Here is a 48,262-nt window from a genome sequence, read left to right as displayed (position 1 = left end):
AAGTGAGTATTGCGACTTCGAAAGTCAACACCATATATACTTCTCGCTCGTTGCATTGCTTCTGACTTTTTCATGATTCATGTCCTATCCTTGGATACAAATCAATTATAGCAACTGATTGAATACAACTTACCTAGCGCCATAACGCCCTGTTAAGGTGTGAGCAACGCAATACCAATGCCACCGCATACCACCTTAATCACTAAAACCAACGCATGATGAAAATGCCACGCGTTGCGAATCACTCTTAAACAGTTTGTTAGTTGAATTGTTTCACCGCTCTACACTTGGGAAAAGTTGAACAACCCCAAAACTGTTTACCTATATTTTCACCACGCTTGGTTTCACGCAACACCATTTCAGAGCCGCAACGGGGGCACTGATTTGAGCTAACTTGGGATGCAACAACTCCTTTGACATGTTTACGATGCTTTAAATCCGTAATGACTCCGCGCTTTAACTTTAACCGGTTTATAGACTCTGTTAACCGAGCATAATCATTGTCAGAGAACACTACATCGTTAAATTGCTGAATGTATCGAATACTTCCTCGAGCGTAGGTAACGTTTGGAGGCATTTCGGTTTTAAAGGTACTGTCGCCGATGAAAACAATAACCGAATGCAAGTGTTCTTCACTGCAACCTAGCAAGGTTTCCAGAGCTTTTATGTGCTTGTAATTCTGATGCAGTGGGTTCTGAAATTTAGAGGAATGACGGTAAATCTTTTGTGTCCACTGTTTCTGGCGAGCTGAACCAAATATCCAACCTTTCATATTCTTAGTTTCAACGACGAAGATGCCATATCTAGAAACCACAATATGGTCGACTTGAGTTGTACCATCGTTAGTCGGCAACGTTACGTCTTTTATTAGTGTGTAATCAGACTCTGGTAATTTGGACAAAAGACGGTTCACGAGAAACTCACCGAATACACCTTTTAGCCACCTACTTTTGAAAACGCTAACAATGAGCAATAAAGGCACTAGATACCAGACTTGCGCAAGCACATTAAGAAATGCTTCAAAAATATTCACGGATTTTCCCTATTCAACTAACGCCGCGTTAAGTAGTGAGCGACGCTGCCGCCCAACCTAAACTATTGTGCCTTAATCACTAAAGCTGATTCAAACCGAAAATGCCGAGCGTTGCGAATCTGCCTTAAACGCTTTGTTAGTTTACCTTTCGCACAAATCGCACGATTTAATTATATTGACCATTTTGTGCGACAAACTATAATCTTACTGTAATTCTAAATTTGGAGATTGAGTATGCACACACTAACAGCAAATGATGCAAAGCGTAACTTTGGTGAGCTGCTTCTAAGCGCCCAACGTGAGCCAGTAAAGATTAGCAAAAACAGTAAAGATGCCGTAGTGGTAATGTCTATCAAAGACTATGAAGAACTAGAAGCAATGAAAGCTGATTACCTTAAACATTGTTTCGAGTCAGCTAAACAAGATTTAGCACAAGGCAATGTAGTTGATGGTGAAGATTTCCTAAGCGCCTTGTAACCCACTATGCAAAAGAATAAATACAAACTAAGTAAATTGGCTCAGGCTCATTTACGGAAAATTAAAAGCTATACCGTCAACAACTTTTCTGAAATGCAGTGGAACAACTATAAAGATACATTGCTAACTGGGTTTCAAATGCTTGCCGACAATCCAGCCGTAGGTCGCAGTTGCGATGAGATTTATCCAAGCGGTTTCTATTTTCCGGTAGGAAAACACACAGCTTACTTTACAAAAGAAGATGGTTTTATTTTAGTTGTGGCTGTACTTGGTCAATCACAACTCCCACAAAACCACCTGTAGCGAAGACATCACCCGAAATAAAAACTAGGGTGATGATCTTGATTGGTAAACTAACGCCGCATTAAGGTGTGAGCGACGCTTGGCCATACTTGAGCGAAGCGAAACTGCCAAGCGTTGCGAATCACTCTTAAATGCTTGGTTATGTGCAAATTTCCAACAAATGACAGACTTGCTTTACATTGTGGACAGCACTAACACTTTGTTTTGTGGGATTAAACCAGATTACATTAATGCCCGCTGTGATTGCTGGCGCAATGTCTTTATCGTATGTATCCCCAACCATCACAACTGATTTAGGCTCTATGCCTAACACCCCGATTATCTTGTCGAAAAACCCTGGCGTTCCCTTACCAATACCAAGGTTCGCTTTACAGAAGTAACCTGAGATATATTGAGACAAACCAACTCGGTCAAATGCAGCCTTGATATCAGCTTCTGATGAATCTGAAGCATTTGTGGCTACGTAGACCTTATTGTTTATTGATAGCTTTCTAAGAACTTCAAGAGCCCCATCGACAGCCTGAACCGTCACCCAGTCACACATTTTTCCGCTGTGTTCTGGGAAATCGATCATAAGCGTGTCACCCCAGTCAAATAGGTAAACCTTGGTCATATTGCCTCCTTGCACATAACGCCCTTGCTAAGCGGCTACCAACAATACCACAAAACTCAAACAAACCACCGTAAACACGATACCCAACTAGACACAAAACCGCCAAGCGTTGGTTGTCCGTCTTGAGCGGATGGTTAGGTATGCTTATTTCGACTCCCTTTGCTCGTTGGTGCTATAGGACTCCCCCATAAAACACCAAAGCCAACTGCACCGCAATCGCCACCGAAGCTGAATAGTAACCACATCACTATTTTTTGCGGTGGTTCACTGAAGCAAAAAAAGCTAACCAAATTGTGATAACGAGCTTCCAATGAATAAACTTGGGCAGGTGCACTTAAAAATAGAAAACACTCAATCACTAACGTCAAAGCTGACCAGTTGAATGAAACCTTCACCTGAATAAGTTCGAGCCACATGGCCACTAAGATTCGCGATAAACAAGTTTATTGAAGTGGCTGATTGCCAAACTAAAAAACCGCACAAGCCCAAAGCAACCTAACGCCGCGTTAATGGGCAGACAACGCTACCACAAACTTAACCCATTGTGGCATAAACACTAATGCCAAAATGTGAGCCAAAGCTGCCAAGCGTTGGCTGTCCCTTTGAACGCTTTGTTAGGCTTCTTATTCATCACCAAAATCAAAGTATTTTTTAATATCTGAGTTAGGCAAAATCTCTAAACAGTTAACTTTGTAGCTAAACTGATCAATATTTTTAATTTTCAGTTCTACTTTTTTGCGACTTGAGTCGAGCATAAGAGCCGTACTGTCACTGTTAGTAAATAGTTTTGTGACACCTTCTGATTCAGACAGCATTTTTCGTAACCGAGTAATATTTTGACGCTTCGCTTTCTCTGAATCTAGATAGCCGGCCAGCAGCGTTGAACACATAAAAGGGTGTTGAATTTCATCTGTTTTCCGAACAACCCAAGACGCAATGATGTTACGACTTTCTATTGTACGTTTAACACTATTCGGCTTATATTCCTCGATCTGAACTAGAAGAAAACTTTCGTAAATTGATTCTGAAGCAATGGATAATGGTGCTAGTACCAATAGAAGTAGAAGCAATATTCTTTGCATAGCAGTTTCCCTACAAACCCAATACTGAGAACAACTATAGCCCCATAATTGTACTACTGTCGCAAGACTAGGTAAGCCTAACGCCGCGTTAATGGGCAGCAACGCTACCACACAACTAACCTATTGTGACATAAACACAAACACCAAACTATGTGTAAAAACTGCCAAGCGTTGGATGTCCCTTTGAACGCTTTGTTATGATCGCGCTCAAAGAAATTGCAGAACTAAACAAGCGATAAAAGCCGGCAAACCTGCAACGAAGAACACTAAACCCGTTTGATAGTTCATTCGGTAGTGTTCTTGTTCGTCTTTATTAAAATCATGCCCTTCTACCATTTTGTACACTTTATCTGTTCGAGAGTCATCAAGACGGGTTGTTTTGCTATGAACCCCACCTTCCCACATGAGCTTCGCTAAAAACCAAATGACAATAACTACAAAGAAAAGAAAATCGACGAGTCTTGTCGTCGCAAAGAAAGATACAAATTGCGACAGAGCGACTACGATCAACGCCGCAGTGAGGTTGATTAGAACTACTTTCTTCAATAGATCAGGCAAAATTACCTCCTAGAGCATAACGCCTTGTTAACGCGCGAGAAACTAGTGTGCCATACTATTGAGCGAAGCGAAAATGGCACGCGTTTTGAGTCGCTGTTGAACAATTTGTTATAGCTACAACTCTACGAACTTCGCCATTCAGATAAAGCCTCAGTGACGTTAAAGTTAGTTCTGAAATTAGCTACTTTCCTCGGTGCAAAATACTCCGGTTTCGCACGGATACTACTAGCAAGTTGATCGATATATGATTTGCCCGTTGATTTATAACTTGATGCTTCCGAATGAGTTAATTGAATCTCTATGGTAAACATGCCGACAGTTCCACATACCACCGACAAATACATATCGTTTGTGTGTTGGAAAAGAAGCCATGACATGTGTTCTTCATCTAAAACTACCACCACCCCTCCAGTAGCTATAACGCCGCGTTAATGGGCAAACAACGCTGCCACAAACATAAAACATTGTGTCATAAACACTGATGCCAAACCATGAGCTAGGACTGCCAAGCGTTGGTTGTCCAATTGAACGCTTTGTTATGTTCTCTTGTCAGGCGCCATGTGAAGGATTACGTTTGCCAAAAGCAGTACAAGAGATAGAAACCATACGACAGTGTTTTCCAAATGAACATCCATACATACAAAAGACAAACTCCCTGTAAGTATGAAGCTAATTTCGATGTACGCTCTGCCTTGCCACTTTCTGTAAAAGTGAAACCCAGAAAGAACTACCAACAAGAAGAAGGCTCCACCTGAAGTTAAAAAATCATTTAGCATCATGCCCCTACTATTAAAACTTCAATCCAACGTATAATGCTATTCACGCAAGAAACATAACGCCGCGTTAAGTAGTGAGCGACGTTACCACCCTGCCTAATCCATTGAGCCGTAAACACTAAAGTCAATTCAAACCAAAAATGTTAAGCGTTGCGAATCTGTCTTAAACGCTTTGTTAGGTCTAGAACTTGACTCTTAACTCTAATCATGGTTAATTTATCGAAGCTCTCGTAGGAGCTTGCTTGCCCACAAAAGGTAAAGTCTGTAATGGACGCTACGCTTTCTTTCTCTAAGTTACTAATGCACAGTGCATTTGTGGGCAATGTATAACTGAGCGTTATTGATTTAGAGGATTTCCCATGAATCTCCCACGTAATCTATTAAAAGTAGTATCACGCGAAGCCAAAAAAGCCCGCCAGTTAGATAAAAGTCTCAGCTTATGTCAGCACATGGAACTCCGTGCGAAAGCACATGGGTTTAGAAGCCTCGACCACTTGCAAAAGGATTACACCGTTCGAGCAATGAAAGCTAACTTCGAAGCTCGTCGACTTGCATGTGCCGCTCGTCAACCAAATGATGACCTGAACTGCTATTACCAATTTGATATAGATAAGGCAACAAATACAATTGGGTATTTCTCTCACTTTACTGATTACGACGATGATGGCTATGAACTAAGAGCCCCTAGCTTAATTGGAGGAGAAGTCATGGCAAAGGACATACGAAAGCTTATGAAAAAAGAAGCCTATGTCATTGAAGATATGGAAAGTCTCTATCAATGGCGATTCGTCTGGGGTGGCATAGCAATAATCAACGCCGAACTGGTGAATAACAATCCTCTTTTTAAAAGAACGTTAGAACCATCGAGAAGTTCAAATCCCAAACACACAAGAAGATTAACTAATTAAGCGCTACAAATAGCAAGTAACTAAGCCAAACAAAGGTCTCTCGGCTAAAGAGTTTTTAATCGGGAGACCTAACGCCCTTGCTAAGCGGCTACCAACAATACCACAAAGCTCAGACAAACCATCGTAAACACCAAACTCAACCAGACACAAAAACGCCAAGCGTTGGTTGTCCGTCTTGAGATGATTGTTAGGTATGCTCATCACGAACATCTTTGCTCGCTTGAGATATAGGACTAAACTATCAAACACCAAAGCTAGCTGCACCGCAATAACCACCCAAACCGAATAACAACTAAATCACTATTTTTGCGGTGGTTCGCTGAAGCAAAAAAGCTAACCAAATTGAGATAACGAACTTTCAGCGAACAAACATAGCCAAGAGCACTTAAAAACAGAAAACACTCAATCACTAACGTCAAAACTTGCCAGTTGAATGAAACCTTCACCTGAAAAAGTTCGAGCCACATGACCACTGAAACTAGCGACAAAGAAAGATTCGAAGTGGCTGATTCAAAAATACAAACACACAAGCTTGAAGCAACCTAACGCCGCATTAAGGTGTGAACAACGCGACCACGAAACCCAACCATACCACCGTAAACACTGAACTCAACGATGGAATGAAAAATGCCAAGCGTTGAGAATCACTCTTAAATGCTTTGTTATGTGTTGTGGTGACTAGTACTCAATACCCGGTCTGCCATTTTGACAAGTTGGACATTTTCTATGAAAAATATCCGTACCATTAGCACCATAGACCTGACCACAACCACTATTCAAACACTCTACTTTATAGGATGTAGCATTGTGATCTGTGCCTTTAATTCCACGTGTACCATGATTTTTTTGGTTGTTTTTATTTATGTAACCAATCTGAGTTGTTTTTGAAGTCCCACTACGCCACATAATTTCATTACACCTATTCAACTAACTTAATGAAAATAAAGGCTAACACATATTGGTATAACGTTCTGCAAGCTTGCGCTATTTTGTACATTTGAGTTGTATATCAATGAAAACACATAACGCCCTTGCTAAGCGGCAACCAACCATACCACAAAGCTCCAGCAAACCACCTTAAACACAGTACTAAACCAGACACAAAATCACCAAGCGTTGGTTGTCCGTCTTAAGTAGATTGTTAGGTATGCTCATTACGAACACCTTTGCTAGCTTGAGCTATAGGGCTAAACCATGAAGCAACAAAGCTAACTGCACCGCAACAACCACCAAAGCTGGATAATAACCACGTCACTGTTTTTTGCGGTGGTTCACTGAAACAAAAAAGATAACCAAATTGAGATTACGAACTTCCAATGAATAAACCCGGCCAAGAGCACTGAAAACGGAAAACCCTCAGCCAATAACGTCAAAGCTGGACAGTTGAAGAAACTTTCACCTGAACAAGTTCGAGCCACATGACCGCCGAGATTAGAGACAAACAAGATTATTGAAGTGGCTGAGCGCTAAACTAAAAACCGTACAAATCCAAAGCAACCTAACGCCCTTGCTAAGCGGCTACCAACAATACCACAAAACTCCAACAAACCACCGTAAACACTAAACATAACCAGACACAAAACCGTCAAGCGTTGGTTGTCCGTCTTAAGTAGATTGTTAGGTATGCTCATTACGAACACCTTTGCTAGCTTGAGCTATAGGACTAAACTATCAAACACCAAAGCTAGCTGCACCGCAATAACCCCCCAAGCCAAATAACAACTAAATCACTATTTTTGCGGTGGTTCACTGAAGCAAAAAAACTAACCGGATGGAGATAGCGAACTTACAACGAACAAACTTAAAGCAACCTAACGCCGCGTTAAGTAGTGAGCAACGCAGACCACCAAACTTAAACTATTGTGCCGTAAGCACTAAATTCAAAGCAAACCGAAAATGCCGAGCGTTGCGAATCTGTCTTAAACGCTTTGTTATGTGATATTTTGCTTACCTGATAGTTTTCTATACCGCCACTCTCCTAGAAACCAAGAGATAACATTAAACGGAATGCCAATTGCTAATAACAACATCACCGTCGTAGGCAACTCAGTGAGAAACTCTCCCCATCGGTTCTGGTTAGTAAAAAGAGCAAAACCAGCAAATTTCCCGAGAAAGAGCCCCCCGCTAATGATTAAAGTTTGAGTGATTATGTAGTAAGCAGCACCTTTTTGTCGTTTATTTGCCCAGTTTTTAAACCATTTATTTTGAGATTCTGTCATCTTGTTCGTTTCACTTCGGTGTCGGTCTTATCTAACCTAACCATATGAAACTAAGATACAATTTGATTGGAAACTTATACGAGCAATATCGCGATTTAGGCATATCACATAACGCCGCATTAAGGTGTGAGCGACGCTTGGCTATACTTGAGCGAAGCGAAACTGCCAAGCGTTGCGAATCACTCTTAAATGCTTTGTTATGTGCTAGTTACAATCGAATAACCAATATTTCCGTTTACCAAGACTAAACAAATATACTGATACATTACCTGCCTCTGTGTAATTCTTAAGCCTTTCATTCGGCAACGTTGCCCATAACCAATCAAAGTCTACATCGATATCTTCTGGAATATGAGCTTCAATGAATTCTTGTTTATCTGTGAAAGTCCTCTTTTGAAGCTATTCGCTCAAAAACTGGATACTGGCCACTAATTAATGGCCACTCATGGTCTTGCCAACAAGGTAAGGATGGAGTTTTATAGGTAATAGTCTTTGAGTCTTCTGTATCACTCTCAGCGCAATCGTAAGGTTCAATATCTAGTTCTATCAAAGCGCCAGAAGACAAACAAGAATCACAAATACACTCGATGTCAGTTTGCCCTGGGTACATTCCAGCGTCGAACCAAATGCCTACTTTAAAACAAACTGAGCACTGTGTTGGCTCGTCAACCTTGAATGCAAAGTTCTCCGTATCGGAGAAAAACTCAAATTTCATTTGTACTCCTTCTGGCACATAACGCCCAATTAAGGGGTGAACAACGCCGCCACCTAACCTAAACATTGTGCCATAAACACTAAATTTGAAGTAGAAGCAAAAGTGCCAAGCGTTGTGAATCCCTCTTAAATTGCTTGTTAGCTGGTTGTTTCCACAACATCGAAAGCTACCAAGTTGAAACTTGTCGCCTGAATAAACCACTCATGCCAAGGCATCGTTTCCTTAAAGCCATCAAAGTGGAATGTACTCCCATCAAACTTCGCATTCATGATTTCGTCAATCGGGTACTCTGGGGTTTTGTGACTGACGGCTGCCACATCATTCAGCCAAGTGAGGCTTTTTTCATTGGACACGTTGTATAGAGTCATCACCCCATTTTGAACAATTAGATCTTTTCCATTGGAACTTGGGTGCTCTTTGCTGATAAAAATACCACTGAGAACAATGGTGATCTTGGAGTCAGTTCTGGAAACATCATTGATAGATACATCATGAAAGCTCATCTTCTCAAAGTCGGCATTAATTTCCATATAACCTCCTGCCAGCTAACGCCCTTGCTAAGCGGCGACCAACAATACACAAAACTCAGATAAACCACCGTAAACACGATACCCAACTAGACACAAAACCGCCAAGCGTTGGTTGTCCGTCTTGAGCTGATGGTTAGGTTGACGACTTCGATACCCTTCCAACATGAACTAAACTTGTAAGCTTTATTAGTGGTTTAATGATTAGCTGGGCACTACCTACAACAAACAACCAAGTACCACTTTCAACAAGAGACTCATTCAAAAAGAAAAAACTACCAACTAAAAACCAAATCGCTATTAGCAAATCATTGATTGCTCCCAAGGCCTCATAACGACGTTGGATGACAATATGTCGATTACCAATGTCTAGATCTAATTTCATTGTTTGACTCATTTTCACCTCATAAAACGATACATGACTGAATAAAATAAACATCAGGTCGCAAGCAAATATCCATTGGCAACCTAACGCCGCGTTAATGGGCAGACAACGCCACCACATACTTAAACTATTTTTACATAAACACTAGAGCCAAAACTGCCAAGCGTTGACTGTCCCTTTGAACGCTTTGTTATGCGTAATTTTTGACGCACTTTGTCATTGCTGTTTCCGAGACTGAAAAACCGTCGATTCTATATTGATCTTTGAACTCTCCAACAACATYGAACCCTGCTTTTAGGTAGAGATTCTTTGCTGGAAAATTCTCTGATAATACGCAAAGATCCAGCCAGTCAATTTCAGCTTTTTCTTGACAGAAATTTATAACAGCATCAATGAGTCTTTGACCAAGACCTTGCTTCCGGCAAGAAACATNGAACCCTGCTTTTAGGTAGAGATTCTTTGCTGGAAAATTCTCTGATAATACGCAAAGATCCAGCCAGTCAATTTCAGCTTTTTCTTGACAGAAATTTATAACAGCATCAATGAGTCTTTGACCAAGACCTTGCTTCCGGCAAGAAACATCTACGCCCATACCAAGTAGAACTCGATGAGAACGGCTTTCATCACTGTGGTGGCGAAGATCAATATGACCTTTGATACTTCCAGAGGTGTCTTTTACAACCCAGAGCTTTCTCCAACCTAAATCGCCAAACTGATGGGAAAAGCCTTGGATAAACTTATCTTTTGTTGCTTCTGGAATTTCACTTTGCTCTCTGGACATGGGCTGGAAAAGAGGAACTTCGCCATTACCATTTTCAGACAGCTGATTTTCAAGATACGCAAAGAATGAATCTAAATCCGATTTTTCCGCTTCTACTACTTCCATCTAATACTCCGTACTCCATCGATTACGCATAACGCCCTTGCTAAGCGGCAACCAACCATACCACAAAACTCAAACAAACCACCGTAAACACTGAGCACAACCAGATACAAAACCGCTAAGCGTTGGTTGTCCGTCTTGAGCGGATGGTTAGGTATGCTCATTACAAACGCTTTTTCTCGCTTAAGCTATAGGACTAAACCATGAAACACCAAAGCCAACTGCACCGCAACAACCACCCAAGCTGAATGACAACCACATCACTATTTTTGCGGTGGTTCACTGAAGCAAAAAAGCTAACCAAATTGAGATGACAAACTTCCAATGAATAGACTTGGATAAGAGCACTTAAAACGGAAAACACTCAGCCACTAACGCCAAGTTTGCCGATTAAATGAATCTTTCACCTGAAAAAGTTAGAGCCACATAGCTGCTGAAATTCGCGATAAACNAAATTGAGATGACAAACTTCCAATGAATAGACTTGGATAAGAGCACTTAAAACGGAAAACACTCAGCCACTAACGCCAAGTTTGCCGATTAAATGAATCTTTCACCTGAAAAAGTTAGAGCCACATAGCTGCTGAAATTCGCGATAAACGAGATTATTGAAGTGGCTGAACGCCAAACTATAAACCGTTCAAACCCAAAGCAACCTAACGCCGCATTAAGGTGTGAGCAACGCCACCACACCTGACCTAAACCATACCACCGTAAACACAAAACCCAACGATGACATCGAAAATGCCAAGCGTTGGGAATCACTCTTAAATGCTTTGTTATACAAATTACTTTTTGTCATCAGTAATCATTTCGATACTGTTGAGTTCAGATTGGATTTTTTCAATAGCACTTATGTAGTTGGCAGACATATAAGTAGCATCTGTATTTAACTGTTCTTTCCAAGACGGTTTACCTGTTAACCAATTACTGCTTATCGGGTTATCTAGTTCAGCCTTTAACAACTCATCACCAACAGAATAGAGTGGGAAATAGCCTTTTGACTCTAGCCTTGAAGGGATGGGCTTTAGAAAACGAGCTTCGACTAGAAGGCTACTTATGTTTTTCGCTTTTTCTACAACATAGTTTAACTCATCATCTTTACTAACAACTTGAGCTTGCAGAGCATCTATTTGGCCCTGAGTAGCTTGTTTTGTAAAATAATAAGTAGTCATTGCACCAAAGGCAACTCCAGTTAGAGAGCCCATTACTGACCACAACTTAATTGCATGCGCCGTTCCATGTTTGATTAACGTAATCGCCATTAGAAGGAAAACTCCCCCGAGAATGGCTAAAGATATAATAGTGGTTTCTGTCATACTTCCTCCTTGAAGCGTGATGATTTGTAATTTGTATAACGCCCTTGCTAAGCGGCTACCAACAATACCATAAAACTCAAACAAACCACCGTAAACACCAATCTCAACTAGACACGAAACCGCCAAGCGTTGGTTGTCCGTCTTGAGCGGATGGTTAGGTATGCTCATTACAAACGCTTTTGCTCGCTTAAGCTATAGGACTAAACCATGAAACACCAAAGCCAACTGCACCGCAATCACTACTGAAGCTGAAAACAACCACGTCACTATTTTTGCGGTGGTTCGCTGAAGCAAAAAACCAACCAGATTGAGATAACGAACTTCCAATGAATAGACTTGGACAAGAGCACTTAAAAAACAGGCAGTACTCAATCGCTAACATCAAAGCTTGCCAGTTGAATGAAACCTTAACCTGAAAAAGTTCGAGCCACATGACCACTGAGATTCGCGACAAACAAGGTTATTGAAGTGGCTGACTGCAAAACTATAAACCGTACAGGCTTAAAGCAACCTAACGCCGCGTTAAGGGGCGACAACGCATTCCACCCAACTTAAGCCGTTGTGCCGTAAACACATAAACCAAACTTTGAACCAAAACCGCCGAGCGTTGAGAGTCCCTCTTGAACGCTTTGTTATGGTGATTTATTTTAGACTTGCTTGAATGATAAGTAACTCAATTTCATTAGCCGATGTATTAACCAGGCCATGAGTGCCAAAACGTTTATTAACTATCATATCTCCTGAAGTCACTTATCTTTCCTCACCTTCGATGGTCATAGTGCCTTCACCTTTCAAAATGATATACATTTCTTCATCGTCTCCGTGAGTATGCTCACCCATAGAACTTCCTGGTGGCATAACTACACGGATAGCGAAATCCCAAGCACCATCGAAATCTTTACGCCTAAATGCACGATAGATATCAATTGAACCTTCTCCATCATGGCTATTTTCGTCGACTTCTTTGTCACAAGTGTAAAAATTACATATCATTTTTCCGAATTCCTTTCTGATTATTTTCCGCAGATCCTTAAAGCGCCATAACGCCGCGTTAAGTAGTGAGCAACGCCATCTACCCAACCTAAACTATTGCACCTGAAACACTTAACCCAATTTAGAATGCAAAATGCCAAGCGTTGGGAATCTGCCTTAAACGCCTTGTTATGTGTAATTTTGACTATAAATCCAAAAATGCATTCGAATTCAGATTTATGCGGTCAATTTTGTATTCTGAGTCTACTTTAGAAAGAACGAACGTAAACAAACCCGCACCATTTTCAAATTTTGCTTCAACTGTAAATATCGCTATTTCTTTACTTTCACCACTAGTAGCAACAGAAGATTTAGATTTGACAAAGGTTGGGGAGTCGAAGGATTTTAAACCACCTATTTTAGATAGATACTCTATTACTTTTTGACCTTCATCACTATTTAACGCTGAACGCCCTTCAATACTAAATAGATGTTCAAACTGCGATATTTCCCATGTTGAAATTAAAGGCACGCTTTCTTCAATAAATGGAGTCGCTTCAGCAGTGACCTCACTTGTTTGAGAGGCAGCCCAAAACAGTAGCCCCCCAATTAAAACAACAGTTAGAGCAACTAGTATCGCAAAAACTTTAAAAAACTTTTTCATAAAACCTCTTTATTACACATAACGCCGCATTAAGGTGTGAGCGACGCTTGGCTATACTTGAGCGAAGCGAAACTGCCAAGCGTTGCGAATCACTCTTAAATGCTTTGTTAGCTGTTTATTGCTACAGATATACTTTTTAGCCTACAAATTATTATTTAACCATTTTATCGTATGATCTCTCATGTCGTTGGAGAAATAATGCGATTCATCAGCTAAATTGAACTCAATTTCAGTATTATTTTTATCGTATTTACTCTTCACTTTTTCATAAAAGTCCTTCGCAAAATGGGCAGGAACCCAATCGTCTTTCTCGCCATTTATAATCAACATAGGGCGACTTTCATTTTCTATAAGGTACAAGCATGGATCAATCTCTGCCATATGCCTAATAGCTAACTTCTCATCATCACTAAGAATCTTATTCACCGAATCTGCTTGTAAGGCGAACTTCTCCAAACCGACAAAATCAGGAGAGCCGAGAATTGGTACTGCAACTTTAATCATTTGATTTTGAGTCAAAGAATAAAATGTGGACATTGCGCCCATAGAGATACCCACAACCGCGATCCTCGAACGATCAATCCGAATATCTTCCTGATAGTGATCAATGAGTGTATTTATGTCATCTGAATTCTGCTTGATAACCCCCGTCATTCTCTTAATAAAGCTCGAATGACTACTAACATTTTGAGCATTATCATCATCTCTTTCGCCGTGTTTATCTGCATCAAAGCAGATAACAGAGTAACCCTGAAGAGCTAAATTTAAAGCTAGATTAGAACCTTCATATTTATCATTGTTCCACCCATGACAGATGATGACTAAAGGATTATTTACCGACTCTTTTTTACAATAGTGTAGATATACAATCTCACCCATCATACTTTTTTCGACTACAACACCTTCCATGAACGCCCCATATATTCTGTGTATCCGTTTACGAGCACAATAAACCGTTAGACTTCAGAAAACAGCTAACGCCCTTGCTAAGCGGCTACCAACCATACCGTAAAACTACAACAAACCACCGTAAACACAGTACTCAACTAGACACAAAACCGCCAAGCGTTGGTTGTCCGTCTTGAGCTGATTGTTATGCCTGTCCTAAAACGCGCTCAATAAAAGCTGACTTTTTTCGACGATACTCTTCGTGAGCCCAGCCTGTACAAGACATCTTGAGTTCATTGTATTGTTGAACTAACTCAGGGCTTTCACGAAGCTTGTCCCTAAAAACCACAAAGACGTCAAATTCTGAGCCATTCACTACGACTTGGAAAGCTACATCTTCACCTGAGCTATTCTCCAGCATGCAAAGCTCTTGTGTTCTTAACGTATTGGATTTTTCGTTAAAACCTAAAGTAGAAAGTAACTTCACTGCTTTTTCTAGCTCGTTAACGTTAACACCAACAAGTATGTCTAGGTCTCCCTTAGATACAGCATTAGGAATAGAAGAAGCACCAATATGCTCAATTGTTGCGCGCGGAAGTAAAGCGGCTATCTGAAGTGTATACTTACGATAAAGCTCTTCACAAGATTCCTGATACTCATCTGCTTTGTAAAACTGCATATTTTCTCCCAAAAGGCATAACGCCGCGTTAATGGGCAGACAACGCTACCACAAACTTAAACCATTGTGACATCAACACAAAAACAAAAATGTGAGATAAAGATGCCAAGCGTTGACTGTCCCATTGAACGCTTTGTTATGCAAATTTAGCTCACGTCTTTAATGTGATGTATTTTACCATTTTGAAACTTAAAGTATGTCTTACCTTTCATAGCTAATTCCTGGCCTTCCTTGAGACCATTGGGGAGATCGATTGCCAAAGTACCCGTATAATCGATACTGACTGTTGCTGTACTATCACTTAGCTGTATATCCGTTACAACTTGCTGGCGAGCACTAAACATTTTTGCTGACTGGGAAGCTAAATTTTCAAAATCTACCTTACCTACTGTACGCGCCGTTATCTCACCATTTGATTCGTTTTCGAAAACGATATTATCACTAAGAAGCTCTAACATCCCAATCACATCAAACGCGTTGTAACGACTTATATAGGCATCAACCAATTCAATTTTTTCACTTTCTGACATGCTAATTATCCTTATTTGTAATTTGCATAACGCCCTTGCTAAGCGGCAACCAACAATACCACAAAGCTCAGACAAACCACCGTAAACACTAAACATAACCAGACACAAAACCGCCAAGCGTTGGTTGTCCGTCTTGAGCGGATTGTTAGGTATGCCCATTACAAACGCTTTTGCTCGCTTAAGCTATAGGACTCACCCATGAAATATATTTTTGCGGTGGTTCACTGAAGCAAAAAAGCTAACCAAATTGAGATTACGAACTTTCAATGAACAAGCTCAGCCAAGAGCACTGAAAACGGAAAACACTCAGCCGCTGACGCCAAAACTTGCCAATTAAATGAAACCTTCACCTGAAAAAGTTCGAGCCACATAGCCGCAGATACTAGCGACAAAGAAAGATTCAAAGTGGCTGAGTACAATAATAAAAACCGTAAAAACTTAAAGCAACCTAACGCCCAATTAAGGGGTGGAGCCACGCTACCACAGCACTCAATTTGAGCGCCGTAAACACCGGACTTGACCCAAACCAAAAATGCCAAGCGTGGGGAATCCCTCTTAAATTGCTTGTTAAATTCGTTCTAACGTATACATGCCCAACTTTCTAATTTCATAGAGTAGAGGCTTTACAGACTCTCGACACTCAAAGTAAAGAGAACATGTATCGTCATAACCTTGTACGAAAACAGCCCGATATTCTGGAATTACGAGCTGCAAAGCATCAACATCTGTAACTGAAAACCTAGATAAACGGCGGACAAACAAAGAGCTGTTTCTTGGCTCCTTAAATATCAACCGACTAACAGATCTATATTTGTACTGATAACACGAAACGTCCTTCGCTAGAAAACGATAAAACAAATGCCAACGTAGGTCGATATCAGCTTGTTGGTCTAACGAACGATTAGTAAAATATTGCTCAAACTCTTCTCGTGTTAACCAATGGTCGAACACTGTGATTGCAACACATTGCCAATCCTCAATGCTCTCGTTCGTTTTATTGTCTAGAGCGGAATAAAGTGATTTCAGGCTACCCTGCAACCCTTTTGATACATTTCGAAATGCTCTCATAAACCCTCAAGAATTTAACGCCCTTGCTAAGCGGCAACCAACGATACCACAAAGCTCAGACAAACCACCGTAAACACTAAACATAACCAGACACAAAACCGCCAAGCGTTGGTTGTCCGTCTTGAGCGGATTGTTAGGTATGCCCATTACAAACGCTTTTGCTCGCTTAAGCTATAGGACTCACCCATGAAANCAAAGCTCAGACAAACCACCGTAAACACTAAACATAACCAGACACAAAACCGCCAAGCGTTGGTTGTCCGTCTTGAGCGGATTGTTAGGTATGCCCATTACAAACGCTTTTGCTCGCTTAAGCTATAGGACTCACCCATGAAACACCAARGCYARCTGCACCGCAAYMACCACCGAARCTGAATAGYAACCACATCACTATTTTTTGCGGTGGTTTACTGAAGCAAAAAAGCTAACCACATCGAGATAACGAGCTGCCAATGAATAAACTCGGGCAAGAGCACTTAAAACAGAAAACACTCAGCCACTGACATCAAAACTTGGCAGTTGAATGAAACCTTCACCTGAAAAAGTTCGAGCCACGTAGCCGCTCAAATTTGTGACGAATAAGACAATTGAAGTGGCTGATTGCAATACCACAAACCACACAAGCTTAAAGCAACCTAACGCCCTTGCTAAGCGNGGCAGTTGAATGAAACCTTCACCTGAAAAAGTTCGAGCCACGTAGCCGCTCAAATTTGTGACGAATAAGACAATTGAAGTGGCTGATTGCAATACCACAAACCACACAAGCTTAAAGCAACCTAACGCCCTTGCTAAGCGGCTACCAACRATACCACAAAACTCCAGCAAACCACCGTAAACACTGAACACAATCAGACACAAAACCGCCAAGCGTTGGTTGTCCGTCTTGAGCGGATGGTTAGGTATGCTTATTTCGAGTGCCTTTGCTCGTTGGTGCTATAAGACTAAGCCATGAAACACCAAAGCCAACTGCACCGCAATAACCACCGAAACGGGAATAGTAACCACGTCACTATTTTTGCGGTGGTTCACTGAAACAAAAAATCTAACCACATTGAGATAACGAGCTTCCAATGAATAAACTTGGGCAGGAGCGCTGAAAACAGAAAACACTCAGTCATCCAAGCCAGAGTTAGCTAATTGAAGAAAGCTTTCACCTAAAAAAGTTCGAGCCACATGACCACTGACACTAGTGACAACAAAAGGATTCAAAGTGGCTAAACGCCAAACTAAAAAAACGTACAAGCCCAAGCAACCTAACGCCGCGTTAAGTGGTGAGCAACGCAGACCACCCTACCTAAACCATTGTGCCGTAAACACTAAAGCTGAATCAAACCTAAAATGCCAAGCGTTGGGAATCCGTCTTAAACGCTTTGTTATAACCAAATCCCCAAAGTTGTAACAGCCAAAGTCAATACTGCAATAATGAGTGACGCTGATGCTACATACATAGCAGTTTTTGATGATTTTTGCGCATGTTCATACTGCTTGAATCCTAGATAACCAAACACGGCTTCTGGACGAAGCCTCCAGTCATAAACCTGACTCATTGTTGGAGGTGGAGCGCTCATCTGAGCATTTATAAATAAGCTATCTCGGATATTAAGAAACTCATTTTCTGTCATATTCGCCGCTTTCAAACCGTCTTGCATGCAATAACTTGATTTTTGCTTAACTGCGAACTCTAAAAGTTTTATGTATTTATGCTGATTCAACTTCGAAATCCTTTTGGTTATAACGCCCTTGCTAAGCGGCGACCAACGATACCACAAAACTTAAACCAACCACCGTAAACACTAAACATAACCAGACACAAAACCGCCAAGCGTTGGTTGTCCTTCTTGAGCGGATGGTTAGGTATGCTCATTACGAACGCTTTGCTCGCTGGTGCTATAGGACTAACCCATGAAACACCAAAGCCAACTGCACCGCAACAACCACCAAAGCTGGATAATAACCACGTCACTGTTTTTTGCGGTGGTTCGCTGAAGCAAGAAAGCTAACCAAATAGAGATTACGAACTTGCAACGAACAAACTTGACCAAACGCACTTAAAAACAGAAAGCACTCAGCCACTAACATCAAAGCTTGCCAGTGAATGAAACCTTCACCTGAAAAAGTTCGAGCCACATGGCCACTGAAACTCACGACAAAGAAAGATTCGAAGTGGCTGAGCACCAAACTAAAAACCGTATAATCTTAAAGCAACCTAACGCCCTTGCTAAGCGGCAACCAACGATACCACAAAACTCAGACAAACCACCGTAAACACTAAAAACCACCAAAGACAAAACCGCCAAGCGTTGGTTGTCCGTCTTGAGCGGATTGTTAGGTATGCTCACTACAAACACCTTTGCTGGCTTGAGCTATAGGACTAAGCCATGAAACTACAAAGCTCAATGCACCGCAATAACCACCAAAGCTGGATAATAACCACGTCACTGTTTTTGCGGTGGCTCGCTAAATCCAAAAAGCTAACCAAATTGAGAGAGCGTACTTTCAATGAGTAAACTTGGGCAAGAGCACTTAAAAACAGAAAACACTCAATCACTAACGTCAAAACTTGCCAGTTGAATGAAACCTTCCACCTGAAAAAGTTCGAGCCACATAAACACTGAAACTAGCGACAAAGAAAGATTCGAAGTGGCTGAGTACAATAATAAAAACCGTACAAACTTCAAGCGACCTAACGCCCTTGCTAAGCGGCTACCAACGATACCACAAAACTACAGCAAACCACCGTAAACACTAAACATAACCAGACACAAAATCGCCAAGCGTTGGTTGTCCGTCTTGAGCTGATTGTTAGGTATGCTTGTTACGAATACTTTAGCTAGCTTGAGCCATAGGACTAACCCAGGAAACACCAAAGCCAACTGCACCGCAATAACCACCGAAGCTGAATAACAACCACGTCACTATTTTTGCGGTGGTTCGCTGAAGCAAAAAAACTAACCAAATTGAGATAACGAACTTTCAACGAACAAACTTGACCAAGAGCACTTAAAACGGAAAACACTCAGCCACTGACATCAAAGCTTGCCAATTGAATAAAACTTTTACCCGACAGAGTTTGAGCCACATGACCACTAAAACTAGCNCAGCCACTGACATCAAAGCTTGCCAATTGAATAAAACTTTTACCCGACAGAGTTTGAGCCACATGACCACTAAAACTAGCGACAAAGAAAGATTCGAAGTGGCTGAGTGCCCAACTAAAAAACGACCAAATCTAAAGCAACCTAACGCCGCATTAAGGTGTGAGCAACGCTACCTCTTAACTAAACCAGACCAACGTAAACACTAAACCCAACGATGGAATGAAAAATGCCATGCGTTGGGAATCACTCTTAAATGCTTTGTTATAACTTACCTACCTTATAAAACTTAGCGGGAGAAGACTTTATATCCCCTAAGTTCGTATGAAATATTTCACTATCAAGGATTACTTTAATGCCCTCTGGATTTTTAGGAGGCTCCGTCGGCGCAATGTAAAGGTCATCTCCGGACCACATCTGAACGATGGTTGATATATGCGGCCCAAAAAAGAACTGGATGTCTTCATATGTTGTTCGATACACCCTGTTACTGCCTTGTTTCAAAGTGGTTGGAATTATGTGCGGTAATTCTTCACCTTTTTCACTCAATAAACTTGCTCTTATACTGCGTTCTTCCCTAGTAACAGTATCAAATACAGTAATGGAGATTACTGGGGGAATCTCTATCTCTTCCTTTCCTGTATTCGAAACAAACACATCCATTCTCACTCTATTGGTCTTGCCTTGTTGAGGATCTTTTGCTTCCGGAGAAATCGAGTACGATGAATAAAAAGTTGGCTGAGAATCTTGCCAATTCTTGATATAGAGATTTAAAGTCAACAAAAGACTTATAACAGCGATAGACAGAGTAACTATTTTCTCTGCTTTTTCAAATCTAGTCATTATTGCTCCTAATTGAATTGCTACACACTGCATATAATTACACATAACTGTATAAACAACCAGTGTTTTTAGAAGAAATAGATTGGCTGATTTGAAGCACCAAGAGTTATAACGCCCTGTTAAGGGGTGAGCAACGTAATACCAGAGCTGCCGCATACCACCTTAACCACTAAAACTAACGCATAGTAAAAATGCCACGCGTTGCGAATCCCTCTTGAACAGTTTGTTAAATTGCTATTTTCCGTAGCTTTGCATTTGCTGATAACACGATTGAGCCACCTGAAATACGCCTTACGTTAAAATAGCCACCTGACGACGAAAGTTGGTGTACCTGAAGTGAATCTGAGTCAAGCCTGTCAAACCAGTATGGAGCTAAAGAACATTGAGCAGAGCCTGTCGCTAGATCTTCAGATATACCAATTTTGGGCGCAAAATATCTTAATACGTACCCATTTTCGCCATTTGCTGCAGTCACGATTAAAGCATGGTAATTACCAAGCTGTTTAAAGCGCATATCATCAGGCTTAAAATCTCTTACAGATTCTATTGAGGGCAAGACTATAACTAAGTCTCGAGTTGAAAATACGTCAATAGCATCAGCTGCCAAATCCGCTATTTCTGGCGGAACAGCACATGGTTCACTTTTCCAGCTAGGCATCTCAAGAGTATACGCACCATTCTTTTTGGCAATTGAGAGGTCTCCGTATTTGCTAATGAAAAGTACACTATCGAGTTTGTACTTAGAGATGATTGCAGCACCAGCCCCTAAGCTACCATGCCCACACAGGTTAATTTCCCCATCCAGCGCAAACCAACGAATGTGAAACTGTCCATTAATTGGGATGACAAAAGAGGTAACAGGAAGTCCTGCTTCACAAGTTATTTTCTGTAACTCTTCATCAGAAAGCCAACTATCAAGCTCTAATACACCACAAGGGTTACCAGAAGCCGACTCACCACCAAACACATCATATGTTTCTAATTTGATATTTCACCACCCTCGATTGCAATTTAACGCCGCGTTAAGTAGTGAGCAACGCCAACACGAAATCTGACCATACCACCGTAAACACAAAAACCAACGATGGAATGAAAAATACCAAGCGTTGGGAATCTGTCTTAAACGCTTTGTTATGTGCTAGTTACAATCGAAAAACCAATATTTCCGTTTACCAAGACTAAACAAATATACTGAGACATTACCAGCCTCTTTGTAATTCTTAAGCCTTTCATTCGGTAACGTTGCCCATAACCAATAAAAGTCTGCATCGGTATCTTCCGGAATATAAGCTTCAATGAATTCTTGTTTATCTGTGAAGTCCTCTTTTGAAGCTATTCGCTCAAAAACTGGATACTGGCCACTAATAAATGGCCACTCATGCTCTTGCCAACATGGTAAGGATGGAGTTTTATAGGTGACCGTCTTTGAGTCTTCTGTATCACTCTCAGCGCAATCGTTAGGTTCAATATCTAGTTCTATCAAAGCGCCAGAAGACAAACAAGAATCACATATACAATCGATGCCATTTTGCCCTGGGTACATTCCAGCGTCGAACCATATGCCTACTTTAAAACAAACTGAGCACTGTGTTGGTTCATCAACCTTGAATGCAAAGTTTTCCGTATCAGAGAAAAACTCAAATTTCATTTGTACTCCTTCTGGCACATAACGCCCTTGCTAAGCGGCTACCAACGATACCACAAAACTCAAACAAACCACCGTAAACACTGAACACAGCCAGACACAAAATCGCCAAGCGTTGGTTGTCCGTCTTGAGCGGATGGTTAGGTATGCTTATTACGAACACTTTAGCTAGCTTGAGCCATAGGACTAACCCATGAAACACCAAAGCCAATTGCACCGCAATAACCACCGAAACTGAATAGCAATCATCACTTTTTTGCGGTGGTTCACTGAAGCAAAAAAACTAACCGGATAGAGATAGCGAACTTTCAACGAACAAACTTGGCCAAAAGCACTTAAAACGGAAAAGCCTCAGCCACTCACGTCAAAGCTTGCCAATTGAATAAAACTTTTACCCGACAGAGTTTGAGCCACATGACCACTAAAACTAGCGACAAAGAAAGATTCGAAGTGGCTGAGTGCCCAACTAAAAAACGACCAAATCTAAAGCAACCTAACGCCCTTGCTAAGCGGCAACCAACAATACCACAAAACTCAAACCAACCACCGTAAACACTGAGCAAAACCAGATACAAAACCGCTAAGCGTTGGTTGTCCGTCTTGAGCGGATGGTTAGGTATGCTCATTACAAACGCTTTTTCTCNTAACGCCCTTGCTAAGCGGCAACCAACAATACCACAAAACTCAAACCAACCACCGTAAACACTGAGCAAAACCAGATACAAAACCGCTAAGCGTTGGTTGTCCGTCTTGAGCGGATGGTTAGGTATGCTCATTACAAACGCTTTTTCTCGCTTAAGCTATAGGACTAAACCATGAAACACCAAAGCTAAATGCACCGCAACAACCACCGAAGTTGAATAACAACCACATCACTATTTTTGCGGTGGCTCACTGAAGCAAAAAAGCTAACCAAATTGAGATGACAAACTTCCAATGAATAGACTTGGACAAGAGCACTTAAAAACAGAAAACACTCAGCCACTCACGTCAAAGCTTACCAGTTGAAGAAACTTTCACCTGAAAACGTTTGAGCCACATGGCCGCTGAGATTCGCGACAAACAAGATTATTGAAGTGGCTGACTGCCAAACTAAAAAACAGTGCAAACTTAAAGCAACCTAACGCCGCGTTAAGGGGTGAACAACGCAATGCCACCCAACTTAATCTATTGTGCCATAAACACAAAAGTAAACTTTGAACCAAAACTGCCAAGCGTTGAGAATCCCTCTTAAACGCTTTGTTATGCTTGTGGTTCTGAAACCACGACACTCTCATTTGCCCTTATGTACAGCAGGTGCTGATTGTAAAACTCGTGTTCGACACAACCATGTTGCAACGCTTTCTTATAGATTGAAGCGACAAATATATCGGCTAGGCTAAAGCCATTGCCCACTGCAAACCCTGATTCGTGACAGATAGAAGCACTTAGCTTTTCTAGGCACTGCATAATCCAACCCCCTCGAAGCTCACGTTTTGACGTTTCATTTAACTCTGGACGCATGAACCTTAGTACGGTTCTGTTTTGAGGTGAGTGAATGCTGGAGTTTACATACTCACAAACTCTACGGATGTGAGTTTTTTCGTGAAGGCTTTTGCCAAGTAAGGTTGGATTGGGAAATCGCTCTTCCAGATACTCTATAATTGCCATTGATTCAGAAAACACCGAACCGTCGACTGAAAGTGATGGAACATAACCAAAGGGGTTTATATCTAGATATGTTGTCGTTAGTTCGTCGGAGCTTACTTCAACTCTTTTGTAAGGTATTCTTTTGAAGTTGAGTACCCACTCGACCCTTTCAGAGCTGTTCGAGCCTTGTGCGCTGTACAACAAAACTTCCATATATCCTCCCGAAAAGCATAACGCCGCATTAAGGTGTGAGCAACGTTACCACAAAATTTAACCACACCACCGTAAACACTAAGCCCAACGACGGAATGAAAAATGCCAAGCGTTGGGAATCACTCTTAAATGCTTGGTTATACTTTGTTCCTTGAGACCACTCGATATTCTAAATAGTAGTTTCGTAAATTTGTATCGGTTTTACTAGGAGATCGACAATGTCGCAAATCCTTTTGTTCAGCTGCTCCAAACACCAAGAAGTTAAATCTTGCTTCACTCAATGAAACACCGTNGGGCAGCGTCAGATGTGTATAAGAGACAGAAATTTAACCACACCACCGTAAACACTAAGCCCAACGACGGAATGAAAAATGCCAAGCGTTGGGAATCACTCTTAAATGCTTGGTTATACTTTGTTCCTTGAGACCACTCGATATTCTAAATAGTAGTTTCGTAAATTTGTATCGGTTTTACTAGGAGATCGACAATGTCGCAAATCCTTTTGTTCAGCTGCTCCAAACACCAAGAAGTTAAATCTTGCTTCACTCAATGAAACACCGTTAGGCCCACCTAGAAATTTTTCAGAATCTGGATCATCCTGCCCATCATCTTCCCAAAAACAGATTTCACATATTTCATACTCAGCAGGCTTTCCAATAGTCGCGTACCCACAACAAGGGCATGCATACAAAGTATCCTTAGCTTGCTCTCGAATTTTACTCATGTAGCCCCCAGAAATATAACGCCTGCTTAAGCGGCTGCCAATGCTTAACACCTAAACAACCCACCGTAATCACATAAGCCATACCGAACCAAAAATGCCATAGGNCTGCCCATCATCTTCCCAAAAACAGATTTCACATATTTCATACTCAGCAGGCTTTCCAATAGTCGCGTACCCACAACAAGGGCATGCATACAAAGTATCCTTAGCTTGCTCTCGAATTTTACTCATGTAGCCCCCAGAAATATAACGCCTGCTTAAGCGGCTGCCAATGCTTAACACCTAAACAAACCACCGTAATCACATAAGCCATACCGAACCAAAAATGCCATAGGTTGGCAGTCCGACTTTAAGCACTTGTTAGCTACGCTCCAAAATATCCCACAAAATTGTAAGCTCCGATACGGGAGTTAGTATGTTGACATACACCCAGCCGCAGAATGATAGGAACGCACAAAATGTACTGATTTGAACGCAGTATTTATATGTAAAGCTTGTAAAACCTTTCCCTGCCGCAATCTGACTGGCTGCGTGACGCAACATGAAAGTCAGCGCAAATATCGGTAGAGGAATTAAAAGACCAATATAGTAGCGGCTTCCCCCTTGCACACATAAGTACAACACTGCTCCAAGCAACGCAGATGCAGTTGCAAGAATTACGTATAATGGCTTGTTTGCTAACCAGTTTAGGTAACGAACAAAAGGCAAAAGAGTATATAAAGTATTTTTGAAGTTTCCCGCAGATTCAACCTTGAGCAAGCAGAACTGAATACTAAATAGTAAGAACATCGGGATGCAACCTGAAATCATCATATCTATCCAAAAGCTTTCGATAGAGACAAGACTTTTGATGCTTTCATCCAAAGCTTGATACTTCTCTTGATAGCCCTCAACTATAATGATTCCAGTGATTTTATACGCTAGGCAGGTCATCACGATAGAAATAAGGGTTGTAATAGCCCAAAACTTAACAATCGTAATTCCTTTTAGAATCCCTATAACTCTTTCCAATTTTGCACATCCATTTAAATTGTCACTCTAAGTAGCTAACGCCGCGTTAATGGGCAGACAACGCTACCGCAAACCTAAGCCATTGTGACATAAACACCAATGCTAGACTGAGAGCAAAAGCTGCCAAGCGTTGACTGTCCCTTTGAACACTTTGTTAGCCATACTTTCACCGCAAATTTTTGACCAAGTAATGTACGGCTGTAGATACTGGGTAGTTTTCTAACGTCATTTGGCAAAAATAGCCATTCTTTTCATAAAATGGACGAGCTTGAAAACTAAATGTCTCGACCTGAGCATATAGGCAACCTTGTGACATGGCATGCTCTTCAAGTTGCTTGAGTAGACGCATTCCCATGCTGCTTCCACGCAACGATTCTGCGACCCACAACAGCTTGACATGGAGCCAATTGCCCCAAATTTCTGCGGTAATACCTGCTATTTTTTCTTGTTCATCGTTGTAAACATAGATCGCAACTGGTTGCTCAACTATACCTTCGAGATGCTCATCATTGAATTTCCTAAGATGTGAGCGAATTTCCTCAATATCGCTAATTTTCGGGTTCGAATCTAGCTCAATTTTCATAATCATTCCTTGTATGGCTAACGCCCTTGCTAAGCGGCGACCAACGATACCACAAAACTACAGCAAACCACCCTAAACACCACACCCAACCAGACACAAAATCGCAAAGCGTTGGTTGTCCGTCTTGAGCGAATGGTTAGGTATGCTCATTACGAACACTTTAGCTAGCTTGAGCTATAGGACTAACCCATGAAATACCAAAGCCATTAAGGTGTGAGCAACGCAATACCAATGCCGCCACATACCACCTTAAACACTAAATACAACGCATAGCAAAAATGCCAAGCGTTGCGAATCACTCTTAAACAGTTTGTTAGCCAAAATGCTTTTTACGATGACAATTTGGACATAGAGCTTCTGCATTTTCCACAGAGTCTTCACCCCCTTTGGAAAGAAATACCTTATGATGAACCTCTAAGTAAGGCGTTCCATCTTTGGAGCGTATAAAAGGAGCTCGCTCACCACAACACTCACAGTTACCTTTTGCTCGTTCAAGAACCTCCGCTACAACATCAGGGTTTCTAACAAACTCTGCTTGATACGTCAGTCTCATGGTAGGCATTTTCTCTGCTACATTTAGCCTTTTTTGACGCTTAGCTGTGTCAGATAAAGAAGATTTCACCTGATCATAAAACGAGTTTCTGGCTTCTTTCTGTTCTTTGATACTAATAAACTCCACCGGAAGCTTTTTGAGAACAGCTTTCATCTGGTTTGTTGTGTATGTTGCCGGTGGACAATTAGCAGCCAGTGCAAATGTATATTTTAATGGATATAGCTCTCCGGAGATTAGTAAGAACCAATCAACTCGATTTAGGGTTTGCGTCCAGGGACGAATATTGGCTTTATACTTTTCAGTACCAACTAAAAGCTGTTTCATTGTTATTGCTGGCGCTGTCATTATGCCTCCTTTTGGCTAACGCCCTTGCTAAGCGGCTACCAACAATACCATAAAACTCAAACAAACCACCGTAAACACGAAACATAATCAGACACAAAACCGCCAAGCGTTGGTTGTCCGTCTTGAGCGGATGGTTAGGTATGCTCACTACAAACACCTTTGCTGGCTTGAGCTATAGGACTAAGCCATGAAACTACAAAGCTCAATGCACCGCAACAACCACCAAAGCTGGATAATAACCACGTCACTGTTTTTGCGGTGGCTCGCTGAAGCCAAAAAGCTAACCAAATTGAGAGAGCGTACTTTCAATGAGTAAACTTGGACAAGAGCACTTAAAAACAGAAAACACTCAATCACTAACGTCAAAACTTGCCAGTTGAATGAAACTTTCCACCTGAAAAAGTTCGAGCCACATAAACACTGAAACTAGCGACAAAGAAAGATTCGAAGAATAATAAAAACCGTAAAAACTTAAAGCAACCTAACGCCGCATTAAGGTGTGAGCGGCGCTTGGCTATACTTGAGCGAAGCGAAACTGCCAAGCGTTGCGAATCACTCTTAAATGCTTTGTTAAGTGTATTTACGACCACTTGGTCAACTCGCCAAGAAACGCACAATGCAAGTTATTTATGTATTCCATTGCTTCAGATAGAGCAATTCGAACATCTTCAAGAACCTCAGGAGCAAGATTATAGGTCTGAACTACATTATCATTTGCGTCTAACATAACTGCACATTTAATTGGTTTACCTACACCCGACTTTGCATCTTTTAAGGCTGATTCAATATCCATCGGCTGAATTGTGGATTTTTTCTGGTCTTGGCTAGCACTAGCTACTTTAGGATATCGAAAGTACGTACTCTTAGGATCATAACCACTAATTAACTTTATTTGTTTACCAAGGGTATCTGATAAGGTCCAGTCGGTTGTTTTTGGCAGATTCTCAAAGTTAGAATCATAGATTGACTTAAAATAACTATATAAGTCATCCAAGTTATGAGTATTCGACATAGGTCGCCATTTGCCATTGGCGAAGATAGCTGGGCTATCCAAGCTAAAATCCCCCCCAAATGGGATTTTGTACTTTTTGTGGAGTATGTAAATTAATGATTTTAAATACAACTCTAAGGCGTGACGTTGCAAGTAGCCGATTGGTGACAGGAGATCTTTACTATTATCAGAATCGAGCAACACTTTGGCAGCATCCCTAAAGCGCCACGCTGATATACCAAGCCCTTTATCAAAATGCATTTCTGGTGGTGTCACCAATATATTCATATTTAAATTTTCCCTACGAACAAAATATACACTTAACGCCGCGTTAATGGGCAAACAACGCTACCATAAACCTAAGCCATTGTGCCATAAACACAAAAGCCAAACCGTGAGCCAAAACTGCCAAGCGTTGGTTGTCCGATTAAACGCTTGGTTATGGAAACTTAAGATAACCACTACAATCAATGTAACGCTTGAGCGCTTTGCAACCACGAACCCAAACAAACCAATATGCAGCAACCAATTGGAGCCCAAAGAAGAAACCTAACAACAACGATACAGCCAACTAAAACAAAGAAGAGCCGCCTCGATAAAGCCAAGTACCAGCTAATTGCCGCTGACCCCAAGTCACTTGGCAGCCAGACGCAAACGGCAGATTAGCCTTCACGAAAAGCTCAAAGCGGCTTTTCACCAGAGATAAAGATTTTTATCCTAATCGAAATGTAAGAATGGCCATTAAGCTCGCAGCAAACGCTGAACCAACAAGCCAATTAAGAACTAAGCCTTGCTGCACCATAACGCCCTGTTAAGGGGTGAGCAACGCAACCACCCAACCTGAAACATTGTGCCATAAACACCAAAATTGAAGTAGAAGCAAAAGTGCCAAGCGTTGTGAATCCCTCTTAAATTGCTTGTTATGTTTTTACGACCTCGATGCTATTTCCATAAACAGTACGACTAAAAATCCTAAAACGAACCCTAGAAAGGCAAGAATTGTCATTATTGTATCTGGTTCAGAATGAGCTCTGTCGATATCTGGATGCTTTATGTAGATTCCCTTTATGGGAAAGCGCCTGTAGTACAATCGTGAATAAAAGCCATGTGTAGCTTTGATTTGGCGGCTATAGCGCAGTTGAGCTAAAAAACTCAACTGCGCAGCTGAAAACATAGAAAAAGAAGTAATGTCACCACGGGTATAACCATAATTGAAATTGTAGACGCCTAAACCGAAGTACAGAAATAGTAAGCCTGCAACCACTTGAAGCGCTTTTTTTTGTGATGATAAATTGGCTGCAAAACAATGAACATAATGACACATGTACTTGTAGTGCTAATGATAAGATTCCAGTCCATATGACTCCTAAACATAACGCCCTTGCTAAGCGGCTACCAACAATACCACAAAACTCAAACAAACTACCGTAAACACGATACCCAACTAGACACAAAACCGCCAAGCGTTGGTTGTCCGTCTTGAGCGGATGGTTAGGTATGCTTATTACGAAGTCTCTGCTCGCTGGTGCTATAAGACTGAGCTATGAAACACCAAAGCTAACTGCACCGCAACAACCACCGAGGCTGAATAACATCCACGTCACTATTTTTGCGGTGGTTCGCTAAAGCAAAAAAGCTAACCAAATTGAGATAACGAACTTTCAACGAACAAACTTGGCCAAAAGCACTTAAAACGGAAGACTCTCAGCCACTAACATCAAAACTTGCCAGCTGAATGAAACCTTCACCTGAAAAAGTTCGAGCCACATAGCCGCTGAAACTAGCGACAAACAAGGTTATTGAAGTGGCTGACTGCCAAACTTAAAAAACGCACAAGCCCAAAGCAACCTAACGCCGCATTAAGGTGTGAGTGACGCAACCACAAAACTTAACCTTACCACCGTAAACACTATATTCAACTATGGAATTAAAAATGCCAAGCGTTGCGAGTCACTCTTGAATGCTTTGTTATGTGCCGCTTCCGCTATTTAGTTCTGTCTTCTATTTCGTCGAATGCCTCAACCGAAACACGTTCAGCAATTTTACGCATCTGTCGCATTTTTTCTGGGTTACGATTTCCCCAAAACAACTCCCAGTCTTCACGCGTGTTCCACTTAGCAATGGTCAGAACCTTTTCAGGTACGTCATAGGAGCGAAGCATAAAGCTACCGAGCGCACCTGCAACTGAATCATGGATTGATTCTGTCGCCGAGCGCCACACATCTTGAAAATCATCCATTTTCTCAACTGGCACACGCCATTCATAGACAACTCGAAACATAAAACTTCCCTTTTAAAAGGCCTGAAGCACATAACGCCGCATTAAGGTGTGAGCGACGCTTGGCTATACTTGAGCGAAGCGAAAACGCCAAGCGTTGCGAATCACTCTTAAATGCTTTGTTATGTAACTATTTAAAGTATTTCTCAAACTCTAATATCTGCTTTATGTAATCCCTCATTGAATCTGTATTAAACACCCCATTATATTTATCGGGGTTATTACCTGCTTGGCCAAATATTGAAGGACAACCACCATGTCTAATTAGCTCTGAAAACGCACTCGATTTCTGTATATTTTCAATATCCTGCTTTATTTCTAAGCTAATAAAATCAGAATATTTGTTTTCTTGCTCTTTTATAATACCCATACCGGAAATAGTTTGACTACAAACCATGCTACCTAAAGTGCCAAGCTTTTGAAACTTGTGCATTTCTTTAAAGTCTAGGTTATCAAACTGCTCTAACATGGAATTGTCAACCAAAAGAGTTTGGGCAAATTTAACGTAGTCTCCATTTTCTATTTTTTTACTATGGATCTGAAAATAAAGTGCTTCAAATGGAAGAAAGAGTAGACTCCAACCTTTTTTCATCTCTTCCAGTGCGTGGGTTTGATATGCTTGTTCTTTGTTATGTTTATCAATAGACTGATAAATCGACAAAGTTAGACCAGTTACAGCCAATATAGCTGCTATCAAACCTATCTTCGTGAGTTTCTTTATTCCCTTCCTACTGTGATCCCATGTCTCACCGTGTATAGCTAGAAGTGCAGAACATGCTGTAATAAGATGCCCCATTATAGTTGCTACAATACTCAATTTACTCTCCTTGTAGTTACATAACGCCGCGTTAAGGGGTGAACAACGCCACCACCTAGCCTAAACCATTGTGCCGTAAACACTAAAACTGAATCAAACTGAAAATGCCAAGCGTTGAGAATCCCTCTTAAACGCCTTGTTAGGTGCGTGTAACTGAGTACACCACTTCTTCATATGAAGGGCTCTCAAAGTTAAACGTAATATGGTCATCAGATGTTCCGCTACCATGAAAAACATTAATTTTTCCATATGATTCAGTTGCTAGCTGAGATGAGTCGTCCTGAGGCCAAAATACAGCAATACGAAATTCATGCTCCCTGCTGTACGGGTCGGATGGTTTTACAAACACCAACTGCTCCTGAGAAAGATCAAGGATTTCATTATCACGCTCATAGTAAGTAATTGAATCAGCAATAACCTCTAAACCTAAGTGTTTATTTGCTGTTTCAATTAACTCCACAAGTTTCGCTACATTAATGCCAATACATATATCTGCCTTAAACAATTCAAAAAGCTCCTTATCATTGCCTTTTTCGCTTAAACACAGAACATGACATCTTCTTGGCGCTTGGGAAAACGTTATAGACTTATCTGGTACAACTTTGAATTCTCGACCTGCAATAACGATTTTAGTAATAGCATCTGGAGCAAGTTGGATAGACTTTCTTGCCTCGTCATCACTAATGTTGTCATTCTCGAGTTTATCCATAGTAAACAAGTCTCGAAACCACAACCCTTTGCCCGTTTCAGCAAAGTGTTCTAAATATTGACTCTTCCCGTATAGATATTTTATCAATAATTATTCCTACCTTCCGCCAAAGCACCTAACGCCCTTGCTAAGCGGCTACCAACGATACCACAAAACTCCAGCAAACCACCGTAAACACTAAACATAACCAGACACAAAACCGCCTGGCGTTGGTTGTCCGTCTTGAGCTGATGGTTAGGTATGCTCATTACAAGCGCTTTTGCTCGCTTAAGCTATAGGACTAACCCATGAAATACCAAGGCCAACTGCACCGCAATCCCCACCGAAGCTGAAGAACAACCACGTCACTATTTTTGCGGTGGTTCGCTGAAGCAAAAAAGCTAACCAAATTGAGATATCTAACTACCAATGAATAGACTTGGGCAAGAGCACTTAAAACGGAAGACACTCAGCCATTGACGCCAAAGCTTGCCAATTGAGTGAAACTTTCAACTGAAAACGATCGAGCCACATGACCGCTGAAACTAGCGACAAAAAAAGGATTCGAAGTGGCTGAACGCCAAACTAAAAACCGTACAAACTTAAAGCAACCTAACGCCGCATTAAGGTGTGAGTGACGCTTGGCTATACTTGAGCGAAGCGAAACTGCCAAGCGTTGCGAATCACTCTTAAATGCTTTGTTAGGCTCCAGATTTCAGGTGTGTTTTTCCAAGTAATGCCCCAGCTATAACTGCTGAAAATTGCATTGATAACTGTACCATTTCGCTTATTGAACCACCGTAGCGACCACCATAAGAAAATATAGAGAACGCCATTAACGCAATAAAGATGACTGTTAGTAATGTAATGAATGATGACGCTACAGCATCTATGTTTAGATCTCGAATGAAACCTTGCGTAACTTTGAGAGCAAAATAACTCCCAATTCCTGGACAGATAAACCACGCAAAACCCAGACGAAGATATTCACCAACAGCTAAACCATCCACTCCTTTAAAAGCCAGAGCGAGTGAAATAAATGCGCTGACAAACCAAATTGCTACAAAAGCAACAATATTGATTAATACTCCTATAAACGTCTTCATTGAACAACCTTGCAACTAACCAACCCCAACAAGATTATAGTCCACCAAGTTCATACAATCAGACAATTGGAGCCTAACGCCCTTGCTAAGCGGCGACCAACAATACCACAAAACTCCAGCAAACCACCGTAAACACTAAACATAACCAGACACAAAACCGCCAAGCGTTGGTTGTCCGTCTTGAGCGGATGGTTAGGTATGCTCATTACGAGTGTCTTTGCTCGCTGGTGCTATAGGACTAACCCATGAAACACCAAAGCCAACTGCACCGCAATAACCACCAAAGCCGAACAACAACCACGTCACCATTTTTGCGGTGTTTTACTGAANGGTTAGGTATGCTCATTACGAGTGTCTTTGCTCGCTGGTGCTATAGGACTAACCCATGAAACACCAAAGCCAACTGCACCGCAATAACCACCAAAGCCGAACAACAACCACGTCACCATTTTTGCGGTGTTTTACTGAAGCAAAAAAGCCAACCAAATTGACATAACGAACTTTCAATGAACAAGCTCGGCCAAGAGCACTGAAAACGGAAAACACTCGGCCACTAACATCAAAACTTGCCAGTTGAATGAAACTTTCTCCTGAAAATGTTCGAGCCACATGGCCGCTGAGATTCGCGACAAACAAGATTATTGAAGTGGCTGAACGCCAAACTACAAACCGTTCAAACCCAAAGCAACCTAACGTCCAATTAAGGGGTGAACAACGCCTCCACCCAACCTAACGCATAGTGCCATAAACACTAAATTTGAAGTAGAAGCAAAAGTGCCAAGCGTTGTGAATCCCTCTTAAATTGCTTGTTAGTTGCCCAACTTCAAACCTAGTGCTAACATTTGTACACACATAAAATATGGAGTGCATCATGGACACTAGAATTCAATTTCGTGTTGATGAAGAAACGAAGCGACTAGCCCAACAAATGGCTGAAAGCCAAGGCAGAACACTAAGTGATGCTTGTCGTGAACTGACTGAGCAACTGGCTGACCAACAGAGAAAGACTTTATCTCACGACGCATGGTTAACTGAACAAATTAACTTAGCTTTTGAGAAGTTTGACTCAGGAAAAGCCACTTTTATTGACCATGAGTCAGCTAAATCTCGTATGGACGAGCGTAAAGCTAAAATCCGTAACCGAGGCAAATTATGATTTTGTGGGAAGAAGAGTCTCTCAACGATCGCGAAAAGATCTTTGAGTTTCTCTACGACTTCAACCCCGAAGCTGCTGACAAAACCGACGATATTATTGAAGCAAAAGTTGAGAACCTTTTAGAGCAACCTCATATGGGAGTCCAGCGTGACGGAATTAGAGGGCGATTGCTCATTATTCCTGAGATTTCGATGATTGTTTCCTACTGGGTTGAAGGTGATATCATTCGAGTTATGCGCGTGCTACACCAAAAACAAAAATTCCCAACGGACTAATTATGTCGACTGGGAAACTAACGCCGCGTTAATGGGCAGGCAACGCTACCACGTACTTAACCCATTGTGACATAAACACTAATGCTACACTGTGAACTAAAACTGCCAAGCGTTGACTGTCCAATTGAACGCCTTGTTATGTTCTCTTGTCAGGCGTCATGTGAAGGATTACGTTTGCCAAAAGCAGTACAAGAGATAGAAACCATACGACAATGTTTTCCAAATGGACATCCATACATACAAAAGACAAGCTCCCTGTAAGTATGAAGCTAATTCCGATGTACGTTCTGCCTTGCCACTTTCTGTAAAAGTGAAACCCAGAAAGAACTACCAACAAGAAGAAGGCTCCTCCTGAAGTTAAAAAATCATGCAGCATCAAGCACCTACTATTAAAACTTCAATCCAACGTATAATGCTATTCACGTAAGAAACATAACGCCCTTGCTAAGCGGCAACCAACGATACCACAAAACTACAGCAAACCACCGTAAACACTAAACATAACCAGACACAAAACCGCCAAGCGTTGGTTGTCCGTCTTGAGCGGATGGTTAGGTATGCTCATTACGAACGTCTTTGCTCGCTGGAGCTATAAGACCAACCTATGAAACACCAAAGCTAACTGCACCGCAATATCCAGCAAGCTGAAGAACAACCACGTCACTATTTTTGCGGTGGTTCGCTGAAGCCAAAAAGCTAACCAAATTGAGATAACGAACTTTCAACGAACAAACTTGACCAAGAGCACTTAAAACGGAAAACACTCAGCCACTGACATCAAAGCTTGCCAATTGAATAAAATTTTACCCGACAAAGTTTGAGCCACATAACCACTAAAACTAGCGACAAAGAAAGATTCGAAGTGGCTGAGCACCAAACTAAAAAACGTACAGTCTTAAAGCAACCTAACGCCCTTGCTAAGCGGCAACCAACAATACCACAAAACTCAGACAAACCACCGTAAACACGATATCCAACTAGACACAAAACTGCCAGGCGTTGGTTGTCCGTCTTGAGCGGATGGTTAGGTATGCTCATTACAAACACTTTTGCTCGCTTAAGCTATAGGACTAAACCATGAAGCACCAAAGCCAACTGCACCGCAATCACTACTGAAGCTGAAAACAACCACGTCACCATTTTTGCGGTGGCTCACTGAAGCAAAAAAGCTAACCAAGTTGAGAGAACGAACTTTCAACGAACAAACTTGACCAAAAGCACTTAAAACGAAAAACACTCAGCCACTAACATCCAAGCTTGCCAGTTGAATGAAACTTTCACCTGAAAAAGTTCGAGCCACGTAGCCGCTCAAATTTGTGACGAATAAGACAATTGAAGTGGCTGATTGCAATACCACAAACCACACAAGCTTAAAGCAACCTAACGCCCTTGCTAAGCGGCGACCAACGATACCACAAAACTTAAACCAACCACCGTAAACACTAAACATAACCAGACAAAAAACCACCAAGCGTTGGTTGTCAGTCTTGAGCGGATGGTTAGGTATGCTCATTACGAACACTTTAGCTAGCTTGAGCTATAGGACTAACCCATGAAACACCAAAGCCAACTGCACCGCAATAACCACCGAAGCTGAATAACATCCACGTCACTATTTTTGCGGTGGTTCGCTAAAGCAAAAAAGCTAACCAAATTGAGATAACGAACTTTCAACGAACAAACTTGACCAAGAGCACTTAAAACGGAAAACACTCAGCCACTGACATCAAAGCTTGCCAATTGAATAAAACTTTTACCCGACAGAGTTTGAGCCACATGACCACTAAAACTAGCNCAGCCACTGACATCAAAGCTTGCCAATTGAATAAAACTTTTACCCGACAGAGTTTGAGCCACATGACCACTAAAACTAGCGACAAAGAAAGATTCGAAGTGGCTGAGTGCCCAACTAAAAAACGACCAAATCTAAAGCAACCTAACGCCCAATTAAGGGGTGAACAACGCCACCACCCAACCTAAAACATTGTGCCATAAACACTAAATTTGAAGTAGAAGCAAAAATACCGAGCGTTGTGAATCCCTCTTAAATTGCTTGTTATGTGTTTAGCTCTTAGCTTGTTCTGGAAGCTTTTCGTAGCTTGGTACATCGCACAATTTCATAGACCATTTAGCACTACTACCAACAAAGATTTTAGCAGTCGGCGGAATTGGAACTGGACTATCGAGGCTGCCTGCCGGAACCACTACGCTGTTAATACTTTCTGCAAACGTTGGGAGTGCAGACCCGCATTTTGAACAAAAGCTTTTTGCATGAAATGAATTTGGATGCCTATACGTTCTGACATCATTTTCACCGTATAACCAAGTTAAGGTGCCAGATTTAGCAAACAAATTTGCACCATGAGCCGAGCCTGTACCCTTTTGACAACGAGTACAATGACATAAAAAGAAAGACTGGAACTCACCTAAAAGCTCATACTTCACGCTACCACAAAGGCATGAACCTCGATATTTATTCGCCATAAAAGCCTCCTTACTTTCGATTACACATAACGCCCTTACTAAGCGGCTACCAACAATACCACAAAACCCAAACAAACCACCGTAAACACGATACCCAACTAGACACAAAACCGCCAAGCGTTGGTTGTCCGTCTTGAGTTGATTGTTAGGTATGCTCATTACGAGCATCTATGTTCGCTGAGCTATAGGACCAGCCCATGAAACACCGAAGCCAACTGCACCGCAATCACCACCGAAGCTGAATAACAACCACGTCGCCATTTTTGCGGTGTTTTACTGAAGCAAAAAAGCTAACCAAATTGAGATGGCGAACTTTCAACGAACAAACTTGACCAAAAGCACTTAAAAACAACAAACACTCAGTCACTAACATCAAAGCTGGACAGTTGAAGAAACCTTCACCTGAAAAAGTTCGAGCCACATTGCCGCTGAGATTCACTACAAATACGATTATTGAAGTGGCTGACTGCCAAACTAAAAAACCGTACAAACCCAAAGCAACCTAACGCCCTGCTAAGGGGTGAGCAACGCAATACCGAAGCCGCCGTAAACCACCTTAATCACTAAAATCAACGCATAGTAAAAATGCCACGCGTTGCGAATCCCTCTTGAGCAGCTTGTTAGTTTGCAAACCCAAAGCGTTGATTTTACGTTATTTTAAACTTTGTAAACAACAAACTTTATGTGTTTTGATGCACTTAAGTCAGGCGTAGTCTCAAAGCGGCTACTCAATGAAACCACGTGGAACAAACAACGCCGCAGAAAACGAACTTACAACACCAAAAAGCGCTTTTGGAAAACCAATCTCACAATGCGGACTTTCAACAACGCCGCTGAAACCACATGAACTTACAACACCATAGAAAACGCTATTTCAGCGAGTAGATCGGCTTTTGTACCAACAAACTCAAAGAGCAGAGTTTCAGCAAAAAAGTTCGACTCAGGTAAACCAAAAGTCGGCGCACCAAAGAGCAAATCAACCGTTGAAACGATGCCAATTTTGAATTTTCACCACGCTAGTTAACACTGAAATTGAACGCCGATATGACAATTTCAACTTTGAGCTTTTACCACTAGATCTTGCGATATAGCTGCGTTTTTTCTCTTGCAAACTAACGCCCAGTTAAGGGGTGAACAACGCCTCCACCCAAACCTAAAGCATTGTGCCATAAACACTAAATTTGAAGTAGAAGCAAAAATGCCGAGCGTTGTGAATCCCTCTTAAATTGCTTGTTATAAGCGTGTTTCGTTTTACCACGTTCTATCTAAATCTTCTGCGTATAAAGAAATAGCTCGTTGATACTCTTTAATTGCATCACTGTTCGTGGTTGATACTAAAAGACCGAGTAATAATGATGTTGCCTCTTTATGACGTCCTAAATTGTAAAGACACATGGCATAGAAAGGCTGAACTTCAATAGAACTAGGGTACTCTTCTAGAGTTTGCTCAAAATAGCTTAACGCCTCCGAATACATGCCAAGGCTTCGATAGGTACTCGCTAGCCCGAACAAAGCATCAAACCTTTCTACCGACGATAAGAGACCTGAAAGAGATGACAGATAATGAGTAATCGCTTCTTGCTCTTTACCTTCGTTGTCGTATGACCAAGCAATTTGCAAGTGAGCTTTAGCAGAATAAGTTTCATCGTTTAGCAGCGTTTTTAGCAAAGCTCTCGACTCTTGATACTTATCCTGTTTCCGCAATTCAATTGCTTGTTTGATGATGCTTTCCATAATTTTCCTCGAAGCTTATAACGCCGCGTTAATGGGCAGACAACGCTACCACATACTTAAACCATTGTAACAGCAACACTAATGCCAAAATGAGAGCCAAAACTGCCAAGCGTTGACTGTCCCTTTGAACGCTTTGTTATGCCACTAGCGGTCACTGATTGCGACTTTACTTGCTAGACCAATAAGTAAAACACCCGAAAATCCCTCCAGTGTTCGTGAATAACGCTGAGAATTTGGGCGACTAAAGACCCAACTCCCCACTGATGCATACAAAACATTACACACTGTAGCTAATACGCTGAATAGCAAACCAAGCACCAATAATTGCATTGAAGCCGAACCTGCTGAGGCATCAATAAACTGAGGAAGGAATGAAAGGAAGAATAGTGCTACCTTAGGGTTTAAAACACTAACGATAACACCTTGTAAAAATACATTTTTGTCGCTGTCAACGCTTTCACTTACCACTAATTTGCTATCCCCTCGCCACATAGAGAGTAACGACTGAACACCTAAATAGACTAGGTAAGCAGCACCTAGCCATTTTACTGCACTAAAAGCTACCGCAGAGCTGAGGATAATTGCTGATAAACCTAAAGATGCAGCTAATGTATGAACAAAGTAACCAACACCAAGCCCCATTGCAGCTTTAAACCCTGTAACCAGCTTACCTTTCATTGTGTTTGAAACAATGTAGATAACGTCTGGCCCCGGTATCATATTGATAGCCAAACAAGCGACTACAAATAATAGTAGTGAATTAAAATCCATTTCCTTTCCTCCATATTTGATTGCTGTGGCATAACGCCGCGTTAATGGGCAGACAACGCCACCACATACTTAAACCATTGTGACATAAACACTAATGCCAAACTGAGAGCCAAAACTACCAAGCGTTGACTGTCCCTTTGAACGCTTTGTTATGCGTAATTTTTGACGCACTTTGTCATTGCTGTTTCCGAGACTGAAAAACCGTCGATTCTATATTGATCTTTGAACTCTCCAACAACATTGAACCCTGCTTTTAGGTAGAGATTCTTTGCTGGAAAATTCTCTGATAATACGCAAAGATCCAGCCAGTCAATTTCAGCTTTTTCTTGACAGAAATTTATAACAGCATCAATGAGTCTTTGACCAAGACCTTGCTTCCGGCAAGAAACATNCTGATTTTCAAGATACGCAAAGAATGAATCTAAATCCGATTTTTCCGCTTCTACTACTTCCATCTAATACTCCGTACTCCATCGATTACGCATAACGCCCTTGCTAAGCGGCAACCAACCATACCACAAAACTCCAACAAACCACCGTAAACACTAAACATAACCAGACACAAAACCGCCAAGCGTTGGTTGTCCGTCTTGAGCTAATGGTTAGGTATGCTCATTACAAACGCTTTTGCTCGCTTAAGCTATAGGACTCACCCATGAAACACCAAAGCTAACTGCACCGCAATCCCCACCGAAGCTAAACAACAACCACGTCACTATTTTTGCGGTGGCTCACTGAAGCCCAAAAGCTAACCAAATTGAGAGAACGAACTTCCAATGAATAGACGTGGACAAGCGCACTTAAAAACAGAAAACACTCAATCACTAACGTCAAAACTTGCCAGTTGAATGAAACCTTCACCTGAAAAAGTTCGAGCCACATGACCACTGAAACTAGCGACAACAAAAGGATTCAAAGTGGCTAAACGCCAAACTAAAAAACCGTACAAGCCCAAGCAACCTAACGCCCTTGCTAAGCGGCTACCAACAATACCATAAAACTCAAACAAACCACCGTAAACACGATACCCAACTAGACACAAAACCGCCAAGCGTTGGTTGTCCGTCTTGAGCTGATTGTTAGGTATGCTCATTTTGAATGCCTTTGCTCGTTGGTGCTATAGGACTAAGCCACGAGACACCAAAGCCAACTGCACCGCAATTACCACCGAAACTGAATAGCANGCGTTGGTTGTCCGTCTTGAGCTGATTGTTAGGTATGCTCATTTTGAATGCCTTTGCTCGTTGGTGCTATAGGACTAAGCCACGAGACACCAAAGCCAACTGCACCGCAATTACCACCGAAACTGAATAGCAATCACATCACTTTTTTTGCGGTGGTTCACTGAAGCAAAAAACTAACCGGATGGAGATAGCTAACTTTCAACGAACAAGATTGGCCAAGAGCACTTAAAACCAGAAAACACTCAACCACTAACGTCAAAGCTTGCCAGTTAAAGAAACTTTCACCTGAAAATGTTCGAGCCACATGACCACTGACACTAGCGACAACAAAAGGATTCGAAGTGGCTGAGCGCTAAACTAAAAAGCCGTACAACCCCAAAGCAACCTAACGCCGCGTTAATGGGCAGACAACGCTACCGTAAACTAAGCCATTGTGACATAAACACTAATGCCAAACTGTGAACCAAAACTGCCAAGCGTTGACTGTCCAATTGAACGCTTGGTTATGTGCGTACTAACAACATGGGGACAAAACGAACCCCATTAAACTCAGCTTCATCACCTGTTTTATCAAAGCCATGCCCGTGGTAAAAATCCACTGCATTAACTGATGAACGCAAGCTGATTTCATTGGCATCACTTGATTCCAACAAGTGTTCAAGCAATTTACGGCCTAACCCCGTGCCTTGAGCCTGTTTTGACACGAAAAGGTGGGTGAGATAGTTACCGTCACGTAACGCAGCAAAGCCTAGCAAATTATCATTTGAGACCACCTTAATGGCCAAAAAGTTTTTGCCGCTAAACACGGTACGTAAATCTGGGACAATTCGTTCGTTAAACTGTTGCTTACCTTCTTCACTAAACAAAGGAAGAATATCTAAAGCTGAAACTTCAGAGACAAGATTCAGCACAGCATCGATGTCATCCACTGATACGTTTTGAATTAACATATTACCTCCGAGCACCATAACGCCCAATTAAGGGGTGAGCAACGCCACCACCCACACCTAAAGCATTGTGCCATAAACACTAAATTTGAAGTAGAAGCAAAAATGCCGAGCGTTGTGAATCCCTCTTAAATTGCTTGTTATGTTCGTAGCCATTTGTACATGACGTAGCTATCAACTAACCCTAAATGAGCATGCTTATATGCCTTGGGAATTGTACCTATGATTTGAAACCCTAGCTTCTCCCAAAGCTTCACCGCAACTTCATTGGTAGAGACCACGCTGTTAAATTGCATCGCATCAAAGCCAAGTCTTAGAGCTGTTTCCTGAGAATGTTCACACATAAGGCGTGCAATGCCCTTACCTCTAGCTTCGCTAGAAACCATGTATCCACAATTACATATATGGCTACTTGGCCCCATTGCATTTGGCTTGATGTAGTAAGAGCCCAGTACAACGTCATTTTCTACGAAAGCAAAAGCTTTCAGGGGAGATTCACACCATAAAGTGAAGGCTTGTTCTAGCGTCATATTTGGGTCAAAGGCATAAGTTTCTTGTGCCTGAATTACCGCTGAAAATGTCGGCCAAAACGACTCAAAATCGGCTTTTGTAATTTCCCTAATCATGAATTTCCTCCTAGAACATAACGCCCTTGCTAAGCGGCTACCAACAATACCACAAAGCTCAGACAAACCACCGTAAACACCAAACTCAACCAGAAACAAAACCGCCAGGCGTTGGTTGTCCGTCTTGAGCTAATGGTTAGGTATGCTCATTACGAATGTCTCTGTTCGCTGGGGCTATAAGACTAAACCATGAAACACAAAAGCTAACTGCACCGCAATAACCACCAAAGCCGAATAACAACCACGTCACTATTTTTGCGGTGGCGCACTGAAGCCAAAAAGCTAACCAAATTGAGAGAGCAAACTTCCAGTGAATAGGCTTGGACAAAAGCACTTAAAAACAGAAAACACTCAATCACTAACGTCAAAACTTGGCAGTTGAATGAAACCTTCACCTGAAAAAGTTCGAGCCACATGGCCACTGAAACTCACGACAAAGAAAGATTCGAAGTGGCTGAGCACCAAACTAAAAACCGTATGATCTTAAAGCAACCTAACGCCCTTGCTAAGCGGCTACCAACAATACCACAAGACTCAGACAAACCACCGTAAACACTAAACATAACCAGACACGAAACCGCCAAGCGTTGGTTGTCCGTCTTGAGCTGATTGTTAGGTATGCTCATTACGAATGTTTTTGCTCGCTTAAGCTATAGGGCTAACCCATGAAACACCAAAGCCAACTGCACCGCAATCACCACCCAAGCTGAATAGCTACCACATCACTATTTTTGCGGTGGTTCGCTGAAGCCAAAAAGCTAACCAAATTGAGATAACGAACTTTCAACGAACAAACTTGGTTAAAAGCACTTAAAACGGAAAACACTCAGCCACTAACGCCAAGTTTGCCGATTAAATGAATCTTTCACCTGAAAAAGTTAGAGCCACATGGCCGCTGAGATTCACTACAAATACGATTATTGAAGTGGCTGACTGCCAAACTAAAAAACCGTACAAACCCAAAGCAACCTAACGCCCTTGCTAAGCGGCTACCAACGATACCACAAAACTCATACAAACCACCGTAAACACTAAACATAACCAGACACAAAACCGCCAGGCGTTGGTTGTCCGTCTTGAGCTGATGGTTAGGTATGCTCATTACGAACGCTTTGCTCGCTGGAGCTATAAGACTAACCTATGAAACACCAAAGCTAACTGCACCGCAATAACCACCCAAGCTGAATAACAACCACATCACTATTTTTGCGGTGGTTCGCTGAAACAAAAAAAGCTAACCAAATTGAGATAACGAGCTTCCAATGAATAAACTTGGACAAGAGCACTTAAAACAGAAGACGCTCTGCCTACTCACACAAATGTTTGTCAATAGAAGGAAACCTTCACCTAAAAAAGTTCGAGCCACATGACCACTGACACTAGCGAAAACAATATTATTGAAGTGGCTGGACGCCAAACTACAAACCGTTCAAACCCAAAGCAACCTAACGCCTTGCTAAGGTGCGGCTAACTACCACGAAACCCAAGCAAAGCCACCGTATTCCCGAAAGCCAGCTAAACCAAAAATGCCAAAGGTTAGCCGTCACTCTTAAGCAATTTGTTATGTTTCTTTAGCTCACAAGCTAGTCACCGTATTTGCGAGTATGGACATAGTTCTTTTCGAATCCAAGTAATCCCCCTGTGATGTGAGATAACTTACACCTAAGCCAGAATTTAAGCGCAACTTGGTAAGGTAACCCGTTATTTGCAAAATACGTCCTTCCACAGACTAGTTGAACAACAAATGCAAAATTTTTGCTTTGGAAATTTTTGACGTAATAATCTCTTACTGATGCCTCATAAGCAGATCTTGCGCCCACTGAAACTGGAACATCAACATCCATCCCTTCACGAGCTGACGCAAAACCCTCAAGCCAATTGAATTCACCTTCTTCATTAACATAACCGAGAGCAGAGATGTCTATTGGAAATTTGCTATGGTTGATAATTGAAACATATGATTTGAATGAGTTGTCAACCCGCTTGAGGACAATACGAATAAGATAGACCTCTTTGATTGCTGCGAAATACAACGCAATTAACGATATAACCAATGAAATTACTGATACTGCCTCTGAAATGGTCACCTTTTTCTCCCAAAAAAACATAACGCCGCGTTAATGGGCAGACAACGCTACCACAAACTTAAACCATTGTGACATAAACACTAATGCCAAAATAAGAGCCAAAACTGCCAAGCGTTGACTGTCCCTTTGAACGCTTTGTTAGGCAAGTTTAACATCTACCTTTTTTCGCTTGTCCTGGAGGGCAAAACGTCCCATTAGAATCATTACTTTCCTTAGTGCCCACCTTCACTTCAACATCATCTATCTCTCCTTCCACACGAGTTAGTTGACAGCCGCTAAGGAGAAAAGCAACACATAAAATAAGAATAAAGGGGTTCATATGTTTCACCTTTTACGTTGTACACTCTATCAATAATAACAAAGCTCAGAAAATTGACTCAATGACGGTATGTTAAAGTTAAGACAGGTTTGTATTGAATAGATTAATCTGCTGAGTTTAAAGCTCAAGAATGCCAAAATCACATAACGCATTTATCACTACAGTGCCTAACGCCCTTGCTAAGCGGCTACCAACAATAACACAAAACTCAAACAAACCACCGTAAACACTGAGCACAACCAGATACAAAACCGCTAAGCGTTGGTTGTCCGTCTTGAGCTGATGGTTAGGTATGCTCATTACGAGCATCTATGTTCGCTTAAGCTATAGGACTCCCCCATGAAACACCAAGGCCAAGTGCACCGCAATCACCACCAAAGCTGGATATAACCACGTCACTGTTTTTTGCGGTGTCTCACTGAAGCAAAAAATCAACCGGATGGAGATAGCGAACTTTCAACGAAGAAACTTGACCAAGAGCACTTAAAGCAGAAAATCCTCAGCCACTAACGTCAAAGCTGGACAGTTGAAGAAACTTTCACCTGAAAATGTTCGAGCCACATGACCACTGACACTAGCGACACCAAAAGGATTCGAAGTGGCTGAGCGCTAAACTAAAAAGCCGTACAACCCCAAAGCAACCTAACGCCGCATTAAGGTGTGAGCGACGCTTGGCTATACTTGAGCGAAGCGAAACTGCCAAGCGTTGTGAATCACTCTTAAATGCTTTGTTATGTGAATTTTATTACGCGCCTAAAAGAGGTAAGTTTTTACGCTGCTGATAGGTTAAAGCCGACTCTAAACAGGACTTAATCACTCTTTCTGGTATCGGTTCCGATAAGGACAGAACTATTGCTCTATTTCCCTGAAACACCAGTTCTTCACCATACAATTCCCGAAATGTATCGACGAGCTTGGTTTGGCAATTAAAGAAAAGGTAATAGTTGTTAGGAGACTTGAGTTTCCAGTCCATTCTTAGCGGACTGCCTGTTTTTACACTGTAGCTTGGTTCACCCCATTTTAGAGTTTCTTCGACTTCACCAAGTTCCAACTCCGATGCTATTTGAAAGACTAGATTTCGTAGCTCCGCTAACCTAACACGAGCATTCTCTGGGTATTCATCGAAGCGATCTTTGACTACCTTGTTCATTGGAATCTCCTATTCACATAACGCCGCGTTAATGGGCAGGCAACGCTGCCACAAACTTAAACCATTGTGCCATAAACACAAAAACTAAACTGTAGTCAAAACTGCCAAGCGTTGACTGTCCGATTGAACGCCTTGTTAGGGCTTTACATGAAGTTTAAGGTCAATGTAATTTGTTGTAGCTGCGTGGCTACTTTATTACTCTTTGGCAAAGGAAATACTTCAACTCGTTTGACCGCAGCTTCACCTGCTTGGCACAGTTTTTCATGACCAGATGAGCTAAGCGACATAACTTTACCATGAGAGTTTAACGAAATCTGAAACTCACATTTTTGACCATTAACTTCATTGAGGTTACCCAATTGATTTTGAATTAGCTGAGTATAGATTTGACCATATGTTGCTAATTCAGAGCTCTGAGACTCATTTGTGTATCCTAAATGTGGAGTTGTTAGACCAATTAGTATCAAAACACTCCTCAAAATCGGCTTATTCATTTACATTCCTAATTACTGGGGATTGGCCCTAACGCCGCATTAAGGTGTGAGCAACGTGACCACTGAACCCAACCATACCACCGTAAACACTGAACTCAACGATGGAATGAAAAATGCCAGGCGTTGCGAATCACTCTTAAATGCTTTGTTATATTTATTTTGGGAAGCCTTCCACCTTAACTGCCTGCAACCCTGCTTTATGCCACTCAGCTTGCTCTGCAGTGAATATTTGAGCATCAAGAGTCTTTGACGGCTCCTCGTTTAACGAGCCAGCCGGAACAATTAGGAATTTTCGACTTTGAGTCAGAAATGGCAAACCTGAACCACAATCTATGCAAAATGCCTTAGAAAATGAACGTGTAGGATGATCATAGCGCTTTATTTTGTCTTCCCCTTTAGTCCATTCGATGTTTGAAGGAGAAGTAAACAAGTTCGATGCATGAGCCGAACCTGTGAGCTTTCGGCACTGCTCACAGTGACAAAAGAAGAACTTACCGAAGTCATCTTTAAGCTTAAAGGCTACACTTTCGCAGCAGCAACCACCTGTAATTTCTTTATTCATTTCAAACCTCCATGTTTGTTGATGTCGGATAAATATAACGCCCTTGCTAAGCGGCAACCAACAATACCACAAAACTCAAACCAACCACCGTAAACACTGAGCAAAACCAGATACAAAACCGCTAAGCGTTGGTTGTCCGTCTTGAGCGGATGGTTAGGTATGCTCATTACAAACGCTTTTTCTCNAAATTGAGATGACAAACTTCCAATGAATAGACTTGGATAAGAGCACTTAAAACGGAAAACACTCAGCCACTAACGCCAAGTTTGCCGATTAAATGAATCTTTCACCTGAAAAAGTTAGAGCCACATAGCTGCTGAAATTCGCGATAAACAAGATTATTGAAGTGGCTGATATCAAGACTAAAAAGCCGTACAAGCTTAAAGCAACCTAACGTCTTGTTAAGGTGTGAGGCACGCAATACCGAAGCTTACGCATACCACCTTAACCACTAAAACCAACGCATAGTAAAAATGCCACGCGTGCCGAATCACTCTTGAACAATTTGTTAGCCCTTTTTCAAAAGGTTAAGACTTGTATACGACAACCAAACCACCAAGATTGCCATTAAGTTTAGAGAAACTGTTACTTCATTAACATTCACACTTATCGGCACTTCAACTCCAAAAGAAAAGGCTAAGGAAAAGTTAGGTGTCTCTATGTCTATAATCTGAATTAAATAAAGAACGATCATTAACTTAAATACCCAAAGCTTCTTTTTAACAACCCGTAAAAACTAGACAAATTCAAACTTAGCATCACTAAAACAATTGCAAATGTGAGAAAAAGACTCGAAGAGCTCAATTGATTTACTTGGGCAAGCAAGGTAAATAATAGAAACAGAGTAACTGCAACAGATATACTCTGCAAAAACAGCAAGAACTTTGTTCTTTTTAAATGATTTTCAAACAATTTTTTATATTCTCCTTGAGGGCTAACGCCCTTGCTAAGCGGCAACCAACAATAACACAAAACTCAAACAAACCACCGTAAACACTAAACATAACCAGACACAAAACCGCCAAGCGTTGGTTGTCCGTCTTGAGCTGATTGTTAGGTATGCTCATTACGAACGTCTTTGCTCGCTGGAGCTATAGGACTAGACCATGAAACACCAARGCTAGCTGCACCGCAACAACCACCGAAACTGAATAGCAACCACGTCACTATTTTGGCAGTGGTTCAACACAAGCTTAAAGCAACCTAACGCCGCATTAAGGTGTGAGCAACGCTATCATTAAACCTAACCATACCACCGTAAACACAAAACCCAACGATGGAATAAAAAATACCAAGCGTTGGGAATCACTCTTAAATGCTTTGTTATGGCGAGACTATAAAGCGCCTCATTGA

60 protein-coding genes and 3 pseudogenes are annotated in these 48,262 nt (G+C 41.5%); 5 read left to right on the top strand and 58 right to left on the bottom strand.

What is annotated here, in order from left to right; translation table 11 throughout:
• Nucleotides 1-259: 259 nt before the first annotated feature.
• A complete protein-coding gene (locus L1D23_RS21725) occupies nt 260-1,033 on the bottom strand; it encodes an NERD domain-containing protein (RefSeq protein WP_239871684.1) in 774 nt (257 codons plus the stop codon).
• A gap of 234 nt (nt 1,034-1,267) precedes the next feature.
• Between L1D23_RS21725 and L1D23_RS21720 the strand changes: the two genes are divergently transcribed.
• Nucleotides 1,268-1,510, top strand: coding sequence for a type II toxin-antitoxin system Phd/YefM family antitoxin (locus tag L1D23_RS21720; protein WP_025794192.1), 243 nt, complete (start codon nt 1,268-1,270; stop codon nt 1,508-1,510).
• Between the two features lie 6 nt (nt 1,511-1,516).
• Nucleotides 1,517-1,813 carry a type II toxin-antitoxin system RelE/ParE family toxin gene (locus L1D23_RS21715; RefSeq protein WP_025794194.1) on the top strand — a complete coding sequence of 99 codons (297 nt, stop codon included), beginning with the start codon at nt 1,517-1,519 and terminating at the stop codon, nt 1,811-1,813.
• Nucleotides 1,814-1,952: 139 nt separating this feature from the next.
• Here the strand turns inward: L1D23_RS21715 and L1D23_RS21710 are convergent, their stop codons facing one another.
• The 3 genes from L1D23_RS21710 to L1D23_RS21700 form a co-directional block, all read right to left on the bottom strand.
• Nucleotides 1,953-2,426: an HAD family hydrolase gene (locus tag L1D23_RS21710; RefSeq protein ID WP_239871681.1), complete on the bottom strand. Its 474-nt coding sequence runs from the start codon at nt 2,424-2,426 to the stop codon at nt 1,953-1,955.
• A gap of 623 nt (nt 2,427-3,049) precedes the next feature.
• On the bottom strand, nt 3,050-3,508 hold the full coding sequence (locus L1D23_RS21705) for a hypothetical protein (RefSeq protein WP_239871678.1): 459 nt from the start codon (nt 3,506-3,508) through the stop codon (nt 3,050-3,052).
• 207 nt (nt 3,509-3,715) lie between these two features.
• On the bottom strand, nt 3,716-4,066 hold the full coding sequence (locus L1D23_RS21700; protein WP_239871675.1) for a hypothetical protein: 351 nt from the start codon (nt 4,064-4,066) through the stop codon (nt 3,716-3,718).
• 1,135 nt (nt 4,067-5,201) lie between these two features.
• Here L1D23_RS21700 and L1D23_RS21695 point away from each other — a divergent pair.
• Nucleotides 5,202-5,750: a hypothetical protein gene (locus L1D23_RS21695; protein WP_239871672.1), complete on the top strand. Its 549-nt coding sequence runs from the start codon at nt 5,202-5,204 to the stop codon at nt 5,748-5,750.
• Nucleotides 5,751-5,753: 3 nt separating this feature from the next.
• On the opposite strand, the gene L1D23_RS21690 is transcribed toward L1D23_RS21695, so the two are convergent.
• The 36 genes and pseudogenes from L1D23_RS21690 to L1D23_RS22320 form a co-directional block, all read right to left on the bottom strand.
• Nucleotides 5,754-5,951, bottom strand: a complete 198-nt coding sequence (locus L1D23_RS21690) for a hypothetical protein (protein WP_239871669.1) — start codon at nt 5,949-5,951, stop codon at nt 5,754-5,756.
• A 1,265-nt stretch (nt 5,952-7,216) separates the two neighbouring features.
• Entirely contained in the window at nt 7,217-7,381 is a 165-nt protein-coding gene (locus tag L1D23_RS21685) for a hypothetical protein (RefSeq protein ID WP_239871666.1), read from the bottom strand.
• Nucleotides 7,382-7,681: 300 nt separating this feature from the next.
• Complete coding sequence (locus L1D23_RS21680) at nt 7,682-7,969, bottom strand: hypothetical protein (RefSeq protein WP_239871663.1); 288 nt, start codon at nt 7,967-7,969, stop codon at nt 7,682-7,684.
• A gap of 373 nt (nt 7,970-8,342) precedes the next feature.
• On the bottom strand, nt 8,343-8,684 hold the full coding sequence (locus L1D23_RS21675; RefSeq protein WP_239871659.1) for a CbrC family protein: 342 nt from the start codon (nt 8,682-8,684) through the stop codon (nt 8,343-8,345).
• Between the two features lie 137 nt (nt 8,685-8,821).
• Nucleotides 8,822-9,214 (bottom strand): hypothetical protein, encoded by a 393-nt coding sequence (locus L1D23_RS21670; RefSeq protein ID WP_239871656.1) that lies wholly within the window; start codon nt 9,212-9,214, stop codon nt 8,822-8,824.
• A gap of 133 nt (nt 9,215-9,347) precedes the next feature.
• Nucleotides 9,348-9,608 carry a YrhK family protein gene (locus L1D23_RS21665; RefSeq protein WP_239871653.1) on the bottom strand — a complete coding sequence of 87 codons (261 nt, stop codon included), beginning with the start codon at nt 9,606-9,608 and terminating at the stop codon, nt 9,348-9,350.
• 178 nt (nt 9,609-9,786) lie between these two features.
• A pseudogene (locus L1D23_RS22330) lies at nt 9,787-10,011 on the bottom strand (GNAT family N-acetyltransferase); the annotation flags it as partial.
• Between the two features lie 18 nt (nt 10,012-10,029).
• Nucleotides 10,030-10,482 (bottom strand): annotated as a pseudogene (locus tag L1D23_RS21660) (GNAT family N-acetyltransferase); the annotation flags it as partial.
• The gene (locus L1D23_RS21655) at nt 10,473-10,643 is read right to left on the bottom strand and encodes a hypothetical protein (protein WP_239871647.1); all 171 of its coding nucleotides are present in this window, start codon (nt 10,641-10,643) and stop codon (nt 10,473-10,475) included. The pseudogene L1D23_RS21660 and the gene L1D23_RS21655, both read right to left, overlap by 10 nt.
• 624 nt (nt 10,644-11,267) lie before the next feature.
• On the bottom strand, nt 11,268-11,966 hold the full coding sequence (locus L1D23_RS21650; RefSeq protein ID WP_239871645.1) for a hypothetical protein: 699 nt from the start codon (nt 11,964-11,966) through the stop codon (nt 11,268-11,270).
• 474 nt (nt 11,967-12,440) lie between these two features.
• A pseudogene (locus L1D23_RS21645) lies at nt 12,441-12,791 on the bottom strand (cupin domain-containing protein).
• 184 nt (nt 12,792-12,975) lie between these two features.
• On the bottom strand, nt 12,976-13,434 hold the full coding sequence (locus tag L1D23_RS21640) for a hypothetical protein (RefSeq protein ID WP_045384470.1): 459 nt from the start codon (nt 13,432-13,434) through the stop codon (nt 12,976-12,978).
• A gap of 141 nt (nt 13,435-13,575) precedes the next feature.
• A complete protein-coding gene (locus tag L1D23_RS21635; RefSeq protein WP_239871642.1) occupies nt 13,576-14,343 on the bottom strand; it encodes an alpha/beta hydrolase in 768 nt (255 codons plus the stop codon).
• A gap of 184 nt (nt 14,344-14,527) precedes the next feature.
• Nucleotides 14,528-15,001 carry a GrpB family protein gene (locus L1D23_RS21630; RefSeq protein WP_239871639.1) on the bottom strand — a complete coding sequence of 158 codons (474 nt, stop codon included), beginning with the start codon at nt 14,999-15,001 and terminating at the stop codon, nt 14,528-14,530.
• A 146-nt stretch (nt 15,002-15,147) separates the two neighbouring features.
• The gene (locus tag L1D23_RS21625) at nt 15,148-15,690 is read right to left on the bottom strand and encodes a nuclear transport factor 2 family protein (RefSeq protein ID WP_239871637.1); all 543 of its coding nucleotides are present in this window, start codon (nt 15,688-15,690) and stop codon (nt 15,148-15,150) included.
• Nucleotides 15,691-16,098: 408 nt separating this feature from the next.
• Nucleotides 16,099-16,599, bottom strand: coding sequence for a hypothetical protein (locus L1D23_RS21620; RefSeq protein WP_239871634.1), 501 nt, complete (start codon nt 16,597-16,599; stop codon nt 16,099-16,101).
• A 6-nt stretch (nt 16,600-16,605) separates the two neighbouring features.
• Nucleotides 16,606-16,746, bottom strand: coding sequence for a hypothetical protein (locus L1D23_RS22325; RefSeq protein WP_345779116.1), 141 nt, complete (start codon nt 16,744-16,746; stop codon nt 16,606-16,608).
• Between the two features lie 1,226 nt (nt 16,747-17,972).
• On the bottom strand, nt 17,973-18,311 hold the full coding sequence (locus tag L1D23_RS21610; RefSeq protein WP_239871631.1) for a hypothetical protein: 339 nt from the start codon (nt 18,309-18,311) through the stop codon (nt 17,973-17,975).
• A 17-nt stretch (nt 18,312-18,328) separates the two neighbouring features.
• Nucleotides 18,329-18,463 carry a hypothetical protein gene (locus L1D23_RS22285; RefSeq protein WP_275667400.1) on the bottom strand — a complete coding sequence of 45 codons (135 nt, stop codon included), beginning with the start codon at nt 18,461-18,463 and terminating at the stop codon, nt 18,329-18,331.
• Nucleotides 18,464-18,740: 277 nt separating this feature from the next.
• Nucleotides 18,741-18,938, bottom strand: coding sequence for a hypothetical protein (locus L1D23_RS21605; RefSeq protein ID WP_239871628.1), 198 nt, complete (start codon nt 18,936-18,938; stop codon nt 18,741-18,743).
• A 1,020-nt stretch (nt 18,939-19,958) separates the two neighbouring features.
• The gene (locus L1D23_RS21595) at nt 19,959-20,537 is read right to left on the bottom strand and encodes a hypothetical protein (protein ID WP_239871625.1); all 579 of its coding nucleotides are present in this window, start codon (nt 20,535-20,537) and stop codon (nt 19,959-19,961) included.
• A gap of 226 nt (nt 20,538-20,763) precedes the next feature.
• Entirely contained in the window at nt 20,764-21,525 is a 762-nt protein-coding gene (locus tag L1D23_RS21585) for a PhzF family phenazine biosynthesis protein (protein WP_239871699.1), read from the bottom strand.
• 150 nt (nt 21,526-21,675) lie between these two features.
• Nucleotides 21,676-22,185: a CbrC family protein gene (locus L1D23_RS21580; RefSeq protein ID WP_239871622.1), complete on the bottom strand. Its 510-nt coding sequence runs from the start codon at nt 22,183-22,185 to the stop codon at nt 21,676-21,678.
• Nucleotides 22,186-23,424: 1,239 nt separating this feature from the next.
• A complete protein-coding gene (locus tag L1D23_RS21575) occupies nt 23,425-24,024 on the bottom strand; it encodes a glutathione S-transferase N-terminal domain-containing protein (protein ID WP_239871619.1) in 600 nt (199 codons plus the stop codon).
• 406 nt (nt 24,025-24,430) lie between these two features.
• Nucleotides 24,431-24,748 (bottom strand): CPCC family cysteine-rich protein, encoded by a 318-nt coding sequence (locus L1D23_RS21570; protein WP_239871616.1) that lies wholly within the window; start codon nt 24,746-24,748, stop codon nt 24,431-24,433.
• Between the two features lie 360 nt (nt 24,749-25,108).
• Nucleotides 25,109-25,759 carry a hypothetical protein gene (locus L1D23_RS21565; RefSeq protein ID WP_239871613.1) on the bottom strand — a complete coding sequence of 217 codons (651 nt, stop codon included), beginning with the start codon at nt 25,757-25,759 and terminating at the stop codon, nt 25,109-25,111.
• 166 nt (nt 25,760-25,925) lie between these two features.
• Complete coding sequence (locus L1D23_RS21560; protein ID WP_239871610.1) at nt 25,926-26,342, bottom strand: GNAT family N-acetyltransferase; 417 nt, start codon at nt 26,340-26,342, stop codon at nt 25,926-25,928.
• A gap of 313 nt (nt 26,343-26,655) precedes the next feature.
• On the bottom strand, nt 26,656-27,240 hold the full coding sequence (locus L1D23_RS21550) for an HNH endonuclease (RefSeq protein ID WP_239871604.1): 585 nt from the start codon (nt 27,238-27,240) through the stop codon (nt 26,656-26,658).
• Nucleotides 27,194-27,388: a hypothetical protein gene (locus L1D23_RS21545; RefSeq protein WP_239871601.1), complete on the bottom strand. Its 195-nt coding sequence runs from the start codon at nt 27,386-27,388 to the stop codon at nt 27,194-27,196. Before L1D23_RS21545 ends, L1D23_RS21550 begins: the two co-directional genes overlap by 47 nt.
• Nucleotides 27,389-27,820: 432 nt before the next feature.
• The gene (locus L1D23_RS21540; protein ID WP_239871599.1) at nt 27,821-28,519 is read right to left on the bottom strand and encodes a hypothetical protein; all 699 of its coding nucleotides are present in this window, start codon (nt 28,517-28,519) and stop codon (nt 27,821-27,823) included.
• A 1,696-nt stretch (nt 28,520-30,215) separates the two neighbouring features.
• Nucleotides 30,216-30,512, bottom strand: a complete 297-nt coding sequence (locus tag L1D23_RS21535) for an antibiotic biosynthesis monooxygenase (RefSeq protein ID WP_239871596.1) — start codon at nt 30,510-30,512, stop codon at nt 30,216-30,218.
• Nucleotides 30,513-30,639: 127 nt separating this feature from the next.
• Nucleotides 30,640-31,326 carry a hypothetical protein gene (locus L1D23_RS21530; RefSeq protein WP_239871593.1) on the bottom strand — a complete coding sequence of 229 codons (687 nt, stop codon included), beginning with the start codon at nt 31,324-31,326 and terminating at the stop codon, nt 30,640-30,642.
• A gap of 139 nt (nt 31,327-31,465) precedes the next feature.
• Nucleotides 31,466-32,122, bottom strand: coding sequence for a hypothetical protein (locus L1D23_RS21525; RefSeq protein WP_239871590.1), 657 nt, complete (start codon nt 32,120-32,122; stop codon nt 31,466-31,468).
• Nucleotides 32,119-32,283, bottom strand: a complete 165-nt coding sequence (locus tag L1D23_RS21520) for a hypothetical protein (protein WP_239871587.1) — start codon at nt 32,281-32,283, stop codon at nt 32,119-32,121. Before L1D23_RS21520 ends, L1D23_RS21525 begins: the two co-directional genes overlap by 4 nt.
• A gap of 432 nt (nt 32,284-32,715) precedes the next feature.
• Nucleotides 32,716-33,120, bottom strand: a complete 405-nt coding sequence (locus L1D23_RS21515) for a hypothetical protein (RefSeq protein WP_239871584.1) — start codon at nt 33,118-33,120, stop codon at nt 32,716-32,718.
• Between the two features lie 50 nt (nt 33,121-33,170).
• Nucleotides 33,171-33,326, bottom strand: a complete 156-nt coding sequence (locus L1D23_RS22320; protein ID WP_345779115.1) for a hypothetical protein — start codon at nt 33,324-33,326, stop codon at nt 33,171-33,173.
• 665 nt (nt 33,327-33,991) lie between these two features.
• Here L1D23_RS22320 and L1D23_RS21505 point away from each other — a divergent pair.
• Nucleotides 33,992-34,276 (top strand): type II toxin-antitoxin system RelB/DinJ family antitoxin, encoded by a 285-nt coding sequence (locus L1D23_RS21505; protein WP_239871581.1) that lies wholly within the window; start codon nt 33,992-33,994, stop codon nt 34,274-34,276.
• Nucleotides 34,273-34,551: a type II toxin-antitoxin system mRNA interferase toxin, RelE/StbE family gene (locus L1D23_RS21500; protein ID WP_025796573.1), complete on the top strand. Its 279-nt coding sequence runs from the start codon at nt 34,273-34,275 to the stop codon at nt 34,549-34,551. The genes L1D23_RS21505 and L1D23_RS21500 overlap by 4 nt, the downstream gene beginning before the upstream one ends.
• 777 nt (nt 34,552-35,328) lie before the next feature.
• On the opposite strand, the gene L1D23_RS21490 is transcribed toward L1D23_RS21500, so the two are convergent.
• The 18 genes from L1D23_RS21490 to L1D23_RS21390 all read right to left on the bottom strand — a co-directional run bounded on the left by L1D23_RS21490 (nt 35,329) and on the right by L1D23_RS21390 (nt 47,976).
• A complete protein-coding gene (locus L1D23_RS21490; protein ID WP_239871578.1) occupies nt 35,329-35,589 on the bottom strand; it encodes a hypothetical protein in 261 nt (86 codons plus the stop codon).
• Nucleotides 35,590-35,788: 199 nt separating this feature from the next.
• A complete protein-coding gene (locus L1D23_RS21485; RefSeq protein WP_239871574.1) occupies nt 35,789-36,064 on the bottom strand; it encodes a hypothetical protein in 276 nt (91 codons plus the stop codon).
• Between the two features lie 551 nt (nt 36,065-36,615).
• Entirely contained in the window at nt 36,616-37,194 is a 579-nt protein-coding gene (locus L1D23_RS21480; protein ID WP_239871571.1) for a GFA family protein, read from the bottom strand.
• Between the two features lie 1,092 nt (nt 37,195-38,286).
• Entirely contained in the window at nt 38,287-38,769 is a 483-nt protein-coding gene (locus L1D23_RS21470) for a tetratricopeptide repeat protein (RefSeq protein WP_239871568.1), read from the bottom strand.
• Between the two features lie 144 nt (nt 38,770-38,913).
• Nucleotides 38,914-39,540, bottom strand: coding sequence for a LysE family translocator (locus L1D23_RS21465; protein ID WP_239871564.1), 627 nt, complete (start codon nt 39,538-39,540; stop codon nt 38,914-38,916).
• Between the two features lie 149 nt (nt 39,541-39,689).
• Nucleotides 39,690-39,995: an N-acetyltransferase gene (locus L1D23_RS21460; protein ID WP_239871561.1), complete on the bottom strand. Its 306-nt coding sequence runs from the start codon at nt 39,993-39,995 to the stop codon at nt 39,690-39,692.
• A 362-nt stretch (nt 39,996-40,357) separates the two neighbouring features.
• Nucleotides 40,358-40,633 carry a hypothetical protein gene (locus L1D23_RS21455; RefSeq protein ID WP_239871558.1) on the bottom strand — a complete coding sequence of 92 codons (276 nt, stop codon included), beginning with the start codon at nt 40,631-40,633 and terminating at the stop codon, nt 40,358-40,360.
• 594 nt (nt 40,634-41,227) lie between these two features.
• Nucleotides 41,228-41,674, bottom strand: a complete 447-nt coding sequence (locus L1D23_RS21450; RefSeq protein ID WP_239871555.1) for a GNAT family N-acetyltransferase — start codon at nt 41,672-41,674, stop codon at nt 41,228-41,230.
• Nucleotides 41,675-41,811: 137 nt separating this feature from the next.
• Nucleotides 41,812-42,297 (bottom strand): GNAT family N-acetyltransferase, encoded by a 486-nt coding sequence (locus L1D23_RS21445; protein ID WP_239871552.1) that lies wholly within the window; start codon nt 42,295-42,297, stop codon nt 41,812-41,814.
• 428 nt (nt 42,298-42,725) lie between these two features.
• Entirely contained in the window at nt 42,726-42,923 is a 198-nt protein-coding gene (locus L1D23_RS21435; RefSeq protein WP_239871549.1) for a hypothetical protein, read from the bottom strand.
• Between the two features lie 239 nt (nt 42,924-43,162).
• The gene (locus L1D23_RS22315) at nt 43,163-43,399 is read right to left on the bottom strand and encodes a hypothetical protein (protein ID WP_345779114.1); all 237 of its coding nucleotides are present in this window, start codon (nt 43,397-43,399) and stop codon (nt 43,163-43,165) included.
• Nucleotides 43,400-43,880: 481 nt separating this feature from the next.
• Complete coding sequence (locus L1D23_RS21425; protein ID WP_239871547.1) at nt 43,881-44,384, bottom strand: hypothetical protein; 504 nt, start codon at nt 44,382-44,384, stop codon at nt 43,881-43,883.
• A 436-nt stretch (nt 44,385-44,820) separates the two neighbouring features.
• Nucleotides 44,821-45,003 (bottom strand): hypothetical protein, encoded by a 183-nt coding sequence (locus L1D23_RS21420; RefSeq protein WP_239871544.1) that lies wholly within the window; start codon nt 45,001-45,003, stop codon nt 44,821-44,823.
• A 445-nt stretch (nt 45,004-45,448) separates the two neighbouring features.
• A complete protein-coding gene (locus tag L1D23_RS21415) occupies nt 45,449-45,853 on the bottom strand; it encodes a DUF1801 domain-containing protein (protein ID WP_239871541.1) in 405 nt (134 codons plus the stop codon).
• Between the two features lie 143 nt (nt 45,854-45,996).
• Nucleotides 45,997-46,347 carry a cell envelope integrity protein TolA gene (tolA, locus tag L1D23_RS21410; RefSeq protein WP_239871538.1) on the bottom strand — a complete coding sequence of 117 codons (351 nt, stop codon included), beginning with the start codon at nt 46,345-46,347 and terminating at the stop codon, nt 45,997-45,999.
• Nucleotides 46,348-46,501: 154 nt separating this feature from the next.
• Nucleotides 46,502-46,909, bottom strand: coding sequence for a GFA family protein (locus tag L1D23_RS21405; protein ID WP_239871535.1), 408 nt, complete (start codon nt 46,907-46,909; stop codon nt 46,502-46,504).
• Nucleotides 46,906-47,076, bottom strand: coding sequence for a hypothetical protein (locus L1D23_RS21400; protein ID WP_239871533.1), 171 nt, complete (start codon nt 47,074-47,076; stop codon nt 46,906-46,908). The genes L1D23_RS21405 and L1D23_RS21400 overlap by 4 nt, the downstream gene beginning before the upstream one ends.
• 726 nt (nt 47,077-47,802) lie before the next feature.
• Nucleotides 47,803-47,976: a hypothetical protein gene (locus L1D23_RS21390; RefSeq protein ID WP_239871530.1), complete on the bottom strand. Its 174-nt coding sequence runs from the start codon at nt 47,974-47,976 to the stop codon at nt 47,803-47,805.
• Nucleotides 47,977-48,262 lie beyond the last annotated feature (286 nt).

The organism is Vibrio sp. Isolate24 (assembly GCF_022398215.1).
Lineage (GTDB): Bacteria > Pseudomonadota > Gammaproteobacteria > Enterobacterales > Vibrionaceae > Vibrio > Vibrio coralliilyticus_A.
The sequence above is the reverse complement of the archived record's forward strand: the minus strand, read 5'-3'. Positions and strand labels throughout refer to the sequence as shown.

What these genes read in the sequence shown, in the direction of transcription:
- L1D23_RS21445 (WP_239871552.1), bottom strand. Translation starts at nt 42,297, where the DNA reads ATGATTAGGGAAATTACAAAAGCCGATTTTGAGTCGTTTTGGCCGACA.
- L1D23_RS21520 (WP_239871587.1), bottom strand. Translation starts at nt 32,283, where the DNA reads ATGAGCATACCTAACCATCAGCTCAAGACGGACAACCAACGCCAGGCG.
- L1D23_RS21675 (WP_239871659.1), bottom strand. Translation starts at nt 8,684, where the DNA reads ATGAAATTTGAGTTTTTCTCCGATACGGAGAACTTTGCATTCAAGGTT.
- L1D23_RS21720 (WP_025794192.1), top strand. Translation starts at nt 1,268, where the DNA reads ATGCACACACTAACAGCAAATGATGCAAAGCGTAACTTTGGTGAGCTG.
- L1D23_RS21415 (WP_239871541.1), bottom strand. Translation starts at nt 45,853, where the DNA reads ATGAACAAGGTAGTCAAAGATCGCTTCGATGAATACCCAGAGAATGCT.
- L1D23_RS22325 (WP_345779116.1), bottom strand. Translation starts at nt 16,746, where the DNA reads ATGGGCATACCTAACAATCCGCTCAAGACGGACAACCAACGCTTGGCG.
- L1D23_RS21685 (WP_239871666.1), bottom strand. Translation starts at nt 7,381, where the DNA reads ATGAGCATACCTAACAATCTACTTAAGACGGACAACCAACGCTTGACG.
- L1D23_RS21390 (WP_239871530.1), bottom strand. Translation starts at nt 47,976, where the DNA reads ATGAGCATACCTAACAATCAGCTCAAGACGGACAACCAACGCTTGGCG.
- L1D23_RS21580 (WP_239871622.1), bottom strand. Translation starts at nt 22,185, where the DNA reads ATGAAATTTGAGTTTTTCTCTGATACGGAAAACTTTGCATTCAAGGTT.
- L1D23_RS21490 (WP_239871578.1), bottom strand. Translation starts at nt 35,589, where the DNA reads ATGAGCATACCTAACCATCCGCTCAAGACGGACAACCAACGCCTGGCA.
- L1D23_RS21455 (WP_239871558.1), bottom strand. Translation starts at nt 40,633, where the DNA reads ATGAGCATACCTAACAATCAGCTCAAGACGGACAACCAACGCTTGGCG.
- L1D23_RS21550 (WP_239871604.1), bottom strand. Translation starts at nt 27,240, where the DNA reads ATGACAGCGCCAGCAATAACAATGAAACAGCTTTTAGTTGGTACTGAA.
- L1D23_RS21715 (WP_025794194.1), top strand. Translation starts at nt 1,517, where the DNA reads ATGCAAAAGAATAAATACAAACTAAGTAAATTGGCTCAGGCTCATTTA.
- L1D23_RS21560 (WP_239871610.1), bottom strand. Translation starts at nt 26,342, where the DNA reads ATGAAAATTGAGCTAGATTCGAACCCGAAAATTAGCGATATTGAGGAA.
- L1D23_RS21670 (WP_239871656.1), bottom strand. Translation starts at nt 9,214, where the DNA reads ATGGAAATTAATGCCGACTTTGAGAAGATGAGCTTTCATGATGTATCT.
- L1D23_RS21405 (WP_239871535.1), bottom strand. Translation starts at nt 46,909, where the DNA reads ATGAATAAAGAAATTACAGGTGGTTGCTGCTGCGAAAGTGTAGCCTTT.
- L1D23_RS21400 (WP_239871533.1), bottom strand. Translation starts at nt 47,076, where the DNA reads ATGAGCATACCTAACCATCCGCTCAAGACGGACAACCAACGCTTAGCG.
- L1D23_RS21655 (WP_239871647.1), bottom strand. Translation starts at nt 10,643, where the DNA reads ATGAGCATACCTAACCATCCGCTCAAGACGGACAACCAACGCTTAGCG.
- L1D23_RS21575 (WP_239871619.1), bottom strand. Translation starts at nt 24,024, where the DNA reads ATGGAAGTTTTGTTGTACAGCGCACAAGGCTCGAACAGCTCTGAAAGG.
- L1D23_RS21470 (WP_239871568.1), bottom strand. Translation starts at nt 38,769, where the DNA reads ATGGAAAGCATCATCAAACAAGCAATTGAATTGCGGAAACAGGATAAG.
- L1D23_RS22285 (WP_275667400.1), bottom strand. Translation starts at nt 18,463, where the DNA reads ATGAGCATACCTAACCATCCGCTCAAGAAGGACAACCAACGCTTGGCG.
- L1D23_RS21595 (WP_239871625.1), bottom strand. Translation starts at nt 20,537, where the DNA reads ATGACTAGATTTGAAAAAGCAGAGAAAATAGTTACTCTGTCTATCGCT.
- L1D23_RS21465 (WP_239871564.1), bottom strand. Translation starts at nt 39,540, where the DNA reads ATGGATTTTAATTCACTACTATTATTTGTAGTCGCTTGTTTGGCTATC.
- L1D23_RS22315 (WP_345779114.1), bottom strand. Translation starts at nt 43,399, where the DNA reads ATGAGCATACCTAACCATCAGCTCAAGACGGACAACCAACGCCTGGCG.
- L1D23_RS21505 (WP_239871581.1), top strand. Translation starts at nt 33,992, where the DNA reads ATGGACACTAGAATTCAATTTCGTGTTGATGAAGAAACGAAGCGACTA.
- L1D23_RS21620 (WP_239871634.1), bottom strand. Translation starts at nt 16,599, where the DNA reads ATGAGAGCATTTCGAAATGTATCAAAAGGGTTGCAGGGTAGCCTGAAA.
- L1D23_RS21625 (WP_239871637.1), bottom strand. Translation starts at nt 15,690, where the DNA reads ATGGGCATACCTAACAATCCGCTCAAGACGGACAACCAACGCTTGGCG.
- L1D23_RS21690 (WP_239871669.1), bottom strand. Translation starts at nt 5,951, where the DNA reads ATGAGCATACCTAACAATCATCTCAAGACGGACAACCAACGCTTGGCG.
- L1D23_RS21710 (WP_239871681.1), bottom strand. Translation starts at nt 2,426, where the DNA reads ATGACCAAGGTTTACCTATTTGACTGGGGTGACACGCTTATGATCGAT.
- L1D23_RS21420 (WP_239871544.1), bottom strand. Translation starts at nt 45,003, where the DNA reads ATGAGCATACCTAACCATCAGCTCAAGACGGACAACCAACGCTTAGCG.
- L1D23_RS21540 (WP_239871599.1), bottom strand. Translation starts at nt 28,519, where the DNA reads ATGAATATATTGGTGACACCACCAGAAATGCATTTTGATAAAGGGCTT.
- L1D23_RS21535 (WP_239871596.1), bottom strand. Translation starts at nt 30,512, where the DNA reads ATGTTTCGAGTTGTCTATGAATGGCGTGTGCCAGTTGAGAAAATGGAT.
- L1D23_RS21705 (WP_239871678.1), bottom strand. Translation starts at nt 3,508, where the DNA reads ATGCAAAGAATATTGCTTCTACTTCTATTGGTACTAGCACCATTATCC.
- tolA (WP_239871538.1), bottom strand. Translation starts at nt 46,347, where the DNA reads ATGAATAAGCCGATTTTGAGGAGTGTTTTGATACTAATTGGTCTAACA.
- L1D23_RS21570 (WP_239871616.1), bottom strand. Translation starts at nt 24,748, where the DNA reads ATGAGTAAAATTCGAGAGCAAGCTAAGGATACTTTGTATGCATGCCCT.
- L1D23_RS21635 (WP_239871642.1), bottom strand. Translation starts at nt 14,343, where the DNA reads ATGGAAGGTGTTGTAGTCGAAAAAAGTATGATGGGTGAGATTGTATAT.
- L1D23_RS21680 (WP_239871663.1), bottom strand. Translation starts at nt 7,969, where the DNA reads ATGACAGAATCTCAAAATAAATGGTTTAAAAACTGGGCAAATAAACGA.
- L1D23_RS21435 (WP_239871549.1), bottom strand. Translation starts at nt 42,923, where the DNA reads ATGAGCATACCTAACAATCAGCTCAAGACGGACAACCAACGCTTGGCG.
- L1D23_RS22320 (WP_345779115.1), bottom strand. Translation starts at nt 33,326, where the DNA reads ATGAGCATACCTAACCATCCGCTCAAGACGGACAACCAACGCTTGGCG.
- L1D23_RS21695 (WP_239871672.1), top strand. Translation starts at nt 5,202, where the DNA reads ATGAATCTCCCACGTAATCTATTAAAAGTAGTATCACGCGAAGCCAAA.
- L1D23_RS21450 (WP_239871555.1), bottom strand. Translation starts at nt 41,674, where the DNA reads ATGTTAATTCAAAACGTATCAGTGGATGACATCGATGCTGTGCTGAAT.
- L1D23_RS21665 (WP_239871653.1), bottom strand. Translation starts at nt 9,608, where the DNA reads ATGAGTCAAACAATGAAATTAGATCTAGACATTGGTAATCGACATATT.
- L1D23_RS21485 (WP_239871574.1), bottom strand. Translation starts at nt 36,064, where the DNA reads ATGAGCATACCTAACCATCCGCTCAAGACTGACAACCAACGCTTGGTG.
- L1D23_RS21500 (WP_025796573.1), top strand. Translation starts at nt 34,273, where the DNA reads ATGATTTTGTGGGAAGAAGAGTCTCTCAACGATCGCGAAAAGATCTTT.
- L1D23_RS21515 (WP_239871584.1), bottom strand. Translation starts at nt 33,120, where the DNA reads ATGAAGACGTTTATAGGAGTATTAATCAATATTGTTGCTTTTGTAGCA.
- L1D23_RS21640 (WP_045384470.1), bottom strand. Translation starts at nt 13,434, where the DNA reads ATGAAAAAGTTTTTTAAAGTTTTTGCGATACTAGTTGCTCTAACTGTT.
- L1D23_RS21650 (WP_239871645.1), bottom strand. Translation starts at nt 11,966, where the DNA reads ATGAGCATACCTAACCATCCGCTCAAGACGGACAACCAACGCTTGGCG.
- L1D23_RS21630 (WP_239871639.1), bottom strand. Translation starts at nt 15,001, where the DNA reads ATGCAGTTTTACAAAGCAGATGAGTATCAGGAATCTTGTGAAGAGCTT.
- L1D23_RS21480 (WP_239871571.1), bottom strand. Translation starts at nt 37,194, where the DNA reads ATGAGCATACCTAACAATCAACTCAAGACGGACAACCAACGCTTGGCG.